Source organism: Actinomadura sp. 6N118 (genome assembly GCF_044326415.1).
In the GTDB taxonomy this organism is placed as follows: Bacteria; Actinomycetota; Actinomycetes; order Streptosporangiales; family Streptosporangiaceae; genus Spirillospora.
This window is the reverse complement of record NZ_JBIRAZ010000002.1, coordinates 508,521-564,481: the sequence shown is the minus strand read 5'-3', so window position 1 is coordinate 564,481 and position 55,961 is coordinate 508,521. Positions and strand designations below refer to the sequence as shown.

At 70.9% G+C, this 55,961-nt stretch carries 56 protein-coding genes and 1 riboswitch (2 of these 57 cut by a window edge); of the genes, 18 read left to right on the top strand and 38 right to left on the bottom strand.

Translation table 11 applies throughout. The annotated features are described in order from the left end of the window. A protein-coding gene (locus ACH34W_RS06480; RefSeq protein ID WP_395960060.1) for an AAA family ATPase crosses the window boundary here: on the bottom strand, positions 1-756 show its 5' portion. Its footprint begins 150 nt before the window's first position; 756 of the gene's 906 nt are visible here — the first part of the coding sequence; its start codon is at positions 754-756; the stop codon falls past the left edge of the window. A 104-nt stretch (positions 757-860) separates the two neighbouring features. Between ACH34W_RS06480 and ACH34W_RS06475 the strand changes: the two genes are divergently transcribed. The 4 genes from ACH34W_RS06475 to ACH34W_RS06460 all read left to right on the top strand — a co-directional run bounded on the left by ACH34W_RS06475 (position 861) and on the right by ACH34W_RS06460 (position 5,247). Beyond that, positions 861-2,111 carry a sulfite oxidase gene (locus tag ACH34W_RS06475; protein ID WP_395959772.1) on the top strand — a complete coding sequence of 417 codons (1,251 nt, stop codon included), beginning with the start codon at positions 861-863 and terminating at the stop codon, positions 2,109-2,111. Between the two features lie 61 nt (positions 2,112-2,172). After that, positions 2,173-3,576 (top strand): selenium-binding protein SBP56-related protein, encoded by a 1,404-nt coding sequence (locus tag ACH34W_RS06470; protein ID WP_395959771.1) that lies wholly within the window; start codon positions 2,173-2,175, stop codon positions 3,574-3,576. Beyond that, positions 3,573-4,190: a hypothetical protein gene (locus tag ACH34W_RS06465; protein ID WP_395959770.1), complete on the top strand. Its 618-nt coding sequence runs from the start codon at positions 3,573-3,575 to the stop codon at positions 4,188-4,190. The genes ACH34W_RS06470 and ACH34W_RS06465 overlap by 4 nt, the downstream gene beginning before the upstream one ends. A 106-nt stretch (positions 4,191-4,296) precedes the next feature. Beyond that, the gene (locus ACH34W_RS06460; RefSeq protein ID WP_395959769.1) at positions 4,297-5,247 is read left to right on the top strand and encodes a D-alanyl-D-alanine carboxypeptidase family protein; all 951 of its coding nucleotides are present in this window, start codon (positions 4,297-4,299) and stop codon (positions 5,245-5,247) included. Here ACH34W_RS06460 and ACH34W_RS06455 read toward each other — a convergent pair whose 3' ends face one another. From ACH34W_RS06455 to ACH34W_RS06425, 7 genes are all read right to left on the bottom strand, one after another. Next, positions 5,248-6,912: a serine/threonine-protein kinase gene (locus tag ACH34W_RS06455; protein WP_395959768.1), complete on the bottom strand. Its 1,665-nt coding sequence runs from the start codon at positions 6,910-6,912 to the stop codon at positions 5,248-5,250. Between the two features lie 131 nt (positions 6,913-7,043). Next, positions 7,044-7,490, bottom strand: coding sequence for a PH domain-containing protein (locus ACH34W_RS06450; protein ID WP_395959767.1), 447 nt, complete (start codon positions 7,488-7,490; stop codon positions 7,044-7,046). After that, entirely contained in the window at positions 7,483-8,358 is an 876-nt protein-coding gene (hisG, locus tag ACH34W_RS06445; RefSeq protein ID WP_395959766.1) for an ATP phosphoribosyltransferase, read from the bottom strand. The genes ACH34W_RS06450 and hisG overlap by 8 nt, the downstream gene beginning before the upstream one ends. A 43-nt stretch (positions 8,359-8,401) precedes the next feature. Beyond that, positions 8,402-8,914, bottom strand: coding sequence for a 6,7-dimethyl-8-ribityllumazine synthase (gene ribH, locus ACH34W_RS06440; RefSeq protein WP_395959765.1), 513 nt, complete (start codon positions 8,912-8,914; stop codon positions 8,402-8,404). Continuing rightward, a complete protein-coding gene (locus tag ACH34W_RS06435) occupies positions 8,914-10,134 on the bottom strand; it encodes a bifunctional 3,4-dihydroxy-2-butanone-4-phosphate synthase/GTP cyclohydrolase II (RefSeq protein ID WP_395960059.1) in 1,221 nt (406 codons plus the stop codon). Before ACH34W_RS06435 ends, ribH begins: the two co-directional genes overlap by 1 nt. Before the next feature lie 104 nt (positions 10,135-10,238). Then, complete coding sequence (gene pnuC / locus ACH34W_RS06430; protein WP_395959764.1) at positions 10,239-10,886, bottom strand: nicotinamide riboside transporter PnuC; 648 nt, start codon at positions 10,884-10,886, stop codon at positions 10,239-10,241. Further along, positions 10,883-11,521, bottom strand: a complete 639-nt coding sequence (locus ACH34W_RS06425) for a riboflavin synthase (RefSeq protein ID WP_395959763.1) — start codon at positions 11,519-11,521, stop codon at positions 10,883-10,885. Before ACH34W_RS06425 ends, pnuC begins: the two co-directional genes overlap by 4 nt. An 82-nt stretch (positions 11,522-11,603) precedes the next feature. Next, positions 11,604-11,734, bottom strand: a riboswitch (FMN riboswitch). A gap of 186 nt (positions 11,735-11,920) precedes the next feature. Between ACH34W_RS06425 and ACH34W_RS06420 the strand changes: the two genes are divergently transcribed. Next, complete coding sequence (locus tag ACH34W_RS06420; RefSeq protein ID WP_395959762.1) at positions 11,921-12,328, top strand: DoxX family protein; 408 nt, start codon at positions 11,921-11,923, stop codon at positions 12,326-12,328. Positions 12,329-12,383: 55 nt separating this feature from the next. On the opposite strand, the gene ACH34W_RS06415 is transcribed toward ACH34W_RS06420, so the two are convergent. Continuing rightward, positions 12,384-12,809 (bottom strand): DUF6069 family protein, encoded by a 426-nt coding sequence (locus ACH34W_RS06415; protein ID WP_395959761.1) that lies wholly within the window; start codon positions 12,807-12,809, stop codon positions 12,384-12,386. A 113-nt stretch (positions 12,810-12,922) separates the two neighbouring features. On the opposite strand from ACH34W_RS06415, the gene ACH34W_RS06410 reads away from it, so the two are divergent. After that, complete coding sequence (locus tag ACH34W_RS06410) at positions 12,923-13,372, top strand: MarR family winged helix-turn-helix transcriptional regulator (RefSeq protein WP_395959760.1); 450 nt, start codon at positions 12,923-12,925, stop codon at positions 13,370-13,372. A 92-nt stretch (positions 13,373-13,464) separates the two neighbouring features. Here the strand turns inward: ACH34W_RS06410 and ACH34W_RS06405 are convergent, their stop codons facing one another. From ACH34W_RS06405 to ACH34W_RS06365, 9 genes are all read right to left on the bottom strand, one after another. Next, entirely contained in the window at positions 13,465-14,115 is a 651-nt protein-coding gene (locus ACH34W_RS06405; protein WP_395959759.1) for an HAD family hydrolase, read from the bottom strand. Then, entirely contained in the window at positions 14,112-14,789 is a 678-nt protein-coding gene (rpe, locus tag ACH34W_RS06400; RefSeq protein ID WP_395959758.1) for a ribulose-phosphate 3-epimerase, read from the bottom strand. The genes ACH34W_RS06405 and rpe overlap by 4 nt, the downstream gene beginning before the upstream one ends. 12 nt (positions 14,790-14,801) lie before the next feature. Next, complete coding sequence (locus ACH34W_RS06395; RefSeq protein WP_395959757.1) at positions 14,802-15,755, bottom strand: phosphatase PAP2 family protein; 954 nt, start codon at positions 15,753-15,755, stop codon at positions 14,802-14,804. A 67-nt stretch (positions 15,756-15,822) separates the two neighbouring features. Further along, entirely contained in the window at positions 15,823-16,713 is an 891-nt protein-coding gene (locus ACH34W_RS06390) for a PPK2 family polyphosphate kinase (RefSeq protein WP_395959756.1), read from the bottom strand. 52 nt (positions 16,714-16,765) lie between these two features. Next, on the bottom strand, positions 16,766-18,184 hold the full coding sequence (locus ACH34W_RS06385; protein ID WP_395959755.1) for an RsmB/NOP family class I SAM-dependent RNA methyltransferase: 1,419 nt from the start codon (positions 18,182-18,184) through the stop codon (positions 16,766-16,768). Next, on the bottom strand, positions 18,184-19,122 hold the full coding sequence (gene fmt, locus ACH34W_RS06380) for a methionyl-tRNA formyltransferase (protein WP_395959754.1): 939 nt from the start codon (positions 19,120-19,122) through the stop codon (positions 18,184-18,186). Before fmt ends, ACH34W_RS06385 begins: the two co-directional genes overlap by 1 nt. A 61-nt stretch (positions 19,123-19,183) precedes the next feature. Further along, positions 19,184-19,729 (bottom strand): peptide deformylase, encoded by a 546-nt coding sequence (gene def, locus ACH34W_RS06375; protein ID WP_395959753.1) that lies wholly within the window; start codon positions 19,727-19,729, stop codon positions 19,184-19,186. An 84-nt stretch (positions 19,730-19,813) separates the two neighbouring features. Then, the gene (locus ACH34W_RS06370; RefSeq protein WP_395959752.1) at positions 19,814-21,649 is read right to left on the bottom strand and encodes a hypothetical protein; all 1,836 of its coding nucleotides are present in this window, start codon (positions 21,647-21,649) and stop codon (positions 19,814-19,816) included. Positions 21,650-21,665: 16 nt separating this feature from the next. Beyond that, positions 21,666-23,801, bottom strand: coding sequence for a primosomal protein N' (locus ACH34W_RS06365; RefSeq protein ID WP_395959751.1), 2,136 nt, complete (start codon positions 23,799-23,801; stop codon positions 21,666-21,668). 151 nt (positions 23,802-23,952) lie between these two features. On the opposite strand from ACH34W_RS06365, the gene ACH34W_RS06360 reads away from it, so the two are divergent. Together ACH34W_RS06360 and ACH34W_RS06355 are read left to right on the top strand one after the other, a co-directional pair. Further along, the gene (locus tag ACH34W_RS06360; RefSeq protein ID WP_395959750.1) at positions 23,953-25,638 is read left to right on the top strand and encodes an MFS transporter; all 1,686 of its coding nucleotides are present in this window, start codon (positions 23,953-23,955) and stop codon (positions 25,636-25,638) included. Between the two features lie 6 nt (positions 25,639-25,644). Then, a complete protein-coding gene (locus ACH34W_RS06355) occupies positions 25,645-26,142 on the top strand; it encodes a hypothetical protein (protein WP_395959749.1) in 498 nt (165 codons plus the stop codon). Positions 26,143-26,194: 52 nt separating this feature from the next. On the opposite strand, the gene metK is transcribed toward ACH34W_RS06355, so the two are convergent. From metK to pyrR, 13 genes are all read right to left on the bottom strand, one after another. Then, entirely contained in the window at positions 26,195-27,388 is a 1,194-nt protein-coding gene (metK, locus tag ACH34W_RS06350) for a methionine adenosyltransferase (protein ID WP_395959748.1), read from the bottom strand. A 157-nt stretch (positions 27,389-27,545) separates the two neighbouring features. Then, positions 27,546-28,751, bottom strand: a complete 1,206-nt coding sequence (gene coaBC / locus ACH34W_RS06345; protein ID WP_395959747.1) for a bifunctional phosphopantothenoylcysteine decarboxylase/phosphopantothenate--cysteine ligase CoaBC — start codon at positions 28,749-28,751, stop codon at positions 27,546-27,548. A gap of 150 nt (positions 28,752-28,901) precedes the next feature. Then, entirely contained in the window at positions 28,902-29,156 is a 255-nt protein-coding gene (gene rpoZ, locus ACH34W_RS06340; protein ID WP_151566392.1) for a DNA-directed RNA polymerase subunit omega, read from the bottom strand. A gap of 21 nt (positions 29,157-29,177) precedes the next feature. Next, complete coding sequence (gene gmk, locus ACH34W_RS06335) at positions 29,178-29,759, bottom strand: guanylate kinase (RefSeq protein WP_395960058.1); 582 nt, start codon at positions 29,757-29,759, stop codon at positions 29,178-29,180. A gap of 110 nt (positions 29,760-29,869) precedes the next feature. After that, a complete protein-coding gene (gene mihF / locus ACH34W_RS06330; protein WP_151566390.1) occupies positions 29,870-30,193 on the bottom strand; it encodes an integration host factor, actinobacterial type in 324 nt (107 codons plus the stop codon). Positions 30,194-30,769: 576 nt separating this feature from the next. Then, positions 30,770-31,480, bottom strand: a complete 711-nt coding sequence (gene pyrF, locus ACH34W_RS06325; RefSeq protein WP_395959746.1) for an orotidine-5'-phosphate decarboxylase — start codon at positions 31,478-31,480, stop codon at positions 30,770-30,772. Then, entirely contained in the window at positions 31,477-32,472 is a 996-nt protein-coding gene (locus tag ACH34W_RS06320) for a dihydroorotate dehydrogenase (protein WP_395959745.1), read from the bottom strand. Before ACH34W_RS06320 ends, pyrF begins: the two co-directional genes overlap by 4 nt. Before the next feature lie 40 nt (positions 32,473-32,512). Continuing rightward, positions 32,513-33,391, bottom strand: a complete 879-nt coding sequence (locus ACH34W_RS06315; RefSeq protein ID WP_395959744.1) for a dihydroorotate dehydrogenase electron transfer subunit — start codon at positions 33,389-33,391, stop codon at positions 32,513-32,515. 75 nt (positions 33,392-33,466) lie between these two features. Then, on the bottom strand, positions 33,467-36,820 hold the full coding sequence (gene carB, locus ACH34W_RS06310; protein ID WP_395959743.1) for a carbamoyl-phosphate synthase large subunit: 3,354 nt from the start codon (positions 36,818-36,820) through the stop codon (positions 33,467-33,469). Beyond that, entirely contained in the window at positions 36,820-37,941 is a 1,122-nt protein-coding gene (gene carA / locus ACH34W_RS06305) for a glutamine-hydrolyzing carbamoyl-phosphate synthase small subunit (protein ID WP_395959742.1), read from the bottom strand. Before carA ends, carB begins: the two co-directional genes overlap by 1 nt. Further along, positions 37,938-39,227, bottom strand: coding sequence for a dihydroorotase (locus tag ACH34W_RS06300; RefSeq protein ID WP_395959741.1), 1,290 nt, complete (start codon positions 39,225-39,227; stop codon positions 37,938-37,940). Before ACH34W_RS06300 ends, carA begins: the two co-directional genes overlap by 4 nt. 61 nt (positions 39,228-39,288) lie before the next feature. Further along, a complete protein-coding gene (locus ACH34W_RS06295) occupies positions 39,289-40,230 on the bottom strand; it encodes an aspartate carbamoyltransferase catalytic subunit (protein WP_395959740.1) in 942 nt (313 codons plus the stop codon). After that, entirely contained in the window at positions 40,227-40,838 is a 612-nt protein-coding gene (gene pyrR / locus ACH34W_RS06290; RefSeq protein WP_395960057.1) for a bifunctional pyr operon transcriptional regulator/uracil phosphoribosyltransferase PyrR, read from the bottom strand. Before pyrR ends, ACH34W_RS06295 begins: the two co-directional genes overlap by 4 nt. 399 nt (positions 40,839-41,237) lie before the next feature. Between pyrR and ACH34W_RS06285 the strand changes: the two genes are divergently transcribed. After that, a complete protein-coding gene (locus tag ACH34W_RS06285) occupies positions 41,238-41,732 on the top strand; it encodes a transcriptional regulator (RefSeq protein WP_030145002.1) in 495 nt (164 codons plus the stop codon). Between the two features lie 118 nt (positions 41,733-41,850). On the opposite strand, the gene ACH34W_RS06280 is transcribed toward ACH34W_RS06285, so the two are convergent. The 3 genes from ACH34W_RS06280 to ACH34W_RS06270 all read right to left on the bottom strand — a co-directional run bounded on the left by ACH34W_RS06280 (position 41,851) and on the right by ACH34W_RS06270 (position 45,538). Then, positions 41,851-43,299: an amidase gene (locus ACH34W_RS06280; protein WP_395959739.1), complete on the bottom strand. Its 1,449-nt coding sequence runs from the start codon at positions 43,297-43,299 to the stop codon at positions 41,851-41,853. Continuing rightward, the gene (locus tag ACH34W_RS06275) at positions 43,296-44,057 is read right to left on the bottom strand and encodes a hypothetical protein (RefSeq protein ID WP_395959738.1); all 762 of its coding nucleotides are present in this window, start codon (positions 44,055-44,057) and stop codon (positions 43,296-43,298) included. The genes ACH34W_RS06280 and ACH34W_RS06275 overlap by 4 nt, the downstream gene beginning before the upstream one ends. Positions 44,058-44,119: 62 nt before the next feature. Then, positions 44,120-45,538, bottom strand: coding sequence for an MFS transporter (locus ACH34W_RS06270; RefSeq protein ID WP_395959737.1), 1,419 nt, complete (start codon positions 45,536-45,538; stop codon positions 44,120-44,122). Positions 45,539-45,657: 119 nt separating this feature from the next. Here ACH34W_RS06270 and ACH34W_RS06265 point away from each other — a divergent pair, with 119 nt between their 5' ends. Then, complete coding sequence (locus ACH34W_RS06265) at positions 45,658-46,347, top strand: BTAD domain-containing putative transcriptional regulator (protein WP_395959736.1); 690 nt, start codon at positions 45,658-45,660, stop codon at positions 46,345-46,347. Between the two features lie 33 nt (positions 46,348-46,380). On the opposite strand, the gene ACH34W_RS06260 is transcribed toward ACH34W_RS06265, so the two are convergent. From ACH34W_RS06260 to ACH34W_RS06250, 3 genes are all read right to left on the bottom strand, one after another. After that, positions 46,381-46,833, bottom strand: coding sequence for a hypothetical protein (locus tag ACH34W_RS06260; protein ID WP_395959735.1), 453 nt, complete (start codon positions 46,831-46,833; stop codon positions 46,381-46,383). 333 nt (positions 46,834-47,166) lie between these two features. After that, positions 47,167-47,670, bottom strand: coding sequence for an SAV_6107 family HEPN domain-containing protein (locus ACH34W_RS06255; RefSeq protein ID WP_225993819.1), 504 nt, complete (start codon positions 47,668-47,670; stop codon positions 47,167-47,169). A gap of 263 nt (positions 47,671-47,933) precedes the next feature. Beyond that, entirely contained in the window at positions 47,934-48,701 is a 768-nt protein-coding gene (locus ACH34W_RS06250; protein ID WP_395959734.1) for a peptidoglycan-binding protein, read from the bottom strand. Positions 48,702-48,787: 86 nt separating this feature from the next. Here ACH34W_RS06250 and ACH34W_RS06245 point away from each other — a divergent pair, with 86 nt between their 5' ends. From ACH34W_RS06245 to ACH34W_RS06225, 5 genes are all read left to right on the top strand, one after another. After that, positions 48,788-49,255: a YbaK/EbsC family protein gene (locus tag ACH34W_RS06245; protein ID WP_395959733.1), complete on the top strand. Its 468-nt coding sequence runs from the start codon at positions 48,788-48,790 to the stop codon at positions 49,253-49,255. A 4-nt stretch (positions 49,256-49,259) separates the two neighbouring features. Next, on the top strand, positions 49,260-49,616 hold the full coding sequence (locus ACH34W_RS06240) for an arsenate reductase family protein (protein ID WP_395959732.1): 357 nt from the start codon (positions 49,260-49,262) through the stop codon (positions 49,614-49,616). Between the two features lie 44 nt (positions 49,617-49,660). Beyond that, positions 49,661-50,485 carry a hypothetical protein gene (locus ACH34W_RS06235; protein ID WP_395959731.1) on the top strand — a complete coding sequence of 275 codons (825 nt, stop codon included), beginning with the start codon at positions 49,661-49,663 and terminating at the stop codon, positions 50,483-50,485. Positions 50,486-50,547: 62 nt separating this feature from the next. Further along, entirely contained in the window at positions 50,548-50,880 is a 333-nt protein-coding gene (locus ACH34W_RS06230) for a hypothetical protein (protein WP_395959730.1), read from the top strand. 97 nt (positions 50,881-50,977) lie between these two features. After that, complete coding sequence (locus ACH34W_RS06225; protein ID WP_395959729.1) at positions 50,978-51,577, top strand: GNAT family N-acetyltransferase; 600 nt, start codon at positions 50,978-50,980, stop codon at positions 51,575-51,577. On the opposite strand, the gene metF is transcribed toward ACH34W_RS06225, so the two are convergent. Beyond that, positions 51,514-52,449: a methylenetetrahydrofolate reductase [NAD(P)H] gene (metF, locus tag ACH34W_RS06220; RefSeq protein ID WP_395959728.1), complete on the bottom strand. Its 936-nt coding sequence runs from the start codon at positions 52,447-52,449 to the stop codon at positions 51,514-51,516. The two genes, ACH34W_RS06225 and metF, sit on opposite strands and share 64 nt — an antisense overlap. Before the next feature lie 72 nt (positions 52,450-52,521). Between metF and ACH34W_RS06215 the strand changes: the two genes are divergently transcribed. The 3 genes from ACH34W_RS06215 to ACH34W_RS06205 form a co-directional block, all read left to right on the top strand. Beyond that, positions 52,522-53,574: a polyprenyl synthetase family protein gene (locus tag ACH34W_RS06215; protein ID WP_395959727.1), complete on the top strand. Its 1,053-nt coding sequence runs from the start codon at positions 52,522-52,524 to the stop codon at positions 53,572-53,574. A gap of 169 nt (positions 53,575-53,743) precedes the next feature. Beyond that, the gene (locus tag ACH34W_RS06210; protein WP_395959726.1) at positions 53,744-54,298 is read left to right on the top strand and encodes a carboxymuconolactone decarboxylase family protein; all 555 of its coding nucleotides are present in this window, start codon (positions 53,744-53,746) and stop codon (positions 54,296-54,298) included. After that, positions 54,298-55,961: the 5' portion of a beta-glucosidase gene (locus ACH34W_RS06205; protein WP_395959725.1), read on the top strand. It continues 484 nt past the right edge of the window; only the first 1,664 of its 2,148 coding nucleotides appear in the window; the start codon lies at positions 54,298-54,300; its stop codon lies off the right edge, out of view. Before ACH34W_RS06210 ends, ACH34W_RS06205 begins: the two co-directional genes overlap by 1 nt.

The following is a 55,961-nucleotide window of genomic DNA, read 5'->3' as shown; positions in this document are numbered from 1 at the left end:
GCTCTCGGCGACGCCGGGCGGCTTGAGCAGATCCTCGGCACGCAGCCGCTGCGCCGCCTGGGCGACCTGGCGGGCCAGCCGGCCGGCGGCACCGGGCAGGCGCCGCCGGATGATCGCGACCTCGCGCTCGTAGGAGGGATGCTCCAGCCAGTGGTAGAGGCAGCGGCGCTTGAGGGCGTCGTGCACCTCACGGGTGCGGTTGGACGTGACGACCACCACCGGCGGCACCTCGGCCCGCACGGTCCCGAGTTCGGGAACGGAGATGGTGAAGTCGCTCAGCACCTCCAGCAGGAACGCCTCGAACTCGTCGTCGGCACGGTCGATCTCATCGACGAGCAGCACGCTCGGCACGGTCTCGAGCGCCTGCAGCAGCGGCCGCGCGAGCAGGAAGCGCCGGTCGTAGAGCTCGCCCTCCAGCCGGTCGACGTCGGCGACTCCTGCGGCCTCGGCGGCGCGCAGATGGAGCAGCTGGCGCGGGAAGTCCCAGTCGTACAACGCCTGCGCCGCGTCGAGGCCCTCATAACACTGGAGGCGGATCAGCGGCGCGCCGAGGACCGCTGCAAGCGCCTTGGCCAGGGCGGTCTTACCGACCCCGGCCTCCCCCTCCAGGAACAGCGGCCGCCGCATCCGGAGCGCGAGGAAGCCCGCGGTCGCAAGGCCCTCGTCGGCCAGGTAGGCCTGCCCGTCCAGAAGCCGTTGGAGGTCGCCGGGAGATTCGATGCCGGATTCAGCCTCGGGCGCGCCGTTCGCCGCGATTCGCGTCACGCCCTCAGGCTACCCACCGCCGACCAGGTGCGTTTTAGCGACTTTTCCTACATGAACAGTTGACTTTATGAGGACGTGTCACCCACGATCGGTCCATGGACCATGACCTCACCGACGAGGCCACCTACGAACGAATGCGCGCCGAGCAATGGAGCCGGATCTCACGCCGTGGGATGTTGCGAGCCACCGCGGGTGTGAGCCTCGGCGCCGCGTTCGCCGGAACCGGCATGGCGCACGCGGCCACCCCCTCAGGCGGCCCCATCGTCAAGCCCTTGCCGCCCGAGCTGTTCATCGCGCACGGGACGAACGCCGAGACCCGCTGGGAGGCGCTCAAGGGCACCGGGCAGCACACGCCGGTCGACCGGTTCTTCGTCCGCAACCACGTCGCCACGCCGCTCATCGACGCGCGGACGTGGCGGCTCAAGCTCTGGGGCAGCGGCCTGCGCGGGGCACCGGACGCCGATCACCCGGTCGAGTTGTCGTACGAGGATCTGCTCGGCCTGCGCGCGGAGACCATCACCGCGTTCATCGAGTGCACGGGCAACGGCCGCAGCTTCTACACCTCGCAGCAAGGGCAGCAGGTCTCCGGCACACCGTGGAAACTCGGCGCCGTCGGCGTCGCGCGCTGGCGCGGCGTCCCGCTCTCGACCGTGCTGGAACGCGCGGGACTGACCCGGCAGGCTGTGGACGTCCTCCCCCGCGGCCTCGACGCCGAATTCGTCGACAAGGGCGAGAACCTCGGCCGCGTGCGCCGTCCCCTGCCGATCGCCAAGGCCCTCAAGGACGTGCTGCTCGCGTACGAGATGAACGGCGCGCCGCTCGCCCCCGATCACGGCTACCCGGTCCGCCTCGTCGTGCCGTCGTGGGTGGGGATCGCCTCCATCAAGTGGCTCGGCGACATCGAGGTGTCGGACAAGCCGCTCTTCTCGCCATGGAACACCCGCTTCTACCGGCTGTTCGGGCCGGATCACCCCGCCGAGGGCAGCGCGCCGCTCACCCGGATGAACGTGAAGAGCGCGTTCGAGCTCCCCTGGGACGCTCAGCTCACCCGCCACCGCACGCACGTGCTGACCGGGCGCTCCTGGTCGGCCAACGGGCGGATCCGCTACGTCGAGGTGAGCGTCGACGGCGGCACCACCTGGCGGCGAGCCCGGACGCTGGGCCCGCGCCCCTTGCGGGGCTGGGTGCGCTGGGAGTTCCCCTGGCGACCCAAGGCACAGGGGAGGTACGAGTTGCTCGCGCGCGCCGTGGACGAGACCAGTTCTGGACAGCCCATGACCGCCCCTTACAACACTCTTGGCTACCTCTTTAACGCCGTAGTGCGTCATCCCATAACCATCTCCTAGCGCCCCCTTGCCAATGTCTCGGCGAGGGATAATAGACATGCAGGAGACACAGGGAGGAACCATGGCACTTTGGAAGCCGGATCCCACCTTCTACGCCTCGCCGCGCGACGCCGTCTCCGCACCCCCCGAGAGGCTCGCCTACGTCGCCGCGTTCGACCGTGCCGCGGCCAAGTCCGACGCGATCGCGGTCCTCGACGTCGACCCCGGCTCGGACTCCTACGGCGATGTCGTCGGCTGGGCCGACATGCCCGGCACGGGGGACGAACTGCACCACTTCGGCTGGAACGCGTGCAGCAGCGCATTGTGCCCCTACGCGCCGCATCCGCACGTCGAACGCCGCTACCTCATCGTTCCGGGACTGCGGTCGTCGCGGATCCACGTCTTCGACACCAAGGACGACCCGCTCAAGCCCCAGCTGGTGAAGACCCTGGAGGCGAGCGAGCTCGCCAAGCGCGCCGGTTACTCGCGCCCGCACACCGTCCACTGCGGCCCGGCCGGGCTCTACGTGACGGCGCTCGGCGGCGCCGACGGCGAGGACGGGCCCGGCGGGATCGCGCTGCTCGACCACACCTCGTTCGAGGTGCTGGGCCGGTGGGAGGTCGACCGCGGCCCGCAGTACTTCGCCTACGACGCCTGGTGGCACATCGCGCACGACGTGCTGGTGACCTCCGAGTGGGGCACGCCCTCGATGATCGAGGACGGGGTGGTCCCCGAGTTGCTGGTCGGCCGCAAGTACGGCCACGCCCTGCACTTCTGGGACCTGCGCAAGCGCACGCACGTCCAGACCGTGGACCTCGGCGACCAGCACCAGCTGGTGCTCGAACTGCGCCCGGCCCACGACCCGACCAAGCTGTACGGCTTCGCCGGCGTGGCTGTGAGCGTCGAGGACCTGTCGGCCTCGGTCTGGATCTGGCACCGCGACGGCGACGCCTGGGCGGCGAAGAAGGTCATCTCGATCCCGGCCGAGCCCGTGGCGGACGCCGGGACGCTGCCGCCGGTCATCCAGCCGTTCGGCGCGGTGCCGCCGCTGGTCACCGACATTGACCTGTCGGTGGACGACCAGTGGCTGTACGTGTCGTGCTGGGGCACCGGCGAGCTCAAGCGCTATGACGTGAGCGACCCGTTCAACCCGGTCGAGGCCGGCTCGGTGCGCATCGGCGGCATCGCGGGCCGGACCGCGCACCCCGTCGCACCGGACCTGCCGCTCGCGGGGGGCCCGCAGATGGTCGAGGTCAGCCGCGACGGCAAGCGGGTCTACGTGACCAACTCGCTGTACGGGGCGTGGGACGACCAGTTCTTCCCGGACGGCGTGGGCGCCTGGATGGCCAAGCTCGACTCGACGCCGGAGGGCTTCACCTTCGACGAACGGTTCTTCCCGCACGGCGACGACTTCCGCGGCCTCCGCCCGCACCAGACGCGGTTGCAGGGCGGCGACGCGTCCTCCGACTCCTACTGCTATCCGTGACCCAAGGATCGCTCGCCGCCCTGCTCGCCCTGGGCGCGTTCCACGGGCTCAACCCCGGCATGGGCTGGCTCTTCGCGGTCGCCCGCGGACTGCAGGAACGGAGCCGCGCGCTGGTCCTGCAGTCGCTGCCCGCCATCGCCGCCGGGCACGCGGCCTCCGTCGGCGTGGTGGCCGTGCTGGTGTCGGTGACCCGGTCGGTCGTCGCGACGCAGGTGGTGGCGATCACCGGAGGCGTGCTCCTGGTGGGCTTCGGGTTGTGGCGCTTGCTGTCCCAGCGGCATTTCCGCTGGGTCGGCATGCGCCTCTCGCTCTGGCAGCTCGCGGGCTGGTCGTTCCTCATGTCCTCGGTGCACGGCGCCGGGCTCATGCTCCTGCCGGTGCTGACCACCGGCCCGGCGTCCGGGCACCGGCACAGCGCGGCCGACGGCCTGTCCGCGGGCGTCTTCGTCACCGGCGTGCACACCCTCGCCATGTTCGCCGTCGCCGGGGTGGTAGCGCTGGCGGTGTACGAGATCGTCGGCCTGGCGATCCTGCGCCGGGCCTGGTTCAATCTCGACCGGGTGTGGGCGGTCGCGCTCGTGGGCGCCGGGGCCGCGACCCTCCTCACCGCCTGACCGCGACCCGCCAATTTGATCATTCCCCTGCGGCCGCGGCTTCCCGGCTGGCAATCTCCTTGTGCCACTAACGGGGCCTATGTGGGCAATGTGAACGGGGAGCATCATGGGGTCGACAATGCGCTGGACGACGCGTGCCGCGGTCGCGGTGGTGGTGACCGTGCCGATGGTCACGATCCCGGTCTCAGCGGAAGCCACGCCGTCAACCACGGCTGAGCCGTCCGCCTCGGCCGCCGCCGGGCCGCGTGGCGTCGCCGCCAAGTCGGCCTACCTCTTCGACAGCGGCGCCCGGAAGACCCGCTGGTCCCGCGCCGCCGACACCCGCCGCCCCATCGCCAGCATCACCAAGATGATGACCGCCATGGTCGTCATCCGTGCCGGCAAGCTCGACCGGAAGCTCACCGTCAAGAAGAAGCACATCGACTACGTCAACAAGAACGGCGCGAGCCGGGCCTGGCTGCGGGTAGGCGACAAGCTCACCGTGCGCCAGCTCCTGAACGCGATGTTGCTGCCGTCCGGATGCGACGCCGCCTACGTCCTCGCCGACGCCTACGGCCCTGGCTGGAAGGGCTTCGTCACGAAGATGAACAAGACGGCCCGCCAGCTCAAGATGACCCGGACGAAGTACGCCAACTTCGACGGGCTTCCCTGGCCGTCCGGGACCGCGACCAGCTCCACCGCGCGCGACCAGGTCAAGCTGGCCGACTACGCGATGAAGAACAAGGAGTTCCGTGCGATCGCCGCCCGGAAGACCTACCCGCTCAAGGCGGGCGGCGGGCACGGCACGTACCGCTGGACCAACACCAACCGGTTGCTCAACTCCTACCGCGGCGCCATCGGGATCAAGACGGGCACGACCGACCTGGCGGGCTACTCCCTGATGTTCGCCGCCCGCCGCGGCAAGCGCACCCTCATCGGCGTGGTCCTCAACAGCTCGAAGACCAAGGAGCAGGTCCGCTTCACCGACGCCATGAAGATGCTCAACTGGGGCTTCGGCGTCCGTGCGACCGGCGTCCTCACCGTCGCGCCCGTGGTGCCCGGCGCCAACGTCGACTGATCAGCCCTCGCTTCGGTACACGACCTGGGCTTTCTGGTTGGCCGCGATGTAGCCGCCGCTTTCATAGGCACCCGACAGATAGAACATCATGACGGGCTTGTCGCGGTAGAACGTCCAGGCCGGGTCCACGATGATGTAGCGGCTGACCGGCTTGACGGGCTTGAGTCTCTTTTCCGCAGACCGGAACAGTGCCGGGACGGCGTCCCACTTGAACGTCTTGAGGTCGACAAGGCCGTCGTCCGAGTCGATTTTGCCGCCCTCACGCTGCCGTGCCGCCCGCCCGTTCCGGTACTCGTACTCGTCGTAGAACCTCTTGTTGCCGCGCAAGGGCGCCTTGGCGAACGCGTACTCGGGATACACCTTGAGGTCCAGGAACTGCTTGCTCCCGGTGACCTTCTCGAACTCCGCGATCACTTTCCGGATGCCGGCCGGCGTCAGCAGATTGACCTTCCCGGAGGCCGTCCCCGGCTCAGCGCTGCGAGTCAAGGGGCCGTCGCCCCCCTCGTTGGCCCCCGGACTCTGCCGTTCGCCTTCGATGAACTCGGTGAAGACCACGAACACCACGACCAGCAGCACTCCCACGAGTGCGACCGCGCCGACGGGAAGGACGATCAAGACCGCCTTGAGGCCCCGCGACGACCGACGGGGCTGAGGCGCGAACCCCGCCCCGCCGGGGTGACCAAGCCCCGGCCCCGTGGGCTGCGCGAGACCCGGCCCAGTGGGACGCCCGCCGAAACCAGGCCCAGTCCCATGCGGGAACTGCGGCTCGGTGGGCGGAGCGGGCACCGGAGGAGGCGGCGGGAACGCGACCGGCTCGGGAGTGACCGTCGCGCGGCCGATCGCGGCCTCGGCGAGCATACGGTCCAGTTGCTCCGCCGTGGGCCGGGCCGCCGGGTCTGGCACCAGCACGGCCTGCAGTACACCGGTCAATGCCCCCGCACGCGCCGGCGGCGGAACCTGCGCACGCAGAACGGCGGCGAGCGTGGCGGCCGTGGAGGGACGGCGCATGGGGCTGTGCCCCTCGACCGCGACGTACAGCAACATGCCGAGCGACCACAGATCGGACGCCGGGTTGCCCTCCTGACCATGCAGGCGCTCGGGCGCGATGTATTCGGGAGACCCGGCCAGCCCGCCGGTCATGGTGAGCCGGGATGCCTCGTCGATCGCCGCGATGCCGAAGTCTGTCAGGACCGGGCTGCCGTCCGTTCGGAGGAGCACGTTGGCGGGCTTGACGTCGCGATGGCAGATCCCCGCCTCATGCGCGGCCCGCAGCGCCCCGAGAACACCCCGTCCAACGACAGCCGCCTCCGCAGGCGACAGATCCCCCTCGGCCAGCCGCCCACTCAACGAGCCGCCCCGCACCAGCTCCATGACGAGCCACGGATAGTCCATGTCGGGCTCGTCGATGATGTGATGGATGCGGACCACGTTGGGGTGGTCGATCCGGGCCAGCGCCCGGGCCTCGCGCAGCACTCGCTCGCGCATCTTCCGCGCCAGCTCGGGGTCTTCCCGGGCGGGATCCGACCCGGCGGGCCGCACTTCCTTCAGCGCCACCTCGCGATGCAAGGCCAGGTCGCGAGCACGCCAGACCGTGCCCATGCCCCCGCTGCCCAGCCGGTCGACCAGTTCGAACCGGCCGTCGACCACCCTCTGTCCGGACGTCACGGCGCTGATCCTAGAGCCCCCGACCGACACACACCCGCCCGAACCGACCTTTCCCAAGATTCAGGACAGACCAGCCACCTCACCGCGCCGCCGAACGAGCGACAAGAACGCATTGACCGCCGTGCGCCCGGTCATTGCGGGTCGGGGGCCTCGCCGCGTTGGTGGATCAGGGCTTGGAGCTCGGCCAGCTGGCGGGCGGCCAGGGTCTTTTCGGTGCCGTTGATGCCCATGGCGCCCAGGGAGGTGCCGTCGGCCAGGTCGAGGGTCGGCCAGGGCTCGCCTACCGACATGCTCACGTCGAGGACCTCGGGCCACTCCAGGCGGCGGGTGCGGAAGGCGTTGACGACCGTGAGGCCGGACTCGTCGGCCGTCACGTGGCAGCGGGCGAGCATGTGCAGGACCCAGGCGACGCACACGCCGAACATGATGATGAGGACGCGGTCGAACAGCTTGAACTGGGGTGCCACCACCACGGCGAGCACGATCATGCCGAGCACGATCGCGCCCGCCGTGAGGTAGGCGACGAGCCGGGTGGTGCGGGGGCGCCACACGGTCGGGAGAGCCGGTGCGTCAGTCAACGATCTTGGAGATCGGGATCTCGAGGATGTCGTGGGCGCCGGCGGCCTTCAGCGCCGGGATGAGCGTGTTGACGCCGCGCTTGGCGACCACGCCCTCCACCGCGCTGGACGCGCCGCCGGCGAGCGAGGTGATCGTGGGCGAGGACATCGACGGCATGATGTCGAGCACTGCCTGCAGGTCGGTCGCCGCGACGTTGAGCTTGAGCAGCACGTTGCCCCGGGCGCGGATCGCCCCCTGCAGGAGCAGGGCGATGTCCTCCATCGCGGCGCGCTTGTCGGCGTCCTCGTAGGCCTCGCGGTTGGCGACCAGCTCGGTGTAGCTGGTGAGGAGGGTGTCGAGGATGCGCAGGCCGTTCTTGCGCAGCGACGAGCCGGTCTCGGTCAGGTCGACGATCGCGTCGACGATGTCGGGCACCTTGGCCTCGGTGGCGCCGTACGAGGGAACGACCTTGGCCTTGACGCCGTGCTGCTCCAGGAAGCGCTTGGTCATCGCCGGGAACTCGGTGGAGATCCGTACGCCCTCGGGCAGGTCGGAGACCGACTGCCACGGCGCGTCGTGGGGGACCGCCATGATCACGCGGACCGGGTTGGAGGTGGCCTTGGAGTACTTCAGCTCGCCGAGGCTCACGACGTCGGAGTCGGTCTCGGTGATCCAGTCGCGCCCGGTGATGCCGAGGTCGAACAGGCCCTGCTCCAGATAGGTCGGGATCTCCTGCGGGCGCAGTACGCGCACCCGGTCGATGCGCGGATCGTCGATCTGGGCGCGGTAGTCGCGGTCCGAGGACCGGCGGATGGTCAGGTCGGCGGCGTCGAACAGCTCAAGGGTCGCCTTTTCGAGTGAGCCCTTGGGCAGGACGAGAGACAGCACGGTGAAGCCTTTCGGTGGGATGTCGTACGGGAATCCGGGATGGTCAGGAGCTCAGATGCTCCGCGTCATGCCCGGCGTGACCGTGATGCCGCAGACCTCGCAGGGTCAGAGCCGTATCGAGTGCGGCCACAGTCGCCTCCCATCCCTTGTCTTCATGGCTGTCGGGCAGCCCGCTGCGATCCAGTGCCTGCTCAATGGTGTCACATGTGAGCACCCCGTTGCCCACCGGAGTCGCCTCATCGAGCGCGACGCGGGTCACACCGGCCGTGACCGAGTCGCACACATAGTCGAAATGGGCGGTCTCGCCCCGGATCACGGCGCCGAGGACGACCACCGCGTCGAGATCGCGGGCCAGCTGCTGGGCCACGACCGGAAGCTCCAGCGCACCCGCGACGCGTACCGCGACGGGCTCGGCGACGCCGCAGGCCTTGGCGGCGTCGAGGGCGCGTTCGAGCAGGCGGTCGGTGATCTGCCCGTGCCAGCGGGTGCAGGCGATGCCGAGGGACAGGCCCCCGGCGTCGACGGTACGGTCCTCAGGACGTCCTGCTCCACTCATCACAGGCCCTCGATCTTGTGTCCGAGACGGTCCCTCTTGACCGTCAGGTAACGGCGGTTGTGCTCGGTCACCACGACCGGCATGGGTTCCCGGCCACGGACCTCCAAGCCGAAGCCCGTCAGCCCGTGAAGCTTGGCCGGGTTGTTGGTGAGCACCCGGATCGAGCGTACGCCGAGGTCGAGCAGCATCTGGGCAGCATTGGAGTACTCGCGCGCGTCGGCGGGCAGGCCGAGCTCCAGGTTGGCGTCCACGGTGTCGGACCCGTTGTCCTGCAGCGCGTACGCCCGCAGCTTGGACAGCAGGCCGATCCCCCGGCCCTCGTGCCCGCGCAGGTAGAGGACGACGCCGCGGCCCTCCGCGCTGATGCGTTCCATGGCCGCGTCCAGCTGGGTGCCGCAGTCGCAGCGCTCGGAGTGCAGGACGTCGCCGGTGAGGCACTCGGAGTGGGCCCGGATCAGCACGTCCTCGCCGTCACTCAGGTCGCCGTAGACCATGGCGACGTGCTCGCCGCCGTCGATGGCGCTGGAGAAGCCCACCGCGCGCCACATGCCGAAGCGGTTGGGCAGCCGGGTCTCGACGACCCGCCGGACCATCGACTCGGTGCGCTTGCGGTATTCGACGAGCTGCTCGATCGAGATCAGCTTGAGGCCGTGCTCCTTGGCGAACACCTGGAGCTCGGGCAGGCGGGACATGGTGCCGTCGTCGTTGACCACCTCGGCCAGGACGCCGGACGGATGCAGGCCGGCCATCCGGGCCAGGTCGACCGACGCCTCGGTGTGACCGCGGCGGCGCAGCACGCCGCCCGGGTGGTAGCGCAGCGGGAAGATGTGGCCGGGCCGCACCAGCTCGTACGGTTCCGTCGCCGAGTCGCACAGCGTACGGATCGTCTTGGCGCGGTCGGCCGCCGAGATCCCCGTGGCGACCCCGTCGCGGGCGTCGACGCTGACCGTGTAGGCGGTGCGCATGCGCTCGTTGTTCTGCGCGGTCATCAGCGGGATCTGCAGCCGGTCGAGGTCGGCGCCCTCCATCGGCACGCAGATCACGCCGCTGGTGTAGCGGATGGTGAACGCGAGGAGCTCGGGCGTCGACTTGGCCGCCGCGAAGATGATGTCACCCTCGTTCTCGCGGTCCTCGTCGTCGACCACCACGACCGGCTTGCCGGCCGCGATGTCGGCGATCGCGTCCTCGATCGAGTCGAAGATCCCGTTGTCGCCGACCATGTCGCCGCCGATCGTGTCGTCGCTGATCGTGTCGTCGCTGATCGTGTCGTCGCTGATCGTGCCGTCGCTGATCGTGCTGTCACTGATCGTGCTGTCGTTGCCGCTCATGCGGTCACCGCCTTGTTCCGTGGGCTCGTCTGCCTCTGGTCCCCGGACTCCCGGAGCCAGTTGCGGAACCCGGCCATCACCATGACGAAGAAGATCCCGTAGACCGCCGCCGAGACGTACAGACCGGACTTGAGCGCCAGCGGCACCCCGACCAGGTCCACGAGCACCCAGATGATCCAGAAGTCGACCAGGGCGCGGCTCTGCGCGAACGTCGCGACCGCGCTGCCGACGAAGATGTAGGCGTTCGCCCACGGAGACCAGGCCACCTTGAGCCAGTCGAGGTGGATGAACAGCTGCGCCACGACCGCGGTGCCGATCGCCAGCGCGGCCAGCAGCACGAGGCGTTCACGAAGCGTCGCCTGGCGTACCAGCAGGCCGTGGTCCGAACGCTTGCCGCGCGACCAGCTCCACCAGCCGAACAGCGCCAGCCCGATGAAGAGCCCCTGCTTGAGCGCGTTGCCGGGGGCCGCCGCGTGCCAGGAGGCGGCCAGCAGCAGGAGGGCGCCGGTGAGCTGCACCGGCCAGGTCCAGATGGTCTTGCGCATGGCGAACCACACGACGGCGAGCGAGAGCACGTTGCCGATGAGATCGGTCCAGAGGATGTGCTCGCCGAAGAGCGTGAAGCTCGCGTTCAGCCAGTTCACGCGGCACCACCGGCAGAGAGGTGCTCACCGCTGTGCCCGTTGCGCGCATCCGGCGCGAGCATCCGCTCCACGTACTTGGCCACCACGTCGACCTCGAGGTTGACCGGGTCGCCGGGCTTCTTGTGGCCGAGCGTGGTGAGGGAGAGCGTGGTGGGGATGAGCGCCACGCTGAAGCGGTCGGCGCCCGCCTCGACCACGGTGAGGCTGATGCCGTCGATGGTGATCGAGCCCTTGTCGACCAGGTAGCGGCTCAGCTGGGCCGGGAGCGAGAACGTGACGACGTCCCAGCGCTCCCCCGGCTCGCGGGAGATGATCTCGCCGACACCGTCCACGTGGCCCTGGACCAGGTGACCGCCGAGGCGGTCGGCCAGGCGTACGGGACGTTCGAGGTTGACGCGCGAGCCGGGCTCCAGCGCGCCGAGGCTGGACTTGTCGAGGGTCTCCTGGATGACGTCCGCGGTGAAGGTCTCGTCTTTGACGTCCACGACCGTGAGGCAGACGCCGTTGACCGCGATCGAGGCGCCGTGCACGGCGTCCTGGGTGACGAGCGGACCGCGGATCGTCAGCTTGACCGAGTCCGCTGCGGACTCGATGGCTTCGATCTCGCCGAGCTCTTCGACGATGCCGGTGAACATCTCCCGGGCCTCCTCATATGCGTGTGCATAGGGGCTCCGGGGACGTACGACGAAACACAGCGCCCCTGAAGTCAGGGGCGTACAGCGCGCTGCCTCCCATCCGGACTTTAACCGTCGGTCCCGGAGTTTCACCGGGTCAACCGGCCGATGGCTTCGGCCGGGTCGCGGACTGTCACCGCCGGTTCGGAATTTCACCGACCCCGGAGCACGCGTTTCACTGCTTGCCAACCAGTGTGCCATGGCTTGCATTCCCGGCTGTATGTGAGGATGCCCACGGCCACATTTGGCCAACCAAGCGCTCGTTAGGTTGTATCATCCATCGTTCAATCTTCAACTGCCGGAGTTAGCGATCTCAAAGCGTGGGTAAAAGGGGCACACGATGATCCTCCGGGAGGAATCATGGATGTCATCGCACTGATCGGCCGCATCGTCTTCACGGTCGTCTTCCTCGGCGCCACCATGGGACACCTGACCTCGACCGATGCCATGGCGGGTTACGCGGCCAGCAAGAAACTCCCCCAGCCCAAGCTCGCCGTGCAGGTCTCCGGTGCCTACGTCGGCGTGGCGTCGGTCCTGCTCATCTTGGGCATCTGGCCGGACCTCGCCGCCCTGGCGTTCGTCCCGTTCCTGGCGCTGACGGCGGTCCTCTTCCACGACTTCTGGAAGCAGGACGACCCCGAGGCGCGCCAGATGGAGCAGATCCAGTTCAGCAAGGACGTGTCACTGGCGGGCGGCGCGCTCGGATTCTTCGCCCTGTACGCGTCGGACGCCCACCCCGGACTCAACCTCGTCGGCCCGCTCTTCTGACCTTGACGTGGCCCCTCACGCCGGCGGCGATGAAACCGCCGCCGGCGTCACACGTTTACTCGGAGCTTGCCCGCGTACGCCAGAAGCCGGGAATGAGGACTGCGCCGACCACCAGATGGAGCAGGGCGAGCGTGACCTTCGTACCGTCGGTGGCCTCGACCTGCAGGACCGGCATGAACGAGAGCACCAGGATGACGGCGGCCACGACCGTCCACACGACTCGGGCCAAGGCCGGGACGAACCGTTCCAGCACGGCGAGGAACGCCCAGCCCAGCAAAGCCGGAACGAGCGAGAAGAACACGACCTGCGCGGCTCCGAGCTCCATCGCCTCCTGGCCCGACTGCTGGACGACGAGATCGTCCTGCCCGAACGCGAATGCGGCGACCGCCCATACCGCCACGGTGGCGAGCACCGTCGCCACCACCGTGATCCCCCGGGCGCGCACGCGTGCCCCGGTGCCCTGCCGTGTCTCCGTGACCATGCGCACTCCTTGAGTTCGAACATTGTTGAGAAGCTCAACCTTTGAAGAGCATAAGGGAAATACTTGAGGACCTCAACATTCGACTGCCCCAACGGCTGCATATGATCGGAGACATGCACGCCGAGAGCAGCCCGACCAGCAGTGAGCTCCTGGAGCTCGTCTTCCAGGTCGCCGGGCGGCTGCGCGAGGGTTTCACCCGCACCGCCGCCGAGCTGGGCCTGCCGCCCACGCAGGCGCAGGCGCTCGCCTCGCTGGACGGTTCCGCACGTATGCGCGACCTGGCGGAGGTCCTCGCCTGTGATGCCTCGAACGTCACCGGCATCGTGGACGGCCTGGAGCAACGCGGCCTGGTCACGCGCCAGCCCGACCCCGCCGACAGGCGCGTCAAGCACCTCGTGCTGACCGAGGAAGGCGAGCGCAGGCGAGCCGCCCTCCTCGCCCAGAGTGCCCGCAGCGCAGACGAGGTCTTCGATCTCCCCGAACGCGACCGGCTGGCCCTACGCGACCTGCTCAAGTCCCTCGTGCCAGCCGACTGGCACGCAGACTGCGGCCCACGCCAGTAAGCCCAGCAGACCAGGCCCGGGCGGCCAGGCCCGGGCGGCTGCGGCCCGCGATCCTGACGTTTGGCGGGGTAGGTCAGTCGCTCCCGGGGAGGTCAGTTGCTCTCGGGGAGGAGCAGGCCGGCCTTGGTGGCTCTGACCGAGGTCAGGTCGGGCAGGATCAGGTCGGCCTCGGCTAGTTCGCCCGGTGGGTGGCTGGTGGTGACGGCGATGACTGTGGCGCCGGCTGCCTTTCCGGCGCGGATGCCTGCGGGGGCGTCCTCGATGACAACGCACTCCGCTGGTGGTACGCCCAGGCGGCGGGCGGCCAGCAGGTAGCCCTCGGGGTCCGGCTTGCCGTGCGTGACATCGTCGGCGGTCACGATGACCTCGGGCAGCGGCACACGCGCCACCTGTGTGCGTGCTCGCAGCTGGCCGGTGTCCATCGACGTCACGATGGCCCAGGGCAGGCCGTTCATCGCGCTCAGCAGGTCCAGCACGCCCGGCAGCGCCACCACGCCGCCCTCTGTGAGGAGCTCGGCCTCCAGGGCGTCCAGGCGTTCGGTGGCCGCGCGGACTTCCCCATGCGGGAGGAACTCGGCGATCCGGTCGCTGGTACGGCGGCCGTGTGAGCCCGCCAGGAACTCCTCCGCATCGATGCCGTAGCCGCCCGCCCAGGCGTGCGCGGCGCGTTCGATCAGCGGAGTCGAGTCGACGAGCGTTCCGTCGGTGTCGAACAGGACCGCTGTGCAGGGGAACGTGGTCACTGCGCCCAATCCGCGCTGGACGTGGCCTGATGGGCCTTGCCGCGGAGTGCCCGCACCGCCTCGGCGGGGTCGCCGGCACCGAAGACGGCGTTGCCCGCGACGAAGACGTCCGCGCCCGCCTCGGCGCACCGCTCGATCGTCTCGGCGCTCACGCCGCCGTCGACCTGCAACCACAGGTCGCGGCCCTTGATCATCTCGCGGGCCCGGCGCACCTTGGGCAGCACCACGTCGAGGAACTTCTGCCCGCCGAAGCCCGGCTCGACCGTCATGAGAAGGAGCATGTCGATCTCGCCGAGGAGATCCTCGTACGGCTCGACCGGGGTGGCCGGGTTGATGCCCAGCCCGGCGCGCGCGCCGGCTGCCCGGATCGTCCGCAACGTGCGGACCGGTGCCTTGGCGGCCTCGGCGTGGATGGTGACGCTGCGGGCGCCGGCCTCGGCGTACTGCGGCGCCCAGCGGTCCGGATCCTCGATCATCAGATGGCAGTCGAGCGGCAGGGCGCTGTGCTTGAGCAGCGCCTCCACCACGGGCAGGCCGATGGTCAGGTTGGGCACGAAGTGGTTGTCCATCACGTCGACGTGCACCCAGTCGGCGACGCCTGCGATGAGCGCGACGTCGTCGGCGAGCTTGGCGAAGTCGGCGGACAGGATGCTGGGTGAGATCTGCGGAGCCATGATGCCCCGAGTCTATTGCCGCACTTCTGAAAGCTCCTCACCCGGCGGGGTGAGAGCGCGGGGGGTGGCACGGGTGGCCAACCCGAGCCGGACGAACACCTCGGGTGCGCCGGCCGTCACCCACAGGCTCAGCAGCGCCGGGATCACGAATCCGGGCACCGGGTCGGCGGTGCCGAACGGGATCCCGAGCCCATAGATCACCAAGACTCCGAGGACGCCGACCGGGATCCGGGCCAGCCGCCGCCAGGTCTCCCCTCCCGTCTCGAACCAGCCGCGCGCGTTCAGCCAGGAGAGCCCGGCGAGGACACCGAAGAGCGCGCCCGCCGCGGCGGCCCCCGCATACTGGCTCACCGGCTCGGGACTGCCGCCCGCGTCCACGATCGCCCGAGCCCAGGGCTCGGGCCACCGCCATCCGTCCAGAGAACGCACGGCGGTCCAGGAGGCCGCCAGGCACAGCCCCGACACCGCCAGGCTGAGCGCGAACTGGAGCATGAGCGGCTGCCGCGCCCACAGCGGCACCAGCCGCGGCACACCCCACAGGGCCAGCACCGCCAGCGTCAGCCCGATGGCCCAGCCCGCCAGAACCTGGCCGGCCGAGTGCACGCCCAGGTAGACCCGCGAGACGCCGATCATCAGCACCATCACGGTCGCGACCGCCCAGACGGTCCAGCGGACCGAACGGAGTGCCAGGTACCCGTAGAGCGCCCCCGCGCTCTGCGCATGGCCCGAGGGCATGCCGAACGAGTCCCGCGCCTCGTGCCCAGTGACGGACGGGTCGGTCCAGAACGGCCGGGGCTCATTGAAGCTGAGTTTGAGAACGTTGTTGAGCACCCCGCTCACCGACATGAGCACCGCCAGCCGGGCGCCCAGCCTGGTGTCCACGCACCAGAAGACGACCACCAGCAGTGGCACGAAGAGCGCCGCGCTGCCGATGAACGAGATCAGCTGCATGAATCCGGTGAGCACGAAGGTCCCCCAAGGTCCGCGTCCGTCGAATCAAACGTCGAACCAACGAGGCTACCCAGCGGCAGCGCTATGAGTCGCCCACGCGAGCCTTCTCGGTGTCGAGGTCGAAGTCCCCTGGAGGCCAGTGCGGGTCGAGCCCCTCGCAGGCCTCCATGAGCAACTTCATGATCGCGTAGTTGCGGTACCACTTGCGGTCGGACGGGATCACGTACCAGGGGGCCGCCTCGGTGTTGCACTTCTCCAGCGCGGTCGCGTACGCCTGCTGGTAGTCATCCCAAAGCAGGCGTTCCTCGACGTCCTGCGGGTTGTACTTCCAGTGCTTCGCCGGATCCTCAAGCCGCGCCATGAGGCGATCCTTCTGCTTCTCCGAAGAGATGTGGAGGAAGCACTTCACTATGGTGCAGTCATCCGAGGCCAGCCGTTCCTCAAACCGGTTGATGGTCCCGTAGCGCCGCGCCCACACGCGGCGCGGCACAAGGTCCCGCACGCGGGCGATCAGCACGTCCTCGTAGTGCGAACGGTCGAAGACGCCTAGATGCCCGGGCTGGGGCAAGGCCCTCCGGATACGCCACAGGAAATCGTGGCGGAGCTCCTCCTTGGTCGGGGCCTTGAACGACTTGACCTGGCAGCCGTACGGGTTGAGCTCGCCTACGACGTGCTTGACCACGCCCCCTTTGCCCGAGGTGTCCATGCCCTGCAGAACGAGCAGCACCCTGCGCTCGTCGCCTTCGGCCTGGGCGCACGCGTACAGCTGCTCCTGGAGTTCGGCGACGCGCTCCCCGAGCCCGGCCATGGCCTTGCGGGTGGTGGACTTGCCGCCGGGCGCACCGGGCGTCGCCGCCGTGTCGAACCCGCTCAGGTCCACCGGTCCCGGCGGGCAGCGCAGCAGTTCCCTGAACGGCGTGCCCTTGGCGGCATCCTTCGCCGCGCCCTTTTTGCCCTTTTTCTTGGCACCCATCTAGCAGTGATCGCCCACGGCGGGGCGGCGAAACGTCACGTCGGACGCAGTCTCAGATTCGGCGCAGGAGGGCCACGAACATGGCGTCGGTGCCGTGCCGGTGCGGCCAGAACTGAGCGTACGGCCCCTCGCCGACGTCTTCGAGCCCGGGCGCCACCTCGCGGAGCACCGCCGGCGTGTCCAGCCGTTCCACGCCGTCACGGCCGCGCAGGACGTCGTCCACGACGACGCGGGTCTCGGCCAGGTGCGGCGAGCAGGTCACGTACGCGACCACCCCGCCCGGCCGGACGGCCTCCAGCGCACTCTCCAGGAGCTTGCGCTGGAGCGGGCCGAGCTGGGCCACCGACTCGGGGCCGCGCCGCCAGCGAGCCTCCGGGCGTCGCCGCAGCGCGCCCAGGCCGGTGCACGGCACGTCGAGGAGGACCCGGTCGAACGAGCCGGGCCGCCACGCCGGGACGGTCCCGTCGGCCACGATCACGGTGGCGCGGTCGGTCACCGCCCCCTGCACGAGCCCGGCCCGGTGTGGCTGGACGTCGGCGGCGAGCAGCCGGGCGTCGCGGCCGTCGGCGACGGCCGACAGCAGGCCCGCCTTGCCGCCGGGACCGGCGCACAGATCGGCCCACCGGGAATCGGAGCCGTCCAAGGGCGCGGCGGTCAGTGCGAGCGCGACGAGCTGGCTGGCCTCGTCCTGGACGGCCGCCCTGCCTTCACGCACGGCGGCGACGGCGGCCGGGTCACCCTCGGGCAGCAGGGCCGCGTAGGGCGAGTAGGGAGCGGGCTCCGCGCCCGCCTCGTACAGCTCCTCCAGCGTGGCGCGGCCGGGCCGGGCGACGAGGGTCACCCGGGGCCGTTCGTTGTCGGCGGCGAGCAGCGCGTCGATCTCATCCCTGTCCGGGCCGAGCGCGTCGCGGAGCGCGGACACGATCCAGCGCGGATGGCTGTGGGCGATCGACAGCCGTTCGGTCTGGTTGCCGCCCTCGGGCACGACGATCGTCAGCCAGCCGCCGAGGTCGCGGGTGGCCACCTTGCGCAGCACCGCGTTGGCGAACTTGGCCTGTCCCGGCCCGGAGACCGACCGCGCCAGCTCGACGGCCGTGGCCACGGCCGCGTGCGCCGGGATCCTGGTCGCGAGCAGCTGATGGGCGCCCAGCCGGAGCACGTCGAGCAGCGGGCCGTCGACGCGGCGCAGCTCACGGTCGCTGCAGAGTGCCAGCACGGCGTCGTAGGTGCCGCGGCCGCGCAGCGTGCCGTACGTCAGCTCGGTCGCCAGCGCGGCGTCGCGGCCGGTGAGCCCGCGTTCGCGCAGCCGGTTCGGCAGGAGCAGGTTGGCGTACGCGTCGCGGGTCTCGACGGCCCGGATGACGTCGAACGCGGTGCGGCGGACGAGGTCCTCGGGCCGGCCGGTGCGGCGCGGCGTACCGGGCCTGCGGTTCCGGTCGCGGTCGCCGCGTCGGTTTCGGGTGGGCGGCATCAGCTGAAACGATCCTCATCGGTGAGCGGGTGGCCGCGGGTCCAGTCCACGGCGTTCATGCGGCGCTTGCCGGGCGGCTGCAGCTCGCCGAGGACCACCGGGTAGGTGCCGGTGCCGACGAGGACCTCCTTCTTGCCCGCGCGCAGCTCGCCGGGCGCCAGCGCCCCGGCATCCGGCGCGGCCTCGGGTGCGGGCCGGACCGGGCCGAGCTTGACGCGCTCGCCGCGCAGCGTGGTCCAGGCGCCCGGTGCGGGCGTGCAGGCGCGGATGAGCCGGTCGACGCGCATCGCGGGCGCGGTCCAGTCGACCCGGGAGTCGTCGGGGGTGAGCTTGGCGGCGTACGAGACGCCCTCATCCGGCTGCGGCCGCGCTTCCAGGACGCCCTCCTCGATGCCGTTCATGGTGTCGAGGAGCAGCTTGGCGCCCGCGACCGCCAGCCGGCCGAGCAGGTCGCCGGTGGTGTCCGCGGGCAGGATCGGCTCGGTCAGCACGCCGTAGACCGGCCCGGTGTCCAGGCCCTCTTCGATCTGGAACGTGGCCGCGCCGGTCACGTCGTCGCCGTGCAGGATCGCGTGCTGGACGGGCGCCGCGCCGCGCCACGCCGGCAGCAGCGAGAAGTGCAGGTTGACCCAGCCGTGCCGCGGGATCTCCAGCGCGGCGGGCCGCAGCAGCGCCCCGTACGCCACGACCGGGCAGCAGTCGGGCGCGATGGCCCGCAGCCGGTCGAGGAACTCCGGGGCGCTCGCCTTGGCGGGCTTGAGGACCTCGATCCCGGCCTCGTGGGCGCGCTGCGCCACCGGGCTGGCGACCAGCTTGCGCCCCCGCCCGGACGGCGCGTCGGGCCGGGTGACCACGGCGGCCACCTCGTGCCCGGACGCCAGCAGCGCCTCCAGCGACGGCACGGCGGTCTCTGGTGTACCAGCGAAAACGAGACGCATCAGGTTCGCGCCCCGTTTCGGGCGTACCAGCGCTGCGCTGATTCATTGGCCAGCTTCAAAGTCAGAGTGCCTTCCCGAAGGTGCGGTGCGGGGACTCCTTGACGACCGGCGCCGGGTCGCCGAACCACTCGGCCTCGCGGATGGCCTTCATCGCGGCCTTGCGCTGCTCGGGGTCCATGCGGTCGATGAAGATGATCCCGTCCAGGTGGTCGGTCTCGTGCTGGACGCAGCGGGCCAGCAGGTCGGTGCCCTCAAGCATGATCGGCTCGCCGTGCATGTTGAAGCCCTTGGCGACCGCGCGGTAGGCGCGGGGTGTGGGGAAGCTCAGCCCGGGGAGGGAGAGGCAGCCCTCCTCCCCGTCCTGCTGCTCCTCCGACAGGTCCAGCGTGGGGTTGACCACGTGACCGAGGCGGTCGTCGACGTAGTAGGTGAAGACCCGCAGGCTCACGCCGAGCTGCGGCGCGGCCAAGCCCGCCCCGGGAGCGTCGATCATCGTGTCGGTGAGGTCCTTTACGAGCTGGCGCAGCTCCTTGTCGAAGTCCTTCACCGGCTCGGCCGGGGTGCGAAGCACAGGGTCACCGAAGAGGCGGATGGGCTTGACGGCCAACGGGGACTCCGTTTCCTGCAGGTGCGTTCAGAGCGAGGTCGTGGTGCGAGTGAATTGAGACCTACCCATCAGTCTACGGAGATCTCAGGTGGCACCCTTACCGGAGCGGGCCTTGTAGGCCGCCTTACGGGCCGCCTTGGCGACGCCCTTGTCCGGGACGTGGTCGCCCAGGGCGGTGAGCACGGCGGCGATGTCGGGGTGTTCGCAGCGCCACATATCGTCGATCATGGCGCCCAGCTCGACCTCGGCGGGGGCGTCGGCCAGGGCCGCGGCCACCGCCTCCGCGGGCTCGGCGGTCTCCAGCATGCCCGCGACCGTGTCGACGAACATCCAGACGAACTCCCGGCGCTCCAGCTCGATCGGCGCGCCGGTCTTCTGGTTGAGCCACAGCGCCGCGTACGGGCGCACGAGCGGGTGATCCCCGGCGCCCCGCAGCTGCGGGGCGATCTCCGGGCCCATCCGGTGCAGCACGGCCGCCGCGAGGTTGCGGGCGCCGGGCCCGCCGTTGCGCATGACCTCCAGGAGCTCGGCCGCGGCGGGCTCGGCGTCCCGCCCCGCCAGCCAGCCGGCGATCTCCTCGTCGGCGGTGTCCTGCCGGTGCCAGGTCAGCCCGGCCACCAGGTCCATGGCGGTCGAGTCGGCGAGATCGCCGACCACCGGGGCGACGAAGCCGTCGGAGAGCAGCAGCTCGCGGACGCCCCAGACGCCGAGCGGGGTGAGGGCGTAGCCGTCACCGGCGGCTTCGAGGGCGCCCCACCGGACGAGGTCGGCGAGCTCGAGGTCGAGGGCCTGCCGGGCGGCGGCGGCCACCGCGTGGCCGTCGGAGAGCTCGTACGCCGCCATGACGTGTTCGATCAGGACGTCGGCCAGCACCTTGGCGGACGACGGCGACTCCTGCTCGTACAGGTGGATGAGGACCCCGGTGAGCTCGTTCTGCACCAGCTCGATCGCGTCGAGGCCGTCCTCGCCCTCGTGCTCGGGCACGGCGACGGCGTCGAACAACCGCAGCCAGGCGCCGAGGATCGTCTCGTCGTCTCCCGCCACGAGATCCGGCAGCGAGGGGCCCGCGACCGCCGTGCCACCGGTCGTCCGGAGCACCTCGGACTCGATCGCGGCCCACCAGAGACGGTCGAGCTCAGGCAGGTCGGACTGGTCCTGGACCGGCACGCCGGCGGCCTGCCGCGGGGTCTCCAGGCCGAGCTCGGCCACGGCCGCCGCCGCGTCGTCGCCGCCGAGGTCGCCGAACTCGGTGACGAGACGGTCCACCGCCCACTCGGCGAGCGCGCGGACCTGGGTGGTCAGCGCGGACGTGCGGGCGGCGGAGGCCAGCTCGGCCTCCGGTGCCAGCCGTACGGGCGGGACGATGAGCTCCTCCGCCTGGCGCAGGTATTCCTCGGTCCGGGCGTACCGTTCGTCCTCGGGCAGCGCCTCGAAGGCCCGCACCCATTCCTCGACCGCGTCCTGGTCGTCGAGCGCGACCCCGTCGGCCGTCATCATCGCGGTGATCACCTCCGCGGCGGCCTGCCGCTCGGCGGTGTCGTTCTCCGCGACGAGCTCGGCGAACCCCGGCGCCAGCCGGTCCAGCTCGGCGCGCAGCGCGACGGCCTGCTCGGCCGGGACCGCGCCGCTCGCACCGAGGAACTCCAGCAGCGTGTCCGCGGTCGCCAGGATCGCGGGGACCTCGTCGGCCCCGGCGACCACCTCGTCGGGGAAGACCTTGAGCAGCAGATCCCCGAGCCGCGCCGGGGTCAGGTCCGCCGCGGCGGCGAGCCCCAGCTCCTCCCTGGCCAGGTCCAGGAGCAGCAACGCGCCCTGCACGTCGACCGGCTGCTCGTCTGCCTGCATGCCATCCGCGTCGGCGCGGCCGTCCGCCCAGCGCTGAAGATCATCGCTGAGGCTCTCCACCCAGTTGTCTGCCACGCGGAAACCCTAATGCTCAGAGCAGTTCCAGGGGGTCGATCTGGACTCGTACGTACTCGTCGGCCTTGCGGGCGCTGCGCACGCCCTGTGCGTCCTTCAGCGCCTTGGCCAACCGGGCACCGGCCGCGCGCGGCACCCGGATGAGGGCGCGCTCCTTCTCCTGGTCGTCGTGGGCCGCCTGGACAGGCCCCGAGGCCGGCGCCGAGATCGGGACCGGGCCGAGGACCTCGGCCTCCGCGGGCAGCCTGGCATCGGCCAGCAGCCCGCGGATCGCCGCCGGGGAGGCGGTCAGCGAGGCCATCCGGACGGCGGGCGGGAACCCGACCTCGCGCCGTTCCGCCAGCTCGCGTTCGGCGAAGGTGACCGGGTCCCAGCGGATGAGCGCCTGCACGGCCGGGAGCGACCCGTCCGCCGAGACGACGACCGTCCCGGCCGGGCGGACGAGGGCGACGGCGTTCATCCAGCGGCGGAGCGCCTCCTCGCCCGCACGGAGATCGGCTCTGCCGAGCAGGGCCCAGCCGTCCAGGAGCAGGGCGGCGGTGTAGCCCTCCTCGGCCGGCGGCTCGGCGCCCGGGGTGGCCACCACCAGCGCGCGCTGCGGCCCGACCTTGTCGAGGATCGCCTCCCGGCCGGAGGTCTTCACCGGTACGCCGGGAAAGGCCCGCCCGAGCTCCTCGGCGGTGCGCTTGGCTCCGACCACGATGGCGCGGATGTGGATGTGCCCGCATTCGGGGCAGCGCCAGTCTCCGGCTATGCGACCGCACCAGCGGCAGTACGGCGTGGCGTGTGAGGAACGCAGGGCGAGCGGACCCTGGCAGGCGGTGCAGCGCGCCTGCGTACGGCACCGGCCGCAGGCCAGCGCTGGGAGGTAGCCGCGCCGCGGTACCTGCACGAGCACCGGACCCTCCTCCAGTGCGCGGCGGGCCGCCTGGAACGCCACGTTGGGCAGCCGGGCGCTCCGGGCGGCGGCGTCCTTGGGCAGCTCCGCGTCGTCACCGACCGGGCCGATGCGGGGCATGACCTCCCTGATCCGTACGCGGTCGGCGGCGAGCGCGTGCGCCCATCCCGACTCGACCAGCTGCGTCGCGTCGGTCGTCCGGGTGAACCCGCCGATAAGGGCGCCCGCGCCGGCGCGATGCGCCCGCAGCGCCAGGACCTCGCGTGGATGGGGGTACGGGGCGTGCGGGTCGGGATGCACGTCGTCGCCGTCGTCCCAGAGGACGACGAGGCCCAGATCGTGGACGGGGGCGAACATCGCGGCGCGGGTGCCGACCACCACCCGGACGGTGCCGCGCAGGATCGCCAGCCAGCGGCGATAGCGCTCGGACGGCTTCAGGTCCGCCGTCAGGGCGACGTGCCGCCCGTCCCCCAGCTCGGCCTTGAGTGCCTCGTCCACCCGCGCCACGTCCCGCCAGTCAGCCACCACGATGAGCGCGCCGCGGCCGCCCGCGAGGGTGACCGCCGCCGCCCGCGCCATCGCGGCGGGCCAGCCAGGGCCGGGCAGCGCGCTCCACACCGCGCGCGGTGCCCGCTGCTCGCCGAGGGCGGTGAGGAACGAGGGACCGGCCGGATAGTCCCCCCAGGGGCCCGGGCCGTCCGGAGCCTCGAACTCCAGCCGCTCGCCCGGCGGCTCGGCCTCGACCCGGGCGTGCCGAGGGGGGATGGCCAGCCGCAGCACGTCGTAGAGCGAGCCCGCGTAGCGGTCGGCGACCTCGCGGGCCAGCGCGGCGATCTCCGGCGCGAGCACGGGCTCCGGGGAGGTGATGCGTTCGAGGAAGAGCAGCGTGCCCTCATGATCGCTCTCCTCCGCCCGTTCGAGCAGGAAGCCGTCGACGAGCTGCCCCGCGAACCGCACCCGGACACGGCATCCCGGGACGGCCTTGTCGGCCAGCTCGGCCGGCACCAGGTAGTCGAAGGGACGGTCCAGGTGAGGCAGGGTCACGTCCACCGCGATCCGCGCGACCGGCAGGTCCTCGGCGGGCCGCCGGGCGCCCTTCTTAGGCTCGCGCTTAGCCGCTTTTCCTGCCTTTCCCGCTTTTACCCCCCTGGTGGATCTAGGGTGCTGGGAGGGTTTGACCGGCTTCGCGGCGGGCACCGGGACGATGTCGTCCAGGCCCGGGATGAGCTCCGCAGCGCCGCCGTCGTTCGTCACTCCACCGTCCTACCAGATGAGCCTGACGTGCTTCGTCCATGGCTCTTCCCCCTGACGTTCAGGCCTACCGGTTTGAACTACCACCTAGATGACGGGATTATTGCCCGATGCCCCCGGCTCCCCTTATGTCCACCCCATCGGTTCCGGCTCCGTGACCACCGCGGAGACCCCGGAGAGGGTGGACGGCCGAGTCCTCGCCGCGCCTCCTCAGCGGCGCGTCAGCCTGCCGTCCCCGCCGGGCGGCGGGCGGCGCTGGCGAGAATGGCTCGACCCGCGCCGCCCGGTGATGGCGGCCACGCTGACGGCCGGGATCCTGCACCTGGTGTGGGGCTTCTACCTGGCGAACAACGGCGGCGACCTCGCCGCGCAGGCCGCGTGGACGACCTTCGCGCGTAAGAATCCTGAGGCGTCGTACAACCTGGCCTGGTACGGCGGCATGCACCCGGCCTCCTACAGCGTGCTCTCGCCCTACCTCATGGGGTGGTTCGGGATCCGCACGGTCGCGGTGGTCACCGGCACGCTGTCGGCCACGCTGACGGCGCTGCTGCTGGTCCGCTTCAAGGCCCCGATGGCGATGGCGGCGGCGGTGTGGGCCGCGTTCGCCATCTCGTGCAACTCCGCGTCCGGGCGGGTGACCTTCGGGCTGGGCCTGCTCTTCGCCTTGGCCGCGGTGTTCCCGGCCTTCTCGCCGCGCGGCACCCCGCCGCTCCGGGCCGCCGGGATGTTGCTCCTCGGCGTGCTGGCCACCCTCGCGAGCCCCGTCGCCGGGCTGTTCGTGCTGGTGCTGGCGGCGGCGCTCTTCCTGACCGGACGGCGCCGGGCCGGGCTCATGCTGGCGCTGGGGCCGCCGCTGGTCGTGGCCACGACGTCGGCGCTGTTCCCGTTCTACGGCAAGCAGCCGATCTCCACGACCGCCATCGTGCTGCCGACGCTCGCCAGCGTGGTCGCGGTGACGCTGTGCGCACCGCGTTCCTGGCGGGTCATCCGCGTCGGCGCGGGGGTCTACCTCCTCGGGATCCTCCTGACCTGGGCGATCCCGTCCCCCATCGGCAGCAACGTCGAGCGGCTCGCGCTGATGTTCGGCGGGATGTTCCTGATCATGGCGGTGGCGCGCACCACCGACCGGCGCCGGCTGGCCGTGTTGTGCCTGGCGTTCATGGTCACCGCCGTCTGGCAGGTGGTGAAGCCGGTCGACGACCTGATCCACACCCGCCCGGCCGGCGCGACCGCGCGGTACTCCAAGGGCCTGATCACCGCGCTCGGGCAGCTCGGTGCGGCCCAGGGCCGGATCGAAGTCGTCCCGCTGCGTTCCCACTGGGAGGCGTACGGGCTGAGCCGGCACTTCATCCTCGCCCGCGGCTGGAACCGGCAGATCGACGCCCACCGCAACGCGCTCTTCTACGACAAGACCCTGAACCCCGCCACCTATCGCGACTGGCTTCACAAGTGGGCCGTGCAGTACGTGGTCCTGCCGGAGCGAGAGGTCGACTGGGCCGCCCGCCAGGAGGCAGCCCTCGTCCGCAGCCCCCAGCCGTACCTGACCGAGGTCTGGCACGACCGGCACTGGCGCGTCTACCGGGTCGCCGACCCCAAGCCTCTCGCCGACGCACCCGCCACGGTCGAACGGATCAGCCCCGACCGCATGGTGGTGAAGGTGCCCGCCAAGGGCTCGGTGCTGCTGCGGATCTCCTGGTCGCCATGGCTGAGCGTGCGCGGGCCTCACAAGGGCTGCCTGGCGCGCTCCGGTGACTTCGTCCGGCTCGACGTGCCCGGGCCCGGCCGTTACCACGTGGGGGCCCGCTACGAGCTGCCGCGCGGCACCCCCTGCCCGGACTGACCGGCAATGCCTGAGCATCCGTCAGCCGAGACCATCCGTCAGAAGGTAAGGCGCGGAACGAACGCGGTCTTCCAGGTGACCGACCCCTTCGCCGCCGTGGCACGCCTGAATCCGCCGCTCGATGCGGACGACATCCACACTTTCGTATCGGGCCCGTCGACCATCACTGCGATGCGGCTCGTGAGCCGGGCGGAGGCCGAGGGTGTCCGCGCCGAGCTCGACACGCTCGTCGCAGACTTCCGCCGCCTCGCCCAACGCCTGGCCTCGGACGAGCCCGACGCTGCGGTATGGCATGCCGATCCGCACGGAGAGCATTGCAGGTACGAGAACGTGGCAACCGGCGTGGTGGTCGAGGTGAACGTCGAGCAGCCGGACGCTCTCGACCCGTACTTCCTCCTGGAATTCGCCGAGACGTCCGACGGCTACCCGGGCGTTCTGGCCGCGTGCGTTCACGGCGATCACGACATGTGCCGGCTCCTTGAACTCGCCGGACACGCTCTCTGACAGAGGCAAAGGCCCCGGGAAATCCCGGGGCCTTTTCGGTTCGGCTCGTACGTCAGAGACCGGCGGCCTGGGCGAGGGCCTCGGCGCGGTCGGTGCGCTCCCAGGAGAAGTCAGGCTCGGGGCGTCCGAAGTGGCCGTACGCGGCGGTCTGGGAGTAGATCGGGCGGAGCAGGTCCAGGTCGCGGACGATGGCGGCCGGACGGAGGTCGAAGACCTGCTGCACGGCCTCCTGGATCTTGGCGGCCGGGACCTTCTCGGTGCCGAAGGTCTCCACGAACACGCCGACCGGGTGGGCCTTGCCGATCGCGTAGGCGACCTGTACCTCGGCGCGGTCGGCCAGCTGCGCGGCGACGATGTTCTTGGCGACCCAGCGCATGGCGTAGGCGGCGGACCGGTCGACCTTGGACGGGTCCTTGCCGGAGAACGCGCCGCCGCCGTGCCGGGCCATGCCGCCGTAGGTGTCGACGATGATCTTGCGGCCGGTGAGGCCGGCGTCGCCCATCGGGCCGCCGATCTCGAAGCGCCCGGTCGGGTTGACCAGCAGCCGGTAGTCCTTGGTGTCCAGGTCGAACTGGGCGAGCACGGGGTCGACCACGTGCTCCTTGATGTCGGGGGTCAGCAGCTCCTTGAGGTCGATGTCGGGAGCGTGCTGGCTGGAGACGACGACGGTGTCGAGGCGCAGCGCCTTGTCGCCGTCGTACTCGATGGTGACCTGGGTCTTGCCGTCGGGCCGCAGGTAGGGCACCTGGCCGGACTTGCGGACCGCGGACAGGCGGTGGGCCAGCTTGTGCGCGATGGTGATCGGCAGCGGCATGAGGTCGGGCGTCTCGTTGGTCGCGTAGCCGAACATCAGGCCCTGGTCGCCGGCGCCCTGGCGGTCGAGGTCGTCGACGCCCTCGCCCTCACGGGTCTCGTACGCGTCGTCGACGCCCTGCGCGATGTCGGGCGACTGCGCCCCGATGGACACCGACACGCCGCAGGAGTGGCCGTCGAAGCCCTTCTTGGACGAGTCGTAGCCGATCTCGAGGATCTTCTCCCGGATGACGCCGGGGATGTCCACGTAGGTCTCGGTGGTCACCTCACCGGCGACGTGCACCTGGCCGGTGGTGATCATGGTCTCGACGGCGACCCGGCTCTTGGGGTCGTCCTTGAGCATCGAATCCAGGATCGCGTCACTGATCTGATCCGCGATCTTGTCAGGATGTCCTTCGGTGACGGACTCGGAGGTGAACAGGCGGCGAGACACGTACGTGAACTCCTTGCAGCGGCTGCTGACTGATGTCGCAGTGCGGACGGACTTGGTCGAGGGCGGCAGGCCACCGCCGGTCTATTGAGCTTGTCGCGGCGAAGTCTATCGGGCCCTGCCAGAGGGCCACTCAATCCTCACCGAGGTGGTAGGTATATCACTTGAGACGCGCCGCGACGAGGTCCCAGACCACGTCTGCCAGGGCTTCCTTGGCTCCGCGGGGCACGACCGTGGGTTCGCCGTCCGCCGCGAGGATCGTCGCGGCGTTGTCCGCCTGACCGAAGGTGAGACCGTCCCCCACCTGGTTGACGACGAGCAGGTCACAGCGCTTGCGGGCGAGCTTTTCCCGCCCGTTGGCGAGCACGTCGTCGGTCTCGGCCGCGAAGCCGACGATCACCTGGCCGGCGCGCCGCCGCTGGCCTAGCTCGGCCAGAATGTCCGCGTTCTTGGTCAAGTGGATCGGCTCGGGCTCGGCGCCCGGCGCCTTTTTGATCTTCGAGCCCCGATAGTCGGCGGGCCGGAAATCGGCCACCGCCGCAGCCATCACGACCGCGTCAGCGCCGCCGGCGGCCTCCAGGACCGCCTTGCGCATCTCCTCCGCCGATCCCACTGGCACGAGGTCGACACCGGCCGGATCAGGCAGGGCCACGTTGGCGGCCACGAGGGTGACCCTGGCACCGCGCGCCACGGCCGTACGGGCCAGCGCGTAGCCCTGGAGCCCGGACGAGCGGTTGCCGATGAAGCGGACCGGGTCGATGGGCTCCCGCGTGCCTCCGGCGGAGACGACCACATGCCGCCCTGCCAGATCCTCGTCCATGCCCCCGCGCGCCAGCACGCGCCGCGCCACCTCGAACAGCTCGGCCGGATCGGGGAGCCGCCCCTTGCCTGTGTCCTTGCCCGTGAGCCGCCCGGAGGCGGGCTCGACCACGATGGCGCCCCGGGCGCGCAGCGTCGCCACGTTGGCCTGGGTGGCGGGGTGCTCCCACATCTCGGTGTGCATCGCGGGCGCGAACACGACCGGGCAGCGTGCCGTCAGCAGCGTGTTGGTCAGCAGGTCGTCGGCCAGGCCGTGCGCGGCCTTGGCGAGCAGGTCGGCCGTCGAGGGGGCGACGAAGACGAGATCGGCCTCCTGCCCCAGCCGTACGTGCGGAACCTCGTCGACCCCATGCCACACCTCGGTGCTCACGGGGTTGCCAGACAGCGCCGCCCAGGTGGGTTCGCCGACGAAGCGCAGCGCGTCCCGCGTCGGCACGACGCGGACGTCATGCCCCGACTCAGTGAGGCGCCGCAGCAGCTCGCACACCTTGTAAGCGGCGATCCCCGCACTGACGCCCAGCACGACGCGCGGCTTATGTGAGGTCATGTTCGATGGTTCCCAAGAGCCCGGCGACCCCCATACGGGAATCCATCGGGGGTTCCAGGGGGTCGTCCCCCTGGGCAGACATAAGGGGTGACGAGAGCTGGGGAAGGTGCCCGGAGGGCTCCGACCACACTCGTCCCCTCGTCAGCCCTCTCAGCCCTCGATGGGCTCGGCGTTGAGGAGGCCTTCGCGCGTCTCGCGGAGTGCGATCGACAGCGGCTTTTCCTGGACCTGGGTCTCGACGAGCGGGCCGACGTACTCCAGCAGGCCCTCGCCCAGCTGGGCGTAGTAGGCGTTGATCTGCCGCGCGCGCTTGGCCGCGATGCTCACAAGGCCGTACTTGGTGTCGACGACCTCGAGGAGCTCGTCGATCGACGGGTTGGTGATGCCTTCGGTGCTGGCTGCCACACCGTCGCCTTCCGCTAGTGGTTATTCAACAGACATCAACGTTACCAGCTCACGGCACACGTCCCCGACGGCCGTGTTGATCAGGGTGACGTCGAACTCCTTCTCGGCCGCCAGCTCGACGCGGGCCGCCTCCAGGCGCCGTTCGATCACGTCGGGGGGCTCGGTGCCGCGGCCCACCAGGCGGCGGACCAGCTCTTCCCAGGAGGGAGGGGCGAGGAAGACGAGCAGGGCCTCCGGCATGCTGTGCCGGACCTGCCGGGCCCCCTGAAGATCGATCTCCAGGAGGACGGCCTCGCCGCGTTCGAGGCGCTCGGTCACCGGGCGCCGCGGAGTGCCGTAGCGGTTGCCCGCGAACTCGGCCCACTCGAGCAACTCCCCTTCGGCGACGAGCCGGTCGAAACCGGCGTCGTCGACGAAGAAGTACTGCACGCCGTGGGTCTCACCCGGCCGCGGTGGCCGGGTGGTCACCGAGACCGACAGCCACACCTGCGGGTGTGCTCGCCGGATCTCGGCGACGACCGTGCTCTTGCCGACGCCTGACGGGCCGGAGAGGACCGTCAGCCGCCGCACGAGCCAGTCTTGCGTTTGGGAGCCGTCCGGCACAGGAATGGGTGTGCCGGAGGTGGACGGGATGGGGCCGGAGGCGGGCATGCCCATGGGTATACCCGAGCCGGCCGCGGCGTCCGAACCGCCGCGCCCGTCCGTGAGTCGCATCAGCGGTTGCCGCCGCCGAACTCACGCTCCAGGGAGGCGCGCTGGTTGGCACCGAGGCCGCGCACGCGGCGCGACTCGGCGATCCCCAAACGCTCCATGATCTGCTTCGCACGCACCTTGCCCACACCGGGCAGGGATTCGAGGAGGGCCGACACCTTCATCTTTCCGATGACGTCGTCGGTCTGCCCCTCCTTGAGGACCTCGGCAAGCGAGGTTCCCCCGTGCTTGAGCTTGTTCTTCACCTCGGCCCGCTCCTTGCGAGCCTTGGCAGCCTTCTCAAGGGCTGCGGCGCGCTGTTCGGGGGTTAGGGGCGGAAGAGCCACGCCGGGTCACCTCAGGTTTCCACTCGACGGAGTCGGACGGGTTGGGAAACTAGCGAGTTCAGACCCCATAAGGCAACGTGAAGTGCCGTTTAGCACGCCACAAAATCGCGAAAATCACTCTTTGGAGTGTCCTGAATACGGCCTGTGGGCAACTTCGGCCCTCCAGCGCCGAATCCCCCACCACCCTGGGGCTTTCGCAAGATCGCAAAAAACCACCCACCGAGGCCTTAAATGTGTCACCTCTCACCTCCAGCAGGCCCCGCCCCTGAGCACTCTCCGTGATCCCCATCACATTCCAGCCACATCACTGAGATCGCACACCATTTGACCCAATGTGTCCATTTCTCTGCAACGTGAGTAAAGAAATGGCAAAGGGCGACCCGCGTCCCCCGCCCGGCCCAACAAGCCCGACCCACGCGCGAGCGCGCTAACGGGTCGTGAAGCGAGCCGAAGGCGAAGCTTCACGAGAGATCGCGAAGCGATGCCGCGCTCCCTCCCGCTACACCCCCCACCCAGCCGCCCTTTCAACGGACAAGCTTCGCTTGGCGCACGCTTTCGCGTTCGACCCGCGAGCCGCTAGGCGAGCGGGTCGAGGCGCGGAAGCCTTCTCAATACAGCGGCGATTCCGGCTGCGGCGGCGCCCGGGTCGGGGGCGCCGGTGATGGGGCGGCCGATCACGAGGAGGTCGGCGCCGGCGGCCAGGGCGTCCTCGGGGGTCGCCACGCGGGCCTGATCCTGTGTGGCGGCGCCTGCGGGGCGGACGCCCGGGGTGATGAGCGTGATGCCGGGACCGACCTCTGTGCGGACCGCAGCGGCCTCCTGAGGCGAGCAGACGAGCGCTTGGGCACCGGCACCGACCGCTAGGGCCGCAAGGCGTCGTACGGCGTCTGAGGCGGGCCCTGCGAGGCCGATGGCGGTCAGGTCGGCGTCGTGGAGGGACGTGAGGACGGTGACGGCGGCGATCTTCGTGTCGGGGGCGGCCTCGACGGCGGCGCGGATCATCGCCTGCCCGCCCCCGGCGTGGACGGTGAGGAAGGCCGGCTTGAGGCGGGCCACGGCACGGGTGGCGCCGGCCACGGTGGCAGGGATGTCGTGCAGCTTGAGATCCAGGAAGACCTGGACGCGGCTGGCGCCGCGGACGCTCGCCACGACGTCCGGGCCGTAGCGGAGGTAGAGCTCCAGGCCGACCTTGACGGTGCTGACGTGAGGGGTGACGAGGCTGGCCCAGCGCGCGGCCGTCTCCAGGTCGGGCGCGTCCAGCGCGACGGCGATGGGGGCGGGATTCACGGAAGCTTCTCCTTCAGCTCCCCCGGCTCGTCGACCTTCGGTTCAGGACGGACCTGGGGCGGTACGTATCCGGCGGGTTTGTGGGCGAGGCCGACGGCGTCGGCGAGGCGCATGCGGCGGGCCGCAAGGGCGTCCTCAAGCTCGCGCAGGATGCGGGGACCGGCCGAAGGGTCGTGGAACAGGGTCGTGCCGACCGCGACGGCCGAGGCCCCCGCCAGGATGAACTCCAGGGCGTCGAGGCCGGTCGCGATCCCGCCGACGCCGACGATCGGCGTGCTGGGGAGGGCGGCGTGGACCTGGTAGACACAGCGGAGCGCGATGGGGCGGATGGCCGGGCCCGAGAGCCCGCCCGACACGCCGGTGAGCGCGGGGCGGAGGGTCTGGGCGTCGATCGCCATGCCCTCCATGGTGTTGATGAGGGTCAGGCCGTCGGCACCCGCGTCGGCGCAGGCCAGCGCGATGGTGACGATGTCGGTGACGTCGGGCGCCAGCTTGGCCAGGACGGGGACACGGGCATTGGACTTGACGGCCCGCACGACGGCGCCCGCCGCCGTGGGGTGCCAGGCGAACATGCGCCCGCGGTCCTCGATGTTGGGGCACGCGACGTTCACCTCGATGGCGGCGATACCGGACACGTTGCGGAGGCGCCCGGCGAGTTCGGCGAACTCCTCCACGCTGTTGCCCGCCACTGAGACGATGATGCGTGCGTCCTGTTCCTGCAGCCAGGGCAGGTCTCGTTCGAGGAACGACTCGATGCCTGGGCCGGGCAACCCCATGGCGGTGAGCAGGCCGCTCGGTGTCTCGGCCATACGCGGAGTGGGTCGGCCCGCACGCGGCTGGGGCATGACGGATGCCGTGACGAACGCACCGAGCTTGGCCAGATCGAAGAACTGGGCGAGCTCGCGGCCCGTACCGCCACACCCGGCAGCCGTCATGACGGGGTTGGGCAACTCCAGGGAGCCGAGTGCCGTCTGCATGCGCGCTGTGCTCATGAGTTCGCTCCGCTCACCGTGCTTCCGCTCGCCGCCGCACTCACTTGGCACCTCCGCTCAGCGTGCGCGGGGCACCCAGCGCGTCGAACGGGATCGTGCCCAGGTCGTTCCAGCGGACCCGGTCGCCGCGCAGCACCGGACCATCGGCGCAGGCCCGCACCATGTGGGCCATGCCGTCCTCCCCGTGGATGGGCAGGACGCACGTCATGCAGACCCCGATGCCGCACGCACCGGTCTCCTGGAGGAACTCCTCCACCGAGACCTGGGACGGCAGCCCGTGCTCGGCGGCGGTGCCGGTGACGGTGCGCAGGAGACGGGTGGGACCGCAGCCGTAGACGACGTCGGCGCCCGTCTCCTGGATGGCCTTGGGCAGGACGTCCCGGACGGTGCCGCGTTCGCCCAGAGAACCGTCCTCGGTCGTGATGACGGCGGTGTCGCCGATGCGCTGCGCCATCCGTGAGCCGAACACCTGCCGCGCGGTGGGGCCGCCGAGCACGAAGTGCACCTGGCAACCGCGCCGGTGCAGCGTGTCGGCGAGTGCGAACAGCGCCGCGCCGCCGGGCCCGGCGCCGACCAGCAGGCAGCTGACCGGATCTCGCGGGAGCCGGAACGGGCGGCCGAGAGGGCCGACGACGTCCACCTGGTCCCGGGCCCGGCGGCCCGCCAGCCACGCGGTGCCCAGATCACGGTCGGCGAACACGACCTCGACGGTGCCGCCATAGTCCGACTTCACCTCGTACACCCCGAAACACCGGCGGACCAGCCGGCTGGTGTGCTCGCCGCCCACCGCGACCGCGACGAACTGGCCGGGCCGGAACCGCTCGGCGATCGCCGGGGCCACCAGCGTCATCGCGTGGTAGTCCTGCACCTGGCGGACCGTCAGAACGGTTGCCGACGTCTGCACCGGTGTGTCGGACACCCATCTCCCTCTCGTCGTGTGCGGCCGCGGCACCCTCGCCGGGGGCCTACCCCGTCAGAGGCGGCCCCGCCCAGGTCACCCCCGGCCGTGCGCGCCACGCAGCCGTTCGGCGTGCTCCTGCAGCGAGCGCACGCCGACGTGGCCGCCTGCGACGGCCTCGATGCCCTGCACCGCCGCCGCGAGGCCCTGGACGGTGGTCACGCACGGCACACCGCGCAGCACCGCGGCGGTCCGGATCTCGTAACCGTCGAGACGCGGCCCCGACTGGCCGGGGCTTCCGAAGGGAGTATTGACGATGAGGTCCACCTCGCCGTCGAGGACGCGCCGCACGATGGTCGGCTCGCCATCCGATCCGGGGCCTTCGCTGTGCTTGCGCACGATCTTGGCACGGACCCCGTTCCGGCGCAGGACCTCCGCGGTGCCCTCGGTGGCCAGGATCTCGAACCCCAGGTCGGCCAGCCGCTTCACCGGGAAGATCATGTGGCGCTTGTCCCGGTTGGCGACCGACACGAACGCGCGGCCCTTGGTCGGCAGCGCGCCGTACGCGGCCTGCTGCGACTTGGCGTAGGCGGTGCCGAAGACCTCGTCGATGCCCATGACCTCGCCGGTCGAGCGCATCTCCGGCCCGAGCACGGTGTCGACGCCCTGGCCCTGGGCGTTGCGGAACCGGTCGAACGGCAGCACCGCCTCCTTGACCGCGATCGGCGCGTCCAGCGGCAGCGAGCCGCCGTCGCCGGCCTCCGGAAGCAGCCCCTCGCCGCGCAGCTGGGCGACGGTGGCGCCCATCATGACGCGGGCGGCCGCCTTGGCCAGCGGCACCGCGGTCGCCTTGGAGACGAACGGGACTGTCCGGGAGGCACGCGGGTTGGCCTCCAGGACGTAGAGCACACCGGCCGACAGCGCGTACTGCACGTTCATGAGGCCGCGCACGCCGATGCCGCGCGCGAGCGCCTCGGTGGACTCGCGGATGCGCCGGATGTCGTCGTGCCCGAGCGTGATCGGCGGCAGCGCGCACGCCGAGTCGCCGGAGTGGATGCCGGCCTCCTCGATGTGCTCCATGACGCCGCCGAGGTAGAGCTCCTCGCCGTCGTACAGCGCGTCCACGTCGATCTCGATGGCCTCGTCCAGGAACCGGTCGACCAGCACCGGGTGCTCGGGGCTGGCGTCGGTCGCCTTGGTCATGTACGTGTCCAGCGTGGCGTCGTCGTAGACGATCTCCATGCCGCGCCCGCCCAGCACGTACGAGGGCCGCACCAGGACCGGGTAGCCGATCTCGTCGGCGATCTCGCGCGCCTCCTCGAACGAGGTGGCGGTGCCGTGCTTGGGCGCGGCCAGCCCGGCGCGGTGCAGGACGCGGCCGAACGCGCCGCGCTCCTCGGCGAGGTGGATGCTCTCCGGCGAGGTGCCGACGATCGGCACGCCCGCGTCCTTGAGCTTCTGCGCCAGGCCCAGCGGCGTCTGCCCGCCGAGCTGGACGATCACGCCTGCGACCTCGCCGGACTTCTGCTCCGCGTGCACGACCTCCAGGACGTCCTCCAGCGTGAGCGGCTCGAAGTAGAGCCGGTCGGAGGTGTCGTAGTCGGTCGAGACGGTCTCGGGGTTGCAGTTGACCATGACGGTCTCGTAGCCCGCCTCGGCCAGCGTGAACGAGGCGTGCACGCAGCTGTAGTCAAACTCAACGCCCTGGCCGATGCGGTTGGGCCCGCTGCCGAGGATGAGCACCTTGGGCTTGGTGCCCGGCGGGACCTCGGTCTCCTCGTCGTAGGCCGAGTAGAGGTAGGGGGTCTGCGCCGCGAACTCGGCCGCGCACGTGTCGACCGTCAGGTAGACCGGCCGGATGCCGAGGGCGTGCCTCAGCTCGCGGACGACCTCCTCCGACAGCGCTCGCAGCTGCCCGATCTGGGCGTCGGAGAAGCCGTGCCGCTTGGCGCGCAGGAGCTTGTCCTTGGTGAGCGCGTCCTCGGCGGTGCGGATCTCGTCGGCGATCTCGTTGATCCCGGCGATCTGGTCGAGGAACCAGGGGTCGATGCCCGTCGCCTCGTACAGCTGCTGGAGCGTGGCGCCCGCGTGCAGCGCCTGCTGCACCTTGCGCAGCCGCCCGTCGTGCGGCCGCCTCGTCTCCTCGATGAGCGCGTCCAGGTCGGTGACCGGCCCAGTGGCCGGTGCGGTGGCCGGCCCAGGCCAGGAGAAGGACGAGCCCTTCTGCTCCAGCGAGCGCAGCGCCTTTTGCAGGGCCTCGGTGAAGTTGCGGCCGATGGCCATGGCCTCGCCCACCGACTTCATGTGGGTGGTGAGGGTGCCGTCGGCGCCGGGGAACTTCTCGAACGCGAACCGCGGGACCTTGACCACGATGTAGTCGAGGCTCGGCTCGAAGCTTGCCGGGGTCTCGCGGGTGATGTCGTTCGGGATCTCGTCGAGCGTGTAGCCGACCGCCAGCCGGGCCGCGATCTTGGCGATCGGGAAGCCGGTGGCCTTGGACGCCAGGGCCGACGACCGCGACACCCGCGGGTTCATCTCGATGACGATCATGCGCCCGGTGCCCGGGTGCACGGCGAACTGGATGTTGCAGCCGCCGGTGTCGACGCCGACCTCGCGGATGACCGCGATCGCGACGTCCCGCATGTTCTGGTACTCGCGGTCGGTGAGGGTCAGCGCGGGCGCCACGGTGATCGAGTCGCCGGTGTGCACGCCCATCGGGTCGAGGTTCTCGATCGAGCAGACGATCACGACGTTGTCGTGCTTGTCGCGCATGACCTCCAGTTCGTACTCCTTCCAGCCGAGGATCGACTCCTCCAGGAGCACCTCGCTGGTCGGGGACGCGTCGAGGCCGGCGCCGGCGATGCGGCGCAGGTCGTCCTCGGTGTGCGCGAAGCCTGAGCCCGCCCCGCCCATGGTGAACGAGGGCCGCACCACGAGCGGGTAGCCGAGCTCGCCCGCAGCCGTCATGACCTCGTCCATGGTGTGGCAGATGATCGAGTGCGCGGACTCGGCGTTCAGGCCCTGCTCGCGGGCGACCTTGGCGACGACCTCCTTGAAGCGCTCGCGGTTCTCCCCCGCCTGGATGGCGTCCACGTCGGCGCCGATCAGCTCGACGCCGTACCGCTCCAGCGCGCCGCTCTCGTACAGCGAGATGGCGGTGTTGAGGGCGGTCTGGCCGCCCAGCGTGGGCAGCAGCGCGTCCGGGCGCTCCTTGGCGATGATCTTCTCGACGACCTCGGGGGTGATCGGCTCGACGTACGTCGCGTCGGCGAACTCCGGGTCGGTCATGATCGTCGCCGGGTTGCTGTTGACCAGCACGACCCGCAGGCCCTCGGCCTTGAGCACCCGGCACGCCTGCGTCCCGGAGTAGTCGAACTCGCAGGCCTGGCCGATGACGATCGGGCCGGACCCGATGACCAGGACGGATTTCAGATCTTCACGGCGCGGCATTACTTCGGCCCTTCCATGATCTGGCAGAACTGGTCGAAGAGGCCGGTCGCGTCGTGCGGGCCCGCCGCCGCCTCAGGGTGGTATTGGACGCTGAACGCCGGGCGGTCGAGGAGCCGGAGGCCCTCCACGCAGTTGTCGTTGAGGTTGACGTGGCTGACCTCGGCGCGGCCGTAGGCGGTGTCGAACGGGCCGTCGGTCGGCGCGTCCACCGCGAAGCCGTGGTTGTGCGCGGAGACGTCGACCTTGCCGGTGCGCTTGTCCTGCACCGGCTGGTTGACGCCGCGGTGGCCGAACCGCAGCTTGTACGTGCCGAGGCCCAGCGCACGCCCGAAGATCTGGTTGCCGAAGCAGATGCCGAAGAACGGCTTGCCCGCGTCCAGCACCCCGCGCAGCGCTGCGACCTGGTGGTCGGCGGTGGCGGGGTCGCCCGGACCGTTGCTGAAAAAGACCCCGTCCGGGTTGAGGGCGAGGATGTCGTCGGCCGTCACGGTGGCGGGCAGCACATGCACTTCGCAGCCACGCTCGGCCATCCGGTGCGGCGTCATCGACTTGATGCCGAGGTCGACCGCCGCCACGGTGAAGCGCTTCTCTCCGATGGCGGGGACGACGTAGGGCTCGGTCGTGGCGACCTCGGCCGCCAGGTCGGCGCCCTCCATCCTGGGCGACGCCAGGACCTTCTCCAGCAGCTCGCCCTCGGCGGTCTCGGCCGCCGCGCCGCTGAAGATCCCGGCGCGCATGGCGCCGCGGTCACGCAGGTGCCGGGTGAGCGCGCGCGTGCCGGGCATCGCGATGCCCACCACGCCTTGGTCGCGCAGCGCGGAACCCAGCGAACCCGTGGCCCGCCAGTTGGAGGCGACCCGGGCGGGCTCACGCACCACGTATCCGGCCACCTGGATGCGCTGCGACTCGGGGTCCTCGGCGTTGACTCCGGTGTTGCCGATGTGCGGCGCGGTCATCGCCACGATCTGACGGGCGTACGAGGGATCGGTGAGGGTCTCCTGGTAACCGGTCATGCCGGTGTTGAAGACCATCTCGCCGAAGGTCTCTCCCTCCGCCCCGTACGCGACCCCGTGGAAAGTCCGGCCATCTTCAAGGATGAGCAAGGCAGGCGGTTGGGTCACTGGAGTTTCCCCTCAAGCACGGTCGGACGGCCTCGCAGGAACGTGGCGACGACCCGGCCGGGCAGCTCCAGCCCCTCGAACGGGGTGTTGCGGCTCTTGGAGGTCATCGCCGACGGGTCCACGGCGCGGCGCGGCGACGGGTCGTACAGCGTGATGTTGGCCGGCGAACCGGTCTCCAGCGGACGGCCCTGGCCGCTGAGGCGCCCGATGCGGGCGGGGCGGTAGGACATGCGGTCGGCGACGCCGGTCCAGTCGAGCAGGCCGGTCTCCACCATGGCCTCCTGGACCACCGGAAGCGCGGTCTCCAGGCCGATCATGCCCATGGCCGCCACGGCCCACTCGGTCTCCTTGGCCTCGACCGGATGCGGGGCGTGGTCGGTGGCGACGCAGTCGATGGTGCCGTCAGCGAGGGCGTGCCGGAGCGCGGTGACGTCGTCGGCGGTGCGCAGCGGCGGGTTGACCTTGAAGATCGGGTCGTACGTCTCGGCCTTGGTGTCGTTCAGCAGCAGGTGGTGCGGCGTGACCTCGGCGGTGACCTGGACGCCCTTGCTCTTGGCCCAGCGGATGAGCTCGACCGAGCCCGCGGTGGAGACATGGCAGACGTGCAGGCGCGAGCCGACGTGCTCGGCGAGCAGCACGTCGCGGGCGATGATGGCCTCCTCGGCGACCGCGGGCCAGCCGCGCATGCCGAGCGCCGCCGACATGACGCCCTCGTTCATCTGGGCGCCCTCGGTGAGCCGCGGCTCCTGCGCGTGCTGGGCGACGACGCCGTCGAACGCCTTCACGTACTCCAGCGCGCGCCGCATGATGACCGCGTCCGACACGCAGTGGCCGTCGTCGGAGAACACGCGTACCCGCGCAGCCGAGTCGGCCATCGCGCCCAGCTCGGCGAGCTGCTCGCCCGCGATGCTGCGGGTGACGGCGCCGACCGGCTGGACGTCGCAGTAGCCCGCCTCGCGGCCTAGGCGCCAGACCTGCTCGACCACGCCCGCAGTGTCGGCGACCGGGTCGGTGTTGGCCATGGCGTGCACGGCGGTGAACCCGCCCACCGCGGCGGCCCTGGTGCCCGACTCGACCGTCTCGGCGTCCTCGCGGCCCGGCTCGCGCAGGTGGGTGTGCAGGTCGACCAGACCGGGCAGCGCGACGAGGCCGTCGGCCTGGACGACCTCGGCGCCGGCGGCGTCCAGCCCCTGCCCGACCTCGGCGATCGCGCCGTCGCGGATCAGGATGTCGGCGGCGTCCCCGCCCAGGATGCGGGCGTTCTTGATGATGTAGGTGTGACTCACTCGGAGACCTCCTTGCCGATGGCGGGATCGGACACTGTCGCCGAGGAGCAGGACGACCTGGTCATTCGGAGACCTCCTTGCCAATCGCCGGCTCCGAGCCGCCGAGGAGCAGATAGAGCACGGCCATGCGGGCGCTGACGCCGTTCGCGACCTGCTCGACGATGGTGGAACGGACGGAGTCGGCCACGTCGGCTGCGATCTCGACGCCGCGGTTCATCGGGCCGGGGTGCATGACGATGGCGTGCTCGGGCAGCGCGGCCATCCGGTCACCGTCGAGGCCGTAGCGCCGGCTGTACTCCCGGACGGTCGGGAAGTACGAGGCGTTCATGCGCTCGTGCTGGACCCGCAGCATCATGACGACGTCGCTCTTAGGGAGCACCGCGTCCAGGTCGTACGACACCTCGCAGGGCCAGGTGCCGATCGCGACTGGGAAGAGCGTCGGCGGCGCGACCAGCGTGACCTCGGCGCCGAGGGTGTTGAGCAGCAGCGTGTTGGAGCGTGCCACCCGGCTGTGCAGGACGTCGCCGACGATCGTGACCTTGCGGCCGTCCAGGCTGCCGAGCCGCTTGCGCATGGTGAGCGCGTCCAGCAGCGCCTGGGTCGGGTGCTCATGGGTGCCGTCGCCGGCGTTGATGACGCTGCCCTGGACCCAGTTGGCCAGCCGGTGCGGCGCGCCGGAGGCCATGTGCCGGATGACGACGCCGTCGGCGCCCATCGCCTCCAGCGTCAGCGCGGTGTCCTTGAGGCTCTCGCCCTTGGAGACGCTGGAGCCCTTGGCCGAGAAGTTGATCACGTCCGCCGACAGCCGCTTGGCGGCCGCCTCGAACGAGATCCGGGTACGGGTGGAGTCCTCGAAGAAGAGGTTGACCACGGTGCGGCCGCGCAGTGTCGGCAGCTTCTTGATGGAGCGGTCGGCCACCTGGGCCAGTTCCTCGGCCGTGTCCAGGACGAGCAGCGCGTCGTCCTTGGTCAGGTCCGCGGCGGAGATGAGATGGCGCTTCACTTGCTGCTCCCTTTCCGGCCCGTTCCCGTCGCGGGTCCTAGCAGGACGGCGTCCCGCGCGTCGTTCTCGGCCAGCAGGACCTTCACGGTCTCGCGCGTCGACGTCGGCAGGTTCTTGCCCACGTAGTCGGCGCGGATCGGCAGCTCACGGTGGCCGCGGTCGACCAGGACCGCGAGCTGGACGGCACGCGGGCGGCCGAGGTCGTTCAGCGCGTCGAGGGCGGCGCGCACGGTGCGGCCCGAGAAGAGCACGTCGTCGACCAGGACCACGATGCGGTCGTCGACGCCGGCGGCGGGCAGTTCGGTGCGGCCGAGGGCCCGGGCGGGCTTCATGCGCAGGTCGTCGCGGTACATCGTCACGTCGAGCGAGCCCCAGGGCACGGGGCGGCCCTCGACCTCGCGGAGCAGGTCGGCGAGCCGCTCGGCGAGCGTGACGCCGCGGGTCTGGATGCCGAGGAGGACGACGTCGCCGCCGCCCTTGGTGCGTTCGAGGATCTCGTGTGCGATCCGGGTGAGCGCGCGTCGGATGTCAGGTCCTTCGAGAACAGCCTTGTGACCGTCTGCCACGCGCGCCTCGACCGGCCCGTCCGGCCGGGAGGCAGCATTCACCACCGAAACCTCCTTTCCCGCCTCACAGGACGGGTCTTAAAGGACGCCTTGTCCCCCTCACCGTAGCAGTCATGCGTGCCTGCCCAGTACCTGGTCTCGGCACTGTCTTGCCTGGTGAGGGCGGTCACACTCGGGGGTGAACGACCCCGTTCCGGGCCTTGTGGAAACGCCTGGCAAGCCATGCCTGCGGGGCTTCGCGCCGATCCGGACGGCCCGGATCGAGACCTACGTATTCGACCCCTTTTTTCCAATCAGCTTGACCTAGAGCCGTCACCGTTTTACCGTCACTGTCCGTAACCATCCCTGGAGATGGACCCATAGGGTGAATAGACCCACCGGATCCTGATCTTCCCCAGGGCCCCGACAACGACGACGAAAGTGAGCCTGGGGGGCCGCAACATGCCGTCTGAATACGCTAAGGCTCTCGGCGCGCGCCTGCGCGCCATCCGTACCCAGCAGGGACTTTCCCTGCATGGGGTGGAGGAGAAGTCACGTGGCCGCTGGAAGGCCGTCGTCGTGGGTTCGTACGAGCGGGGCGACCGCGCCGTCACCGTTCAGAAGCTGGCCGAGCTCGCCGATTTCTATGGCGTGCCGGTATCCGAGTTGCTGCCCGGCGGAGCCGCGCCGAGCCCGCTCGGGCCAACACCGAAGCTCGTGATCGATCTCGAGCGTCTGCAGCAGCTTCCGAAGGATAAGGCCGGTCCACTCGCCCGTTACGCCGCGACGATTCAAAGCCAGCGGGGCGACTACAACGGAAAGGTCCTGTCCATCAGGCAGGAGGACCTGCGATCGCTCGCAGTGATCTATGACAAGTCCCCGACCGAGTTGACCGAAGAACTCATCACCTGGGGCGTCCTCGACCCGGAGGCGCGGCGCGCCGTCGAGTCGTTCTGACGCTCACCGGGCAGGACGCCCCCGCGTCCCGCCCACCCGGCCCGGTAGCCGCCGGGCCATCCTTCGGTGTCCGGGGCGTGACCGTGAGGCCACGCCCCGGATGTCTTTTCCGTGCCCCTCAGTGACCGCAGCCGTCATGCCCGTCGGGGCTGTGGCCGGTCTCCCTGGCCGCCATCACGGCCCGCTCCGCGGCCATGGCCGGGTCCATCGAGACGCCATAGCCGGGCGCGTGCCGCTGCCAGGGCAGGGCCGCCTCCAGCTGCGCAGCCAGGCCGAGCAGCAGCGACTCCTTGCCGGGGGCTGCGACGAGCTGTACCGACAGCGGCAGGCCCGAGTCGCCCACTCCCATCGGCACGGTCGCAGCGGGAAAGCCCGCCAGGTTCCAGGCGGCCGTCATCGGCGCGTAGGTCATCGCGGAGCCCACGCTGTGGAGCCACGAGCCTGATCCCCATTGCCGGGCCTTGGGCGCCCGCTGGGCGAGCGTGGGCATCACCAGTACGTCGCGCCGTTCGAACAGCGGCGCCACGGCCTCCTTGAAGCGCTCACGGTCCTCGGCGTGCGGCGCCCGCACCTTCGAAATGAGCCGTCCGGCCCGAACGTGACGCCGCGTACGCCGCTCGAGCCGCGGGTCCGACAGCAGGGGCCCGGCGTCCAGCTCCGGGAGCGCGAGCCACCGCGAGAGCACCGCCGGCCCTGCCCACAGCGGGTACGCCGGATCGTCGCGGACCACATGGTGACCGAGCCCCACGAAGGCCTTGCCCGCCGTCCGCACGGCCGCCTTGAGGTCCGGCCGGATCCGGACACCGGGCGCGGGCGGCTTGATCGACAACGCGACGCGCAGCCCGCTCGGCTCACCCACCTCAGCGAGCGCGGGCATCCCGGCCATCACCGCCAGCATCAGGGCCGCATCGCCGACCGTGGTCGCGAGCGGGCCGTTCTCCGACATCGCGTCCCAGGCGTCGGTGCCGATCTCGGCCGGAACCACGCCCAGGCCCGGTTTGATGCCGAACAGCCCGCAGTTGGCCGCCGGGATCCGGATCGACCCCGCGCCGTCGTTCCCGTGCGCGACCGGCACCATCCCGGCCGCCACCGCGGCGGCCGCGCCGCCCGACGAACCACCCGGCGTCCGGCTCGGATCCCATGGATTCCGCGCCACCCCGAACGCGTTGTCGGTGAACGGATAGATCCCCAGCTCGGGCAGGTTGGTCAGCCCGACCACCACCGCGCCCGCGGCCCGCAGCCGTGCCACCACCGGATGGTCGGCCTCCTGCGGCGTGTCCGGCGTCGCGGCCGACCCGCTGCGCATCGGCTCACCCGCCACCGGCACGTTGTCCTTGATCGCCACCGGCACACCCGCCAGCGGAAGCCCGCCCCGGTCGCTCCGCCCGTCCACCGCCGCGGCCTCCGCCAGGGCCCGCTCGCGGCGCACCCGGACGAACGCGCCCAGCTCACCGTCCAGCGCGGCGATCGTGTCCAGATGGTCGCGGACGACCTCGGCCGCCGTGACCCTGCCATCCCGTACGGCCGCCGCGATCTCCGTCGCGGTCCGCCCCACCCAGTCGCTCATGGGGTCAGAGTCTGCCATTCCGGAAGCACCACCTGGCCTGTCACGAACTCGCTCCACAGGCCGAAGCCGAGCTTCCCGCCCCTCGTCGTCTCCACGAAGCCGACCGGACGGCCCCGGTCGCGGGTGGTGGCGCCGAACGACAACCGGAACCTCGACGTGCCCGCGCGCTGCTCCGGCGGGGCCGGGGTGGGCGGCACGATCTCGTCCAGCGCCCAGCGGTACCGGTCACGGTAGGGGCCTGAGACCCGTTCGAAGGTCTGTTCCAGGACCACCCCGGACTCCGGGAGCACCACGAGGAGACCTCGCAGTGCACCCACCCAGGTGTTGAACGCGAGGACCGGCGACTCCCGTCCGTCGTACGCCGTCCCGATCCCGCCGCCGATCCGCGACCCCGCGGGGCAGGCGTCCGGGCCCGAGGTCTCGATCACCGAACGGGCGCAGGTCGGGAAGGCCTCCGGGTGGAACGTGAGCGAACGGTCGAAGAGGAACACGAACCGCCGGGGCGCCGCCGGCATCACCCCGCTCGCCGTACGGCTGCGCCGGTCGAAGCCCACGGTGACCGAGCGCCCGGCGTGCCGGGTGACCGACACCGAGAGCGTGTCGAGGTTCTGCGGGCCGTTCACGTCGGGCTCGTACGGGCGCTGGGGCCCGCCGGGCGCGGGATCGGGCGGCGTGGTGCCCGCCCCCGCGGGGACTGCCGCTGGGAGCGCGGTCGTGATCGTGGCGGCCGTGACGAGAAGAAGTGCCCGAAGCCTCATGTGTTCCCTCCAGTGGTCGTCGGCATCACTTGATCAACGCCCTGGGAAAAGCGGGATAAAGGTCATGCATGCGTGGACGCGGACACCGCGGCCTGCTTCTCCACGGCCTCGCAACCGGCCTTCCCACGCCGTGGCGCGATCAGCGCGAACACCAGCACGCCCGCCATCAGCACCCCGCTGACCGCGAACCCCAGCGTGAAACCCCGCTCGGCCGGAAAGCCCGTGCTGGTCACCGACGCCGCCACGATCACCGCGCTGACCTGTGTGCCCAGCGACGCCCCCACGGTCCGGATCAGGGTGTTGATCCCGGTCGCGACTCCGGTCTCGCTCAACGGAACCGCGGCCAGCACCAGATTGGCCACCGCCGCGTACGCGAAGCCGAGGCCGATCCCCCGCACGGTCCCGCCCAGATACAGCTGCCACATGGCTTCGTGCTCGAACGCCAGGAACCCGTATCCCAAGCCGGTCAGCACGGCCCCGGCCAGCAGGACCGCCCGCGAGCCGACTCGCCGGTCAAGCAGCCCCGCCGTCATCCCCGCCACGGTCATCCCGATGCTCGCGGGAATCTGTAGCAACGCCGCCTGCGTGGCCGTCCCGCCGAACCCGAACCCGGAACGTTCCGGAAGCTGAACCAGCAGCGGGAAGAGCACGCCTCCCGCCATCAGCGCGTACCCCGACAACAACGACGCCGCGTTGGCCGTCCAGACGCCCCGCTTGCGCATCAGCTTCAGATCGACCAGCGGATCGGCCACTCGCCGCTCCACCACCAGCCAGCAGACGCCCAACAGGACAGCCAGCGCCAGCAGCCCGATCACCCCGGGTGAGGCCCAGCCCCAGTCCATGCCCTGCGTCAGCGCCGTCAACGCCGCGACGAGCCACCCCGCGAACAACACCGCGCCCCACCAGTCGACGCCCGCGCCTTCCTGCGGCGCGGCCGATGGAACGATCCACCACGCCGCCACCAGTCCGGGCACCAACCCCAGCACCGGCACCCACAACAACCATCGCCAGCCCATGTGGTCGATGATCGGCCCGGCGATGCACCACGACACCGCCCCGCCGAGCCCCAGCATCGAGGACATCAGCCCGATCGCCGACGCCGTCCGCTCGGGCGGGAAGACCTCCCGGATGATCGTGTAGGCCAGCGGGAAGACACCCCCGCCCACCCCCGCCAGCACTCGCCCGGCCACCATCACCGGCATCGACCAGGCCGCCGCCGCAATGACCATTCCCACCGTCGCGATCACCACGACGCACAGCAGCACCCGCCGTGGCCCATACAGATCCCCCAGCCGCCCGATCACCGGCGTCGCCACGGCGGCCGACAACGTCATCGCCGTCAGCGCCCAGGCCGCGCCCGCCGCCGTCGTGTGCAAGCCCTCCTGCAACAGCGGCAGGGCAGGCGTCACCACCGCCATCGACAGCGAGTAGGCCATCACCCCCAGAAACGCGAGCAGCGGGACCAGCCCCCGACCGCTCACGCTCCCGCCTCCTCGCATACCCGCCCCAACCCTCTCACGACGGACGAAACGAATCCGGGCCCCCGCCAGGGCCCAACGGCCCTAGGAACGCCGCCTACGGGCTTCCTACGGTCGATGGCATGTCTCGATGCGCCGCGGGCGGTTGCCTGCATCTCCTGTCGTCGTTCGTCTGCCACGTCGACGGCGGCGAGGTGCGGCTTCCCACGTACCCGCGCCGGCTGGTGATCCTGCTGGCGCTCGGCGAGCGCCGGAGAGCACGCCAGCGGGCCGCCGAGGAACTGTGGCCCAACGTCGAGGTCTGCACCGCCAGCCGCAGGTTCCGTTACGCGCTGTGGCAGATCCGCCGGCTGACCGGGGAGGCGATCGTCCGGGCCGGGCAGGACTCGGTGATGCTCGCCGAGGGGGTGCACATCGATGTCACAGCAGCACGAGGGCTCGCCCAGCAGGTGCTGGCCGGCTGCCATATCGACGACTGGGGACCGCTCGGGCTGCCCCTGCTCCCCGAGTCGGACGACGACGAGGTCCACGCCGAACGGCAGCGCTGGGACCGCCTCCGCCTCTTGGCGCTGGAGCGGCTCGCGGTCACGCTCCTCGCCCGGGGAGACGTTCCGGGAGCGATCGCAGTGGCCGACTGCGGGGTGCGGGTCGATCCGCTGAACGAGGGTCCACACCGCATCCTCGCCGAGGCCAACCTGGCCCGGCACGACATGGCGACGGCACGGCGCGTCTATGACGACTACCGTGCCGACCTTCACCATGAGCTCGGCGTCGAGCCGAGTCTTGAGTTCCGCCGCCTCCTCAAGCGGTAGCCGGGCGGGCCCGCAGGCCCGCCCGGCGCGCGTTCAGCTACAGCGGATGCGGATCGGCCTGCTCCAGGTGTGCAGGAGGCTCCCACCCTGCTTGGACAGGATGTGGGTCTTGTAGGTGTACGTGGTCCTCCTGTCACAAGGGATGTTCACGGTCCTGAACTTCCCGCCGACCCAGCGCTGCTGGCCGCCGAGGCGCTGCCATCCCCAGGCGCGGTGCCGCCAGAGGGACGCCGTGTGCACCCAGGTCGCGTTGCACCCGGTCGATTTCACGTTGGCCTTGATACGCCGCCCGGCCTTGAACGGAGCGCCCGCGACGATGTTGCACCGCCGCGCGGCCTGTGCCTCCTCAGCGGCGACGGCCGACGCGACGACCCCGGCTACGGGCACCGCCCGCTCACTCGCCCGTGCCGCGGCGTTCACCGGCTGGGCGATCCCGACGGCGGCCACCGCCGCCATGCCCACCGACGCCAGCTTGTAAAGCTTCATCGAGCCTCCCGTATGGGTTGTTGCTTGGGACAAGCCCGATAAGACAACCCACACGTCCACAGAACGTTTGCGGAGCGTTTGCGGCGAGGACCGCGCCGACGGGGCCGCCTCGGGGGGTTACGGCCACCATCGGCGCGGTCGCGCAGGCTGGAACCGCCCCTCGACGGAGGATGTTGACCAGGCGGCCCCAGCGACCCAGGCGCCGGGGCCGCCGCCCGCCGGTGAGGAATGGCGGACGACGGCCCCGGCCTTTCCGGCGCGGCCGCTCAGGGGGAGGGCGGCCGACCCCTCAACCAGGATTTGGAGCCAACCCCGGAAGAGGCGGGTAGTCGCTTAGCTTGCCCAGGTGTCAGGTATCGGCAGCGTCGGCTGGCTGGGGATGCCGAGGGAGTCTTCGACCAGGGATACGAAGATCTCGGCGTCGTGGAGGAGTTCGTCGGCCTCGCGCGGGGTGACCGCTCGGGGGAGGCCTGCTTCGGCGGCGGCGCGCTTGTCGGCGCCGGCGGCGAAGAAGGCTGCCCATTCACGGAGTGCGGGGTCGGCCTCGGGGAGGAGGACCCAGACGCTGCGCGGACGGCCGCGGCGGTGGGTCTCCAGGGGTTCCTTGGACGCCAGGACCGCCGCGGCGGCGCGCAGGGCGGCAAGGTGGGCACAGACGTAGCGGACGGCGGCCGAGGTCGCCTCGGCCGCTTCGGCCAGGCCCATCCTGGCGGCCTGGAGCTGCCCGACTGCGGTGTGCGCGGGCCTGGGGGCAGGAAGCGGTCGGGGGCGAGGGCCCGGTGGCTGGCTGATCTGGGCGGACGAGTGAACGCCGTGGGCGGTCATCGTTGCGGACATGCCTGTCTCCTTCCGGCTCGGGCCGGTCGGGCGGAGAGCTTCCCCTCACTCCGCCCGACCGTCCGTCCCGTGGACAACCTCCACGGGGACGTCGCCCTGGCGCGGGCCGCGAGTCCCGCACCACGTCGAACATAAGTTCGACGCACTCACAGTAAATCGCCCTGACGGCGATTCGTCAATGCGTTCGAACGCGTGTCGCCGACCTGCACGATTGCACTGGTCAGCGGCACGAGTTCAGTAGAACAGGAGGGTCGGACAATTCGTCATCGCGGGCGGCGGAGGTGGACGGCGACGCCTGTCCCCACCAGCTTCGGGAAGTACTCGGCGACGTGCATCGGCATCCGCACGCAGCCGTGCGAGGCCGGGTACCGGGGCACGTCGAGGGCGCCGTGGAAGGCGATGCCGCCGTTGAAGTAGATCGGGTTGTAGAGCTGTCCGAGCGGCGAGATCTCCCAGCCGGAGGCGCGCCGGCCGGTCTGGAAGTCGCCGGTGCTGGTGGTGGCGTACCGGCAGCGCGCGACGGTGGCGCCGCGGTCCTTGGCGCAGTAGTACTCGCCGGAGCCGGACGAGATGTGCGTGATGAGGGCGGGCTTGCCGTCCTTGTAGACGACCAGGTATTGGCGGCGCAGGTCGACGTCCACGCGGTCGGCCTCGCGGCGCTTGGCCATGGGCTGAGGCGCCTTGGGAGCGTCCAGGGCCGCCCAGAAGGCCTTGCCCACGGTGCTGGTCACCTTGAGCCGGTTGACCTTCTGGAACGCCCAGACGGCCATCTGCGTGCCGATCCCGTACTTGCCGTCCACCCGGCCCGGGTCGTAGTCGAGCTGTTTCAGGCGCTGCTGCAGCTCGCGCACGGCGGCTCCCTTGGCACCCGGCTTCAGTTTGGGGTGTTGGGGTGGGGCTTTCGTCGTCGGCGCGGGGCTGGTCGGCGTGGGGGTGGTCGGTGCCGGCGCGGAGGCGCCGGTGGTCGATCCGTCGGCGGAACAGCCGGCCAGCACGATCACGCCGGCGATCACGATGGTTCGCACGTTCATCGGTCTCCCTCACTCAACCCATGCCCCAGGCCTCCCCTTGGATGCGCGGTCCGGCGGTGAGGTTCGGACACTTTAAGGTTCTGGCCATGCATCCCAACGCCGAACGTGTGACCTCGGCCCTGCGTGCGAGCGGGGCGACGGGCGAGGTCATCGAACTTCCCGAGTCCGCCCCCACCGCCCAGGCGGCCGCCGACCAGCTGGGTTGTGAGATCGGAGCCATCGCCAACAGCCTGATCTTCAACGCGGACGGGGCGCCGCTGCTGGTGCTGACGAGCGGCGCGCACCGGGTCGACACCGCCAGGGTCGCCGCGCTGGTCGGGGCGGAGAAGGTCAAGCGAGCGACGCCCGAGTTCGTCCGGGAGGCCACCGGGCAGCCGATCGGCGGCGTCGCGCCCGTGGGCCACCCCGCCCCGGTCCGCACGCTCGTGGACGTCTGGCTGCAGAAGTACGACCAGGTCTGGGCTGCGGGCGGGCACCCGCACACCGTCTTCCCGACCACGTTCGACGAACTGCTGCGCATCACCGGGGGCGACCCCGCTGAAGTGGGAGACTGACCACGTGAGCACCGAGATCTGGCATAACCCGCGCTGCTCGAAGAGCCGCACCGCCAAGGCCGCGCTCGACGAGGCGGGCGTCGAGTACGTCGAGCGCCGGTACCTGGACGAGCCGCCGACGGCGCAGGAGTTCGCGGCGGTCCTCGACCGGATCGGCGCGGAGCCGTGGGAGGTGGCGCGGCTGACCGAGCCGGTCGCCAAGGAGCTCGGCCTGCGTGACCTCGAACACGACCGGGCGCGGTGGATCGAGATCATGGTCGCCAACCCGGTGCTCATCCAGCGGCCGATCGTGCTGACCGACGGCGGCGCCGTGGTCGCCCGCGACCCGCAATCCGTCCGCAAGGCACTCGACAGCGTGTGATGTCGGTGTGATTCTGGGGAACCGACGGCTGGTTGGGAGGGGCGATGACCGCGGAGATGCGCACCGGCCCGGGCGCGCGCCACTCGGACTTCCGGGGGATCGACCCCGCGGCGCTCAACCAGCTCATCAAGCAGGTCAAGGACGCCGACAACGCGATCAAGAGCTGGCTGAACGGTCACCGGCCGCCATCCGGTGTGTCGGCGGCCGGGTATCGCCAGGCCGACCAGGTCGCCCAGTGGGCCGCCGACCAACTGGGCATGCTGACCCGCCGCTACAACTACGCGATCACGCATCCGGACCAGGGCGGCGGTGTGGACACGCCGCCGGTGCCGCCGTCGCCCGGTACGGGTACGCCCAGCCCCGGTACGCCCGGAGGCGGCGGCACACCCGCGCCGGCCCCTCCGCCGCGCCGCAAGAACACCGTCCCGCGGGGAGCGGGCGACCTCGGCGGCTTCCCGAACCGGCAGGCGGCCCTCAAGGCCGCCAAGGCCGACGCGCTCTCGGTGGCCGGCGCCCTCCAGGACCGCAGGCCGATCCCGGACTCGGTGTGGAGACATCTCAAGGCCAACGCCGACGACCCTGACTACACCGAGAAGCTGTACGAACGGCTCGGCCCGGCCGGGGTGGCCAGCCTGATCGAGGCGGCGAACGGCGACAAGGCGAAGCTCAAGGCGATCCAGGAGGCGCTGGGAATGGCCAGCCACCACATGGCGATGGACGTCAAGTGGTTGCGCGCGCTGCTGGCGGAGGCGGACCGCACAGGGACCCGCCCGCTGGTCGTGCAACTCCTCACCGGTGCCGACGTGACCCAGAAGACCCGTGACGCCATGGCCAAGCTCGGCCTGCACCCGCGTACCCAATCGACATAGCCACCCCAATCGGCATAGGCCACCCCAATCGGCACAGTCACCAATCGGCAAGTGAGGACCTGATGGCCGCTCCGCCGCCCCCTGGCAGCCTCCCGCCGCCCCTGGACGAGGCGGCGGCGGTGAGCCTGCCGCCCACCGAACAGCCCAACCCCCTCTACCGGCAGCTCTACCAGTCGTACGTCGACGCGTACGGCAGCATCGGACAGCTCCGCAAAGCCCTCGACCCTGCGCTGAAGACCCTGCGCGGCACGGACGCGTGGCTCGGCCCGGAGGCCCGGGAGTGGGGTGGCCAGCTCGACGCACGGCGCGGCCATCTGCAGAAGGCCGCCGACCGCATCCTCTGGGACATCTACGACCGCCTGTCCGCCACCCAACGCGTCATCGCCCGCATCTGAACGCCACGGGGCGGTGGGGGCCTAGATAACGCCAAGCGGAGCTTGTCGATGTATTGGGGGGTGGGTGGGGGCTGGCGGGGGTCTACTGTTCTGATCCGTGAGGGAGCCGAAGCTGCGCGAGATCGACGAGCGGGTCTTCCTGCGCCGTCTTAACCCGATTCTCGGCGTCTACGCCGCCGCGATGCGGCCGCCGGCCGAGCAGCTGCCGGGCCGGCACACGATCATGGAACGGCACGCGGCGTACCCCGGGTTCCGGGCCTTCGTGGCCGAACGGCGTGGATCGTTCCTCGCCCCCACCGAGGTCGCCGGCTTCGCGTACGGCTTCCACGGCGCGCGCGGCCAGTGGTGGCACGACGTGGTCCATCAGGCCCTCACCGAGCTCGGCGGCCCGGATCACGCGGCGGAGTGGCTCGACGACCCGTTCGAGGTCGCGGAGCTGCACGTCCATCCGGCGCATCAGGGCCACGGCCTCGGCCGGGCACTGCTGACCTCGCTCTGCCAGGGGCGCCGTGAGCGGACCGTGGTGCTGTCGACGCTGGACCTCAAGCCCGATTCGCCCGCGCGGCGCCTCTATCGGTCGGTGGGCATGGTCGACCTGCTCACGGACTTCGAGTTCCCCGGCGGCGGGCCGCGCTACGCGGTCATGGGGGCGGCGTTCCCGCTGGTGCCGTACGCGGCGGCGTCGAGCAGCCCGTAGACCTCGCGGGTCGCCGTCGACTTGTTGAACGTGATGAAGTGGATGCCGGGGGCGTCCTGCTCCAGCAACTCCTGGCAGAGCTCGGCGGCGTGCTCGATGCCCAGCCGCCGGACGGCCTCCGGGTCGTCCGCGACGGCCTCGAAGCGGGCCCGCACCTCCGGCGGGAACGGCGCGCCGGACAGCTGCTCGGACCGTTCGATCGTGCTCATCTGCGTGACCGGCATGATGCCCGGCAGGATCGGCACGTCACAGCCCTGCGCCACGACCCGGTCGCGGAGCCCGAAGTAGTCCTCGGCGCGGAAGAACATCTGCGTGATCGCGTAGTCGGCGCCCGCCCGGCACTTCTCCACGAAGTAGCGCGTGTCGCTCTCGATGTCGCGTGACCGGGGGTGCTTGTAGGGGAACGCCGCGACACCGACGCTGAAGTCGCCGTACGAACGGATCATCTTGACCAGCTCGGCCGCGTACTCGACGCCGTCGGGGTGCTTGATCCACTCCCCCATCGGGTCGCCCGGCGGGTCGCCGCGCAGGGCCAGGATGTTACGGACGCCCACGGCGGCGAACCGGCCGATGAGGTGGCGCAGCTCGGCCTGGGAGTGGTTGACCGCGGTGAAGTGGGCCACCGGCGTCAGGGTGGTGTCGGTGGCGATCCGCTCGACGATGTCGACGGTCGTGTCGCGGGTGCCGCCGCCGGCCCCGTACGTCACCGATACGAACGTCGGGTGCAGCGACTCCAGCTCGCGGATCGTACGCCAGAGGCTCCGGGCGCCCTTGTCGGTCTTGGGCGGGAAGAACTCGAACGAGAAGGACCGGCCGCCCTCCGCGAGCAGCTCGCGGATGGTCGGTGCTCGGTCCGGGCGTACGCGTCGCATCCCCCCAGACTAGTGGAGGCCCGGCGGCCCCCCGGCGTCGCGGGCGGTGGCCAGATGGATACGATCACGGACATGTCCACCCGGCTCATACGCAAAGAGGTCGATGAGGCCCTTCTGGCCTTCGTTGACCGGCAGCGCCCTGGCCTCCTGGCCATCAGCGACGAGCTGGGTCCCATGTTGTCGGCGCTCGACGCCCTGCTGGCCGGGGGCAAGCGGCTGCGCCCGGCCTTCTGCTACTGGGGCTGGCGCGGCGCCGGCGGGGGCGAGGCGCCCGGCGTCGTGAACGCCGCCGCGTCCCTGGAGCTTCTGCAGGCCAGCGCGCTGATCCACGACGATGTCATGGACTCCAGCGACACCCGCCGGGGCCAGCCGTCCGCGCACCGCCGGTTCGAGGCCATGCACCGTGAGCAGGGCTGGCCGGGTGCGGCCGCGCCGTTCGGCGCGGGCGCCGCGATCCTGCTGGGTGATCTGTGTCTCGCGTGGTCGGGCGAGATGTACGAGTCGAGCGCGCTGGACGCCGACCGCCTGAGCCGGGGCCGTGCCTTCTATGACTTGATGCGCACCGAGGTCATGGCCGGCCAGTATCTCGACATGCTGGAGGGCACCCGCGACACCGGCACGGTCGACACGGCGCTGCGGGTGGTGGAGTACAAGAGCGCGAAGTACACCATCGAGCGGCCGCTGCACATGGGCGCGGCGCTGGCCGGAGCGTCACCCGAGGTCATCGAGGCGCTGAGCGCCTACGGGCGGCCGCTGGGCATCGCGTTCCAGCTCCGGGACGATGTGCTCGGGGTGTTCGGCGACCCGGCCGAGACCGGCAAGCCGGCCGGTGACGATCTTCGTGAGGGCAAGCGCACCGTGCTGGTCGCGCTGACCCTCGAACGGGCGGACGCCGCGGCGGCCGAGGTCGTCCGGCGGCGGCTGGGCGATCCCGCGCTGGACGACGCCGGGGTGGCCGGGCTGCGCGCGATCATCGAGGAGACGGGCGGCCTGGCCGCGTGCGAGGCCATGATCGACCGGTACGCGGCGGAGGCAGGGGCCGCGCTGGACGCCGCCCCGCTGACCGCCGAGGCCCGGGAGGCGCTGGGCGAGCTCACGATCGCCGCCACCGCCCGCCGCGTCTGACCGGCGACCACGCGTCTGACCGGCGGCCCACGCATCTGGCGGGCGACCGCACGCCTCACCGCGATCACATCTCGGGCGCGGGTTTACGCGCACCCAGGAATTGACATGATGTGGCCACTTAGGCCGCTCGGGTAGCACTGTCCCACCATTTGGTGGCAGAAATGTCGCCATGCCCGCCGAAACGCCCCGGATCGGTCCGCTCCCCCAGGACGAATGGAGCGACCTGCTCAAGGTCGTGACCGAGACGACTGGCCCGCTCAACATCTTCACCACGCTCGGCCGCCACCCCGCCTTGTTCGAGTCGTGGATCGGCCTCGGCTCGATGTTGCTCATGAAGGGCACGCTGAGCGCGCGCGACCGCGAGCTGGCCATCCTGCGCACGGCCCACCACCGGTCCTGCGCGTACGAGTGGCACCATCACCACCGGCTGGGCCTGGAGGCGGGGCTGACCGAGGCCGAGATCGCCGCGCTGCGGCTCGACCTCGACGGCCACAGCTGGAGCGCGGACGACCTCATGGTCCTGGCAACCGCCGACGAACTCCACGCACGCGGCACTGTGAGCGACGCCACATGGGCCGACCTGGCAGGCCGGTTCGACGAACGCGAGCTGATCGAGCTCGTGATGCTCATCGGGCACTACCACATGGTGGCGTTCGCGCTGAACGCGCTGCGAGTCCAACCAGAGAAGCCGGATGAGCTGGAAGAGCCGGAAGAAGGCGACTGATGGGCTCCGCCAGAAGACTTTTCGCCGCGGCAGGCACGCTGGCCTCCGTTCTCGCCCTGGTGGCCGTGCCCTCTCCGGCGGAAGCGGCCGGACGGTGTGGCGACCCGGCGCAGCGACCGTGGTGTGACACCTCGCTCGGCCCCGACCAGCGGGCGGGGCTGTTGCTGGCCACGATGACGGTGGACGAGAAGATCGCGCTGATGGCCTCGGACGACCCGATGGGCGGGCCGCTCGGCGGGTTCAGCGAGAACGCGCACGCCGACACCAACGCCGGGATCCCACGCCTGGGCATACCTCCGCTCTACATGGCCGACGGCCCGGCCGGAGTACGGCAGGGCAAGGCCACCCAGCTGCCCGCGCCGATCTCCGTCGCCGCCGGATTCGACCCTGGGGTGGCCCGCCGGTACGGGGCCACGGTGGGCTGGGAGGCCAGGCACCGCGGCAACGACGTGATCTTCGGCCCGACCGTCGACGTCCTGCGGACACCATGGAACGGCCGCACCTTCGAGGCGTTCGGCGAGGACCCGTATCTCTCCGCGACGACCGCCGCGTCCTGGGTCCGCGGCGTGCAGGAGCAGGGCGTGGCCGCCTCGGTCAAGCACCTGGCCGTCTACACCCAGGAGACCGACCGCCTCAGCCTGAACATGAAGGTCGCGCAGCGCACGCTCCGCGAGATCTACCTGCCGCCGTTCGAGGCGGCCGTGAAGGACGGCAAGTCCGGCACTGTGATGTGCGGGTTCGGCCAGCTGAACGGGCGGTGGGCCTGCGAGGACGGGTCGGTCCTCAACAAGATCCTGCGCACCGAGTGGGGCTTCAAGGGATTCGTGCCGTCCGACCACACGGCCGCGCACGACGCCGTGACCGCCGCCAACGGCGGCCTCGACCTGGAGCTGCCGATCGGGCTCAAATTCAACGCCTGGAACCTCAAGTCGGCGATCAGCCAGAAGAAGGTCCCGCAGGCCACGATCGACGGCGCCGCCCGCAACATCCTCCGCACGATGTTCGCGTTCGGGGTCTTCGACCGTGCCGCGTACCCCAACGACCTCACCAGGATCGACCGGACCGCGAGCGAGACCGCCGCGCGACAGGTCGCCGAGGCCGGGATCACCCTGCTCAAGAACGCCGGCGGCACACTGCCGCTGAAGGCACCCAGGTCGGTCGCGCTGATCGGCAAGTCCGCCGACGAGAACCCCAGCGGCTTCGGCTCGGCGCAGGTGCAGCCGTTCGGCGGCGTCACCACGCGCCAGGGGATCACGCGGCGCGCAGGCACGGGCACCAAGGTCACCTACCACGACGGCGCGGACCGGGGCCGGGCTGCCGCGGCGGCCAGGGAGGCCGAGGTCGCGATCGTCTTCGCCGCCGACGGCCAAGGCGAGTTCTTCGACAAGTCATGCCTGACGCTGACCTGCAGCGGCCTGTTCGCGCGCGACCACGACGCGCTGATCTCCGAGGTCGCCAAGGCCAATCCCAACACGATCGTGGTGCTGGAGACCGGCGGTCCCGTGACGGCCCCGTGGGCGGACCAGGTCAAGGGCATCATCGAGGCCTGGTATCCCGGCCAGCAGGGCGGCGACGCGATCGCTCGCGTGCTCTACGGGGACGTCGATCCCGGCGGCCGGCTCCCGGTGAGCTTCCCCGTCCGCGAAAGCGACGCACCGGCTGC

Bases quoted from the DNA above. Each gene is read 5' to 3' on its own strand.
- ACH34W_RS06475 (WP_395959772.1), top strand. From the start codon at position 861: ATGGACCATGACCTCACCGACGAGGCCACCTACGAACGAATGCGCGCC.
- fmt (WP_395959754.1), bottom strand. From the start codon at position 19,122: ATGCGTCTCGTTTTCGCTGGTACACCAGAGACCGCCGTGCCGTCGCTG.
- ACH34W_RS06415 (WP_395959761.1), bottom strand. From the start codon at position 12,809: ATGGTCACGGAGACACGGCAGGGCACCGGGGCACGCGTGCGCGCCCGG.
- ACH34W_RS06215 (WP_395959727.1), top strand. From the start codon at position 52,522: ATGTCCACCCGGCTCATACGCAAAGAGGTCGATGAGGCCCTTCTGGCC.
- rpe (WP_395959758.1), bottom strand. From the start codon at position 14,789: ATGGCTCCGCAGATCTCACCCAGCATCCTGTCCGCCGACTTCGCCAAG.
- ACH34W_RS06260 (WP_395959735.1), bottom strand. From the start codon at position 46,833: ATGAAGCTTTACAAGCTGGCGTCGGTGGGCATGGCGGCGGTGGCCGCC.
- ACH34W_RS06210 (WP_395959726.1), top strand. From the start codon at position 53,744: ATGCCCGCCGAAACGCCCCGGATCGGTCCGCTCCCCCAGGACGAATGG.
- ACH34W_RS06385 (WP_395959755.1), bottom strand. From the start codon at position 18,184: ATGCCGCCCACCCGAAACCGACGCGGCGACCGCGACCGGAACCGCAGG.
- ACH34W_RS06285 (WP_030145002.1), top strand. From the start codon at position 41,238: ATGCCGTCTGAATACGCTAAGGCTCTCGGCGCGCGCCTGCGCGCCATC.
- ACH34W_RS06275 (WP_395959738.1), bottom strand. From the start codon at position 44,057: ATGAGGCTTCGGGCACTTCTTCTCGTCACGGCCGCCACGATCACGACC.
- ACH34W_RS06420 (WP_395959762.1), top strand. From the start codon at position 11,921: ATGGATGTCATCGCACTGATCGGCCGCATCGTCTTCACGGTCGTCTTC.
- ACH34W_RS06410 (WP_395959760.1), top strand. From the start codon at position 12,923: ATGCACGCCGAGAGCAGCCCGACCAGCAGTGAGCTCCTGGAGCTCGTC.
- ACH34W_RS06230 (WP_395959730.1), top strand. From the start codon at position 50,548: ATGGCCGCTCCGCCGCCCCCTGGCAGCCTCCCGCCGCCCCTGGACGAG.
- carB (WP_395959743.1), bottom strand. From the start codon at position 36,820: ATGCCGCGCCGTGAAGATCTGAAATCCGTCCTGGTCATCGGGTCCGGC.
- ACH34W_RS06435 (WP_395960059.1), bottom strand. From the start codon at position 10,134: ATGGTCGGCGACAACGGGATCTTCGACTCGATCGAGGACGCGATCGCC.
- ACH34W_RS06470 (WP_395959771.1), top strand. From the start codon at position 2,173: ATGGCACTTTGGAAGCCGGATCCCACCTTCTACGCCTCGCCGCGCGAC.
- ACH34W_RS06280 (WP_395959739.1), bottom strand. From the start codon at position 43,299: ATGAGCGACTGGGTGGGGCGGACCGCGACGGAGATCGCGGCGGCCGTA.
- ACH34W_RS06245 (WP_395959733.1), top strand. From the start codon at position 48,788: ATGCATCCCAACGCCGAACGTGTGACCTCGGCCCTGCGTGCGAGCGGG.
- metF (WP_395959728.1), bottom strand. From the start codon at position 52,449: ATGCGACGCGTACGCCCGGACCGAGCACCGACCATCCGCGAGCTGCTC.
- ACH34W_RS06255 (WP_225993819.1), bottom strand. From the start codon at position 47,670: ATGTCCGCAACGATGACCGCCCACGGCGTTCACTCGTCCGCCCAGATC.
- ACH34W_RS06355 (WP_395959749.1), top strand. From the start codon at position 25,645: ATGCCTGAGCATCCGTCAGCCGAGACCATCCGTCAGAAGGTAAGGCGC.
- ACH34W_RS06320 (WP_395959745.1), bottom strand. From the start codon at position 32,472: ATGAGCACAGCGCGCATGCAGACGGCACTCGGCTCCCTGGAGTTGCCC.
- ACH34W_RS06425 (WP_395959763.1), bottom strand. From the start codon at position 11,521: ATGTTCACCGGCATCGTCGAAGAGCTCGGCGAGATCGAAGCCATCGAG.
- ribH (WP_395959765.1), bottom strand. From the start codon at position 8,914: ATGAGTGGAGCAGGACGTCCTGAGGACCGTACCGTCGACGCCGGGGGC.
- coaBC (WP_395959747.1), bottom strand. From the start codon at position 28,751: ATGACCTCACATAAGCCGCGCGTCGTGCTGGGCGTCAGTGCGGGGATC.
- ACH34W_RS06460 (WP_395959769.1), top strand. From the start codon at position 4,297: ATGGGGTCGACAATGCGCTGGACGACGCGTGCCGCGGTCGCGGTGGTG.
- ACH34W_RS06265 (WP_395959736.1), top strand. From the start codon at position 45,658: ATGTCTCGATGCGCCGCGGGCGGTTGCCTGCATCTCCTGTCGTCGTTC.
- ACH34W_RS06390 (WP_395959756.1), bottom strand. From the start codon at position 16,713: ATGGGTGCCAAGAAAAAGGGCAAAAAGGGCGCGGCGAAGGATGCCGCC.
- ACH34W_RS06235 (WP_395959731.1), top strand. From the start codon at position 49,661: ATGACCGCGGAGATGCGCACCGGCCCGGGCGCGCGCCACTCGGACTTC.
- ACH34W_RS06250 (WP_395959734.1), bottom strand. From the start codon at position 48,701: ATGAACGTGCGAACCATCGTGATCGCCGGCGTGATCGTGCTGGCCGGC.